The following is a 50,004-nucleotide window of genomic DNA, read 5'->3' as shown; positions in this document are numbered from 1 at the left end:
TGCGCCTGCACGGCTGGTTCTACGAGATCACCTCCGGCGAGGTCTTCACCTACGAGTCCCGGGAGCGCATGTTCCGGCCGCTGTGACCGGCCCGCGCACTTCAGTCGTGCGCAGCCTCGCCGCTGACGCGGTGGTCCGCGTGGCTCAGGGCTTCCAGGACGAGACGGCGCAGGTGTCCGTCGCTCAGCCGGTAGTAGATGTGCCGGCCCGCGCGCCGCGTCTCCACCAGCCCGGCGAGCCGCAGTTTCGCCAGGTGCTGACTGACCGCGGTCCGCGATGCCTCGATGCGCTCGGTGAGCGAGCCGACGTCGGACTCCTCCTGCGCCAGCAGCCACAGCAAATGCAGCCGCGTCGCGTCCGCGAGCAGTGCGAACACCCCCGTCGCCTCGACCAGGCGGGCACTATCGGGGGCCTGCAGATGCGCATGAGGTGCAGATGGCACTGCGTCGCGTTGGGGCATGCAGCCAGCGTAGAGCGCGGCACCGGACATGCGATCCTCCGGTCAGCAGGGATCCTGTGAGCAAGGGCAGGGATGCCATGAATAATAGGTGCGCAGGTGCGCACCTATTTGTATAGTGGAGAGCGCCATCCTCGACCGTCCGGGCCAAGGGACAGCCGCATGCTCTCCGTACTGCGCGACCGCACGTACCGGCACCTCTTCACAGCACAGGTCATCGCCCTGGTCGGCACCGGCCTGGCCACCGTCGCACTGAGCCTGCTCGCCTACGACATCGCAGGCGCGGCAGCCGGTTCGGTGCTCGGCACCGCCCTGGCGATCAAGATGGTCGCGTATGTGGCGATCGCCCCGGCCATCGGCGCAATCGCCGACCGGCTCCCCCGCCGCGCCCTCCTGGCCGGCAGCGACCTGATACGCGTGGCCGTCGCGCTCACGCTGCCCTTCGTCGACCAGGTCTGGCAGGTCTACGTCCTGGTCTTCGTACTGCAGTCCGCCTCCGCCGCCTTCACCCCCACCTTCCAGGGCGTCATTCCCGACGTGCTCCCGGCCGAACGCGACTACACCCGGGCGCTCTCCCTCTCCCGGCTCGCCTACGACCTGGAGAGTCTGTTCAGCCCGGCGCTCGCGGCCGCGCTGCTCTCTCTGATCACCTACAACTGGCTGTTCGCCGGCACCGCCGTCGGTTTCCTCGCCTCGGCCGCCCTGGTGGTCTCGGCCGTACTGCCCAAACCGGCCGCCGCCGCGCACACCGGCAGCGCCCGCGGCAAGGCCACGGCGGGCGCCCGGCTCTTCTTCGCCACCCCGCGGCTGCGTGCGCTGCTCGCCCTCAACCTGGCCGTCGCCGCCGCGAGCGCGGTCGTCACCGTCAACAGCGTCGTCTACGTCCGTGACCACCTCGGCCGATCCGCCGGCGATGTGCCACTCGCACTCGGCGCGTACGGCGCCGGCTCCATGGCCGTCGCGCTGCTGCTCCCCCGCGTACTCGACCGGGTCCCCGACCGCACGGTGATGCTGAGCGGCGCCCTGCTGCTCACCGTGGTCTTCGCCGGCCTCGGCGGCATCACCGCGGCCGATTCCGGGAACTGGCGGTGGTCCGCCCTCCTCACCGCCTGGGCCGCGTTCGGCGCCGCCTGCTCGATGGTGCTCACGCCCACCGGACGGCTGATCCGCCGCTCCGCACCGGCCACGGGGCGCACGTCCGCGTTCGCGGCGCAGTTCTCCCTGTCCCACGCGTGCTGGCTGCTGACCTATCCGCTCGCCGGCTGGCTCGGCGCCGCGGCCGGACTGCAGTCGGCCGTCCTCGCGCTGGGTACGACGGCTCTGGCGGCCGGGCTCCTGGCGCTGCGGCTGTGGCCGTCGCACGATCCGGACCGGATCCCCCACCTGCACACCGCCCTGGATGCCCAGCACCCGCACCTGGCCGGTGCCGCACCAGCGCCGGAGGGCTGGCGGCACAGCCACACCTACGTCATCGACGGTCTCCACGACACGTGGCCCACGGAGCCGCAGCGCGTTCTGGGCCGTTGATGCCTGTCTGATGCCTGGCCGTCATGCCTGACTGTTGATGCCTGGCTGTGGCTGTTATGCCTCGCCGATGCCAGCGAACCACGTCGGCGCGTTCTCCGTGGCCTGCTTGATCCGGTTGCGGGCGAAGTCCTCCATCGGGGGCAGCGCGTCCAGCTCGAACCAGCCCACCTCCAGCGACTCGTCGTCGTTCACGCGCGCCTCGCCGCCCGTGGCGCGGCAGAGGAAGCAGATGTCCATGAACTGGCAGCGGTCGCCGTTGGGGTACGTGACCGGCTCCAGCGCCTCGACCAGGAGGAGGCGTTCGGGGACGCAGTGGACGGCGGTTTCCTCGTGGACTTCGCGTACGGCGGTGGCGGCGGGCTGCTCGCCCGGCTCGGGGATGCCACCGATGATCGACCAGCGGCCGTTGTCGACGCGGCGTCCCAGCAGCACCCGCCCCTCGTCGTCGAAGACGATGGCGCTGACGCCGGGCATCCAGAGCAATTGGTGGCCGGCGGTCGCGCGGATTTCGCGGATGAAGTCGGGTGTCGCCATGCCCCGCACCCTAGCGAGCACCCCAGGAGAGGACGAAACGCTTCCGGGGCATTGCGGCCGGATCTCCCTTGGCCGGGGCGGTGCGGCGCTTCGGGGGCTGCGCCGCCCTAAGGGCCCGCGCTGCGCCCCGGGCTACGCTGCTCCGCGGGCCGGCTTCGGCTGGAGGCCGAGGCGGGAGCGGATGCAGCGCACTGCGGCCTCGGCGTCGTCGACGGTGACGGTGAAGGTACGGCCGTCACCGAGCCGCAGGATCACCGCCTCACCGCGCCGCACGATCACGCCCGTCCCCTGCTCCGGGCGCCAGCGGTAGCCCCAGCCGCCCCAGTGGCAGGGCGTGACGCGGGGCGCGAAGTCGACGTCGACCACATGCGAGAGCGGGATGCGGCGGCGCGGCAGGCCCATGTGCCCGCAGCGCACTTCCAGGCAGTCCTTGTCGACCCGCACGGCCACGTGCACGAAGGCGAGCGTGCCGAAGAGGACGAGCAACCCGGCGGCAACACAGCCGACGACGGCCATCACCAAGGGAGTGAGGCCCGACGTCCAGGCATTGTCGACCGCCAGCTCGATGCCGAGTGCCATACAGGCCGCACCGACGGCGGCCAGGAGCCACTGGAATCGATTGGTCGCGCGCCCCTGCCACACGTCCGGCACGGAGGCGCACGGCGAGTCGTCGCGCGCGCCATGGGGCGCTGCGGACGGCCGGTCAGAGGCGGGCGCGCCGCCGTCACCGTGCTCGGCAGGCCGGGCCGGGCGGGCGTCGCTGCTGTCGGGGGCTGCTGCCCCCTCCTGGGGGTGGTCCCTCATGGTTGGCAGCGTACGCGTACTGGCTCCGCCCGGCAGCGGGCAGCGCGACTCTCTGTGACGCATGAGACAGGAGCCGCCGACTGCCCGTTCAGAGACGGAGCCGATCGTTCGAATGCCGCGTTCCGTAACGGGCCGGCTCCGTTGCGGCGCGCCCGCGGAATCCCGTCCTAGCAGGCCGGTCCCGCGGCCGCCGGTTCGCCGGTCGCGGGGATACCGGAGAGCAGCCTGCCCTCTTCATAGGCGAGCGCCGCCTCGGGAAGCGCGGCGGTGCGCCCACTGAGGATCACGGTCAGATCGGCGCTGGGCGTGGCCGCAGGCGCCGGCTGGGCACCGATGCGGCGGAGCGCCTGGGCAGCGACGGCCTCGGCGGAACCGTGCAGCGTGAGCGCGGGCCCCTCCGGGCGCTGCAGCGCGTCCCTGATGCGGTCGGCGACCAGCTCGTAGTGCGTGCAGCCGAGGACGACGGTCCGTACGTCCGGTGGGGTGAGCGCCGCGGCGGCGGCGACCGCGGCGGCGATGGCCGCGTCATCGGCCGCCTCGACCGCGTCGGCGAGGCCGGGGCAGGGCACCTCGGCGACCTCGATGTCCGCCGCGAAGGCCCGGATGAGACCGCGCTGGTACGGGCTGCCGGTCGTGGCGGGCGTGGCCCAGATCGCCACCGGGCCGCCGCCGGCCGCCGCCGGCTTGATCGCGGGGACGGTCCCGATGACCGGCAGGTCCGGCTCCAGCTCGGCGCGCAGCGTGGGCAGCGCGTGGACGGAGGCGGTGTTGCAGGCGACGATCAGGGCGTCCGGCTTGTGCGCCGCGGCGTTTCTGGCGACGGCGAGCGCGCGCTCGGTGAGGTCGGCGGGGGTACGCGGGCCCCAGGGCATGCCGTCGGGGTCGCAGGAGAGGACGAGGCCGGCGTCGGGGCGCAGCCGCCGCACGGCCGCGGCGGCCGCGAGCAGGCCGGTGCCGGAGTCCATGAGTGCGATCTTCACCCGGACACCTTACTCAGCGGGCCCCGGTACGGGCCGCACCGGGCCGGGTCCCCGGGGCCCGCCGCGCCATCGGGCAGACTGCCGGGGTGGCTGTGATGGCGTGGATCGCTGGGGCGTCTCTGGTGGCGTGGGTCTGGCTCCTGGTGGGCCAGGGCTTCTTCTGGCGAACGGATGTGCGTCTGCCACCGGGCACGGCACGTAGGGAGCGCGCCGCACCTACGGAGGCCGCGGGGACGGACGGCTCCGGGGAAGATCCAGGGCGCTGGCCCTCCGTGGCCGTCGTCGTCCCCGCGCGGGACGAGGCCGGGGTACTGCCGGTGAGCCTGCCGTCCGTGCTGGCGCAGGCGTATCCGGGACGGGCCGAGGTCTTCCTCGTCGACGACGGCAGTACGGACGGGACCGGGGAGCTGGCCCGGGCGCTGGCCGCCGAGCGCGGCGGGCTGCCGCTGACCGTGACCTCGCCCGGTGAGCCGGCCCCGGGCTGGACCGGCAAGCTGTGGGCCGTCCGGCACGGCATGGCGCTGGCCCGGGAGCGTACGGACGCGGAGTACGTGCTGCTGACCGACGCCGACATCGCGCACGGGCCGGACAGCCTGCGCACGCTCGTCTCCGCCGCCCGCACGGCCGATCTGGACCTGGTGTCGCAGATGGCGCGGTTGCGGATCGCGGACTTCTGGGAGCGGCTGATCGTCCCGGCGTTCGTGTACTTCTTCGGGCAGCTCTACCCGTTCCGCTGGGTGAACCGGCCGGGAGCGCGTACGGCGGCGGCGGCCGGCGGCTGCGTACTGCTGCGCCGGGACGCCGCCGAGCGGGCCGGGATTCCGGCGAACATCCGGCACGCGGTGATCGACGACGTGACGCTGGCCCGCGCCGTCAAGCGTTCCGGGGGCCGCTCGGGGCCCTCCACGGGGCGTATCTGGCTCGGGCTCGCCGATCATGTGGACAGCGTGCGTCCGTACCCGCGCCTGGCCGATCTCTGGCGGATGGTGGCGCGCAGCGCGTACGCGCAACTCCTGCACAGCCCCTTGCTGTTGGCGGGTACGGTGCTGGGCCTCGCGCTGGTCTATCTGGTTCCGCCCGTCGCGGTGATCGCGGGCACGGTGGGCGGCAGCGTGCCGACCGCGCTCCTCGGGGGCGCGGCGTGGGCCGTGATGGCCGGAACGTACCTGCCGATGCTGCGCTACTACAGGCAGCCGCCGTGGATCGCGCCTCTGCTGCCGTTCACCGCGCTGCTGTACCTCCTGATGACGGTCGATTCGGCCGTGCAGCACTACCGGGGGCGCGGCGCCGCCTGGAAGGGGCGGACGTACGGGGCGCCGCCCACGGGAGCGGGTGCCGCCCCGGGAGAGGCGTCCGAGGGCGCTTAGCCGCGCAGGCCGGGGACGCGTGAGCGCGCGTCGGGCGCGGCACGAAAGCTCCGGCCGTGCGCCTCACTTCCGCCCCGGCGCCCAGCGCATCCCCCACCCGTACGCCTGGTCCACCGTGCGCTGCGGGCTGACGCCCCCTTCGGGGACGAGGTAGCGGGCCTCGCGCTGGACGACCAGTTCGGTGCCGGTGTTGATGAGCAGCGCCAGGGCGCAGACGTTGGACGGGACGGTGCACTCGTCGAGGGAGAAGTCGATGGGGGCGCCGCGCTGCGGTGTGAGGGTGACCGTGGCGTTCAGGTCGGCGAAGCTGCGCGCGCCTTCGTAGATGGTGACGAAGAACAGGATCCTCTTGATGAGGCGCTGCTGGTCGAGGTTGACCGTGAGGTTCTCACCGGCGGTCACGGCGCCGGTGCGGTCGTCGCCGTCGAGGTGGATGAACGGCGGGGCGTCCAGGGACCCGAAGGCGTTGCCCAGGGCCTGTACGACGCCCTTGCTGCCGTCGGTCAGCTCGTACAGCGCGCACAGGTCGAGGTCGAGGGCCGCGGGGCCGGCGAGCGCCCGGCTGAGCTTGCGGCCCCACCCCGATCCGGAGGGCGCCGGGCGGGTCTGCCAGTTGAGGTTCACCCGCATCGCGCCCGAGGTGCCCCCTTGCTTCGTCAGCGAAACGGCGGGCGCGTCCTTCGTCAGGGTGACTTTGGACAGGCGTACCGGGGTGGGGGCGGGCGTGTCTGCACCGTACGCCGGGGGCGTGGGAGTTGACGCAGCGGGTTGACCTTGAGGCGCGGCGTGCGCCGGCGGCGCCGCGGGCGCCCCTGATACCGGCGCGGTCGCCCCGGGAGCCACCGCGGGCGCTGCCGGCCCGGCGGGCGCCGCACCCGGGTCGTCCACGCTGATCCCGTAGTCCGTGGCCAGCCCGGCGAGTCCGCTGTCGTACCCCTGGCCGACCGCCCGGAATTTCCAGCCGCCCTGCCGCCGGTAGAGCTCGCCGAGCACGAAGGCGGTCTCCACGGTGGCGTCCTGGCTGTCGAACCGTACGAGCTCGGCGCCACCGGAGGCCGCGGACGCGGTGCCACCGGGGCCCGCGCCCGTCGCGTCAAGGATGCGCACGCTCAGCCCGGGCACCTGACCGAACGTTCCGGCATCCGCGGAGGCCGCGAGCACCACCCGCTCGACGGCCGGCTCCACGGCGGTGAGGTCGACGGCGAGGGTGTCGGTCGTCGTACCCGCCGCCGTCCGCTTGCCCTCGTGGCGCACGGCGCCCGAAGCGTGCACCGGCTGGTTGTAGAACACGAAGTCGCCGTCGTCGCGCACCTTCCCGCCGCTCAGCAGCAGCGCCGAGGCGTCCACGTCCGGGACGCCGCTTCCGGTACGCCAGCTCAGCTCGATCCGTACCGCTCCGGCATCCACCGGGGCGTTGCCCCCCTTGGGCATCGACATGGCCGCCTCCTTCGGATTCGCGCTCCCGCTTCGCGGCGCGCCGCCCTCCCAACCTAGGGGGTCCGCGACGGCCCTTGGACGCCTCCGAGAAGGCAAGATTTCACCTCCCAGTGAGCCGCCCTTTACACGATTCAAACGGGCGTTGGCGACCGATTTTCCCAAGTTCGCTCACATTAGTGAACCGCAACCACTACCGACACGTAAAACAACCCTCTTTTCAGGCTCCCCAACCAGCACATCGTGGGCTTAACTTAAGAGGCATGACCTCCCCCCGCTCTACCTACGGCGGCGGCTACTACGCTTCGCCTTCCTTCCCGGACACCCCGATCTACGACAGCCTTGTCGCCGAGCGCGGCACACCCCAGATCGCGCCGATCAGGGTCCAGCCTCCGTACGACGTCGGCTCGTCCCAGCAGTCCTACTCGTCGCCGGCCCTGCCGGCGCTGCCCGCGCTCCCCTCCGGCCCGTCTGCGGCCCCCGCCCAGCACGGCTATCAGGGTCAGGCTCCGATGCAGCCCGCGCCCACGCCGTACATCCCGCAGCAGGCCGCCGGCCCGCAGGGGTACCCGGGCCAGCAGCAGCCGCGGCGCCCGATGAGCACGGGGTACGAAGCGATGCGCCCGGCGGCCCCGGTCGCGCCGCGCCCCGCTCCGTACGAGGATCCGTACGGCCGCCCGCAGCACCCGCGGGGCTACTGACCCCTCGGCCAACTGTCCGGCCGCCCGGTCAAATGTCCGACCCGGCTGGCAGGATGGGCCCATGCAGAACTCGCGCCTCCGTGCCCTCCAGCTGTACCCGGTGAAGTCTCTTGCGGGGACCTCCCCCGGCTCGGCCGCCGTGGAGCCATGGGGCCTGGCCGGGGACCGGCGCTGGCTGCTGGTCGACGAGGAGCGGCGGCATGTCACGCAGCGGTCCCGGCCGCGGCTGGCCCTGGCCGTCGCGCAGGTGCGGCCCGACGGGGGAATCGGGCTCAGCGCGCCGGGGATGCAGGACCTGTCCGTGGAGGTTCCTGCCCCCGGCGCGACCGTGCCCGTGCAGGTCTGGCGGGACAAGGTGGACGCCGTGCCCGCCTCGGCGGCGGCCTCCGAGTGGTTCAGTACGTACCTGGGCGCCGAGGTCACGCTCGTGCACATGGACGACCCGGCCGTGCGCCGTTCCGTGCGCCAGGACTACGCGCGCCCCGGTGACACGGTGAGCTTCGCCGACGCCTTCCCGCTGCTGCTCACCACGTCGTCCTCGCTGGACGCGCTCAACTCCCTGATCGCCCAGGGCGACCACGCCGACGAGGGCCCGCTGCCCATGGACCGTTTCCGGCCGAACGTCGTCATCGAGGGCACGGCCCCGTGGGCCGAGGACGACTGGGAGCGGGTGCGGATCGGCGAGATCACCTTCCGGGTCGCCAAGCCCTCCGGCCGCTGCGTGGTGACCACCACCGACCAGCGCACCGCCGAGCGCGGCAAGGAACCGCTGCGCACGCTCGCCCGCCACCGCCGCTTCGGCGACGACCTGGTGTTCGGGCAGAACCTCATACCCGAGTCGCGCGGCACGCTCCGTGCCGGCGACCCCTTCGAGGTCCTGAGCTGACGTCAGCACGTGTCCTTACGCAGCCGCCATCCCGTTTTCGCGCACCGCCGCGCACCGCTCCCGCCTGCCCTGCGCCGCAGCCCCCGCCGACCGCATTGCGGGGCCCCGTCAGGGCTGCATATGGTGACCGTATTGCGGTGGCAACAGGGAGATTCACGTGCGCATTTCTGCCGGGGACTCGGCGAGCGATCGCCTCATCCCGGTACACCGGATGCGCCCCGGCGATCACGCTTTCGTCAGTTACGACGACGACGAGATCCGCTGGGACGTCCTGACGGCCTTCACCCGGCTCGGCCTGGCCCGCGGCGAGCGGGTCATCGTCTTCCCGCGACCCGGCCTGTCCGAGGAAGAGGTCCTGGCGCGGCTGGACTTCCCCAACCGCACGACGGCGACGGCCCGCATCAGAGGCCAGTTGGTGCTCAGCAGCATGCGCCGGCTCATCAGCCCCGACCCCGCCTTCACGGCCGACCGGCAGTGGAGCCGGCTGCGCGAGGAGACCACGCAGGCCGTCGCGGAGGGGTACACGGGCCTGCGGGCGTTCATCGACATGCACTGGGTGCCGGACCTCGGCGCGGACGTGCACACGATGATGCACCGCGAGTCGAACGCCCACGAGCTCTTCAAGGGCCGCCCGTACAGCGAGATCTGCGCGTACGACCGGCGCTGGTTCGCACCGGAGGTGCTGACCGCCATGGCTGAGGCGCACCCCCGCAACCTCCTCGAACAGCTCGGCGCGCTGCACACGGAGCGGGCACCGGACGGCGCACTGCGCTTCATCGGCGAGGCCGACGCCGCGACGAAGCAGCCCTTCCTCACCACCCTGGAACTCGCCCTGGTGCAGGGCGCGGCCGCGGGCCGGCTCGTCCTGGACCTGAGCCGGCTGCACTTCCTGTCGGTCGGCTGCGCCACCGGCCTCCTCACGCTCGTCCAGGAGGCGAACGGCCTCTCCAGGGTCGAGGTCCGGGGCGACCTGGTACAGCTCCGCACGCTCCAGCGGTTGGGAGCGGCATCCATTTCGCGGCTGACGCTGTCGGAGGTGACGCGACCGTGCTGATCCCCGAGTCCGCTCGTCCCCAGGGCGCCGGCGACGAACCGAGCGTCAGATACCTGCTGCAGCGGCGCTTCACCGCCCGGCTGCTCCCGCAGGTGCGGCTGCTCGTCGAGGAGTGTGCGGCCCGTGAGGGCCTGGCCGAGCCACGGCGCGGGGAGTTCGTGCTCGCCGTGGACGAGGTGGCCGGTAACGCCGTCGAGCACGCGGGCGGCAGCGGCCGGCTGATCCTGCGCCGGATCGGCGACGAACTGGAGTGCCTGGTCATCGATTCGGGCCCGGGCTTCACGGAGGCCGTCATCCCGGAGCTGCTGCCGGGCCTGGACGGTGCGCCCACGGGGCGCGGGCTGTGGATGGCCCGGCTGGTAGCCGACCGGCTGACGATCGCCGCGGGGGCGGCGGCCGGCGCGGTGGTCACGCTGGCGGTACGCGTCCACTGAAACACCCGCGAGAAAGCCCTTGGGCGGCTGCTGGACGCTCTTGAGTCACCTCTTGCACCCCAGGCCACTCCGCGCGCACCTGCGGCCCTCTCCCGGCCTCTTCGCCGGGCTCAGGTCACCCGCGGCCGCCGCTCGCGGCGGCGATAGAGTAGCGGTCCGTACGAGTCCGTGATTTTGCTCGCTCTTCATGAACACCGCGCATGAAGGGCCCGTAATGAGGTAGTTACGGACACGGAAGGGGGTGCCGGACCGTGCGAGCGATGAGTGGACTGTGGCGTTGGCGGCATAATCCGCTGCGGCGCAGGACCGATCTCGCCGAGGCGTGGCTGGCGTTGGGCGCCGCCCTCCTGATCCTGTTCGGGGCCTCGGCGGCCGGCTGGGCGACCGCCCGGACGGCCGGCGACGCGCTGCTGGACACCGTACGGACCCAGCACGCCCAACGGCACCTGGTGCGGGTCCAGGTGGACCGGCTGCTGCCGCATCCCCCCGTGGACCCCGACCCCGAGACGGCCACCCGGCGCGACGCGCACCGCAGGGTGCTGGCCAACTGGCGCGGCGTGGACGGCAGCCGGCACATCGGTGCCGTCGCGGCGCCGCGTCCGGTGGTGCCCGGCGACCGCTTCCGGATCTGGACCGACGGCCACGGCCGGGTCATGCCCCGCCCGATGGACGTCACGACAGCGAACTCCCATGCGGTGCTCGCCGGCCTGGGCGCGGCGGCGCTGGCCGGCGCCGCCATCGAGGGCGGCCGCAGGCTGGTGATGTGGCGGCTGATGCGCCGCCGGTACCGCCGCTGGGACGAGGAGTGGGAGCGCGCGGGCCAGGACTGGGGACGGGCCGGCGCGGGGAGCTGAGCACGCGCCGCCCACAGAGTGCGGAGTGCGTCACCGCCCGTAGGACGAGGTGCCGACCACGTCAACTGCCGTACGCCGAGCGCGCTACGGTGGTGCAGCCAGCCGCTCGGCTGGGGCCTGCGCAGCCCGTACGCGGACATACCCGCGCGTACCACCGCGGGCCGGAAACAGCCGCACGAGGTGGGGGCACGACATCGCCATGGCACAGGGCTCGGTCCAGGTCACGCACTCCGGGACGTCGCGCTGGCGGCGTCGCACAGGGGAGTACAGCTCCCTGGCCGCCGCCCTCGAAGCAGCCGGGGACGGCGATGTGCTGACCGTCGCGGCGGGCACGTACCGGGAGAACCTCGTGCTGTGCCGGGCCGTGACGCTGCGCGGGCCCGACGGGGCGCGCGGCTCGGTGCGGATCGCGCCCGCCGACGGCGTGGCGCTGACCGTACGGGCCTCGGCGACCCTGCAGGACCTGCACGTGGAGGCGCAGGACTCGGCGGCGCCCGCCCTCCTGGTGGAGGACGGCGCACCGGAGCTCACCGGGCTGCGCGTGGTGACGCGGTCCGCGACCGGCATCGAGGTGCGCGGTGGCGCCCGGCCCACGGTGCGGCGCTGCACGGTCGACAATCCGGGCGGCGTGGGCATCAGCGTGCTGGACGGGGCGGGCGGCGTCTTCGAGGAGTGCGAGGTACTGGCTGCCGGGCAGACGGGCGTGGCGGTGCGCGGCGGGGCGCATCCGCGGCTGGAGCGCTGCCGGGTGCACCACGCGAGCGGCGCCGGCCTGGCGGTGAACGGCGAGGGCAGTGCCGTCGAGGCGGTCGGCTGCGAGCTGTACGAGATCAAGGGCGCGGGCGTGCAGGTCGCCGCGCGCGCCACCGGGCACCTCACCGACTGCACGGTGCACCGCACTTCGGCGGACGGCGTCACCCTGGACACGGACGCGGTGCTCACGGTCGCCGACTGCGACATCCACGACATACCGGAGAACGCGCTGGATCTGAGGTCGCGTTCGGTGCTGACGCTGACCCGGAGCCGGGTGCGGCACTTCGGACGCAACGGCCTGTCCGTATGGGACCCGGGCACCCGGGTGGACGCCAACCAGTGCGAGATCCACGACAGTACGGGCGACTACCCGGCGGTGTGGGTGAGCGACGGCGCGACGGCAGTGCTGGACTCGACCCGGGTGCACGATGTGCCGGACGCGCTCTTCGTGCTGGACCGCGGCTCACGCGCCGATGTAGTCGATTCCGATCTCGCGCAGGTACGGAACACCGCCGTTTCGGTCAGCGACGGCGCGACCGTACAGCTCGACGACTGCCGTATCCGGGAGGCGGCGACCGGCGCGTGGTTCCGCGACCACGGCAGCGGCGGCACGCTCTCGGGCTGCACGATCGAGGACACCCAGACGGGCGTGATCGTCACCAAGGGCGCCGACCCGAACGTCGAGCGGTGCACGGTCAGCACGCCGGCCGAAGCGGGCTTCTACGTGTCCGCGGAGGGCCGCGGCACCTTCCACAACTGCCGGGTCACGGGCAGTTCAGGCTACGGCTTCCATGTGATCGACGGCTGCCGCACGACGCTGACGCGATGCCGTACGGAGCGCTGCGCACGCGGCGGGTACGAATTCGCCGAGGACGGGCCGACGGCGGTGGACTGCACCAGCGACGAGAGCCGGATGACCCAGCCGGCGGCCGCGGCGGTGCCGTCCGGCATGCCCTCGCCGACGGCCGCTGCGGCGCCTGTGACGGCCGCGCAGCCCGCGGGCACGGCCGGACTGCTGGGCGGTGCCCCCACGGCGCCGCAGGCGCCCGCCGAGCCGGTCCCGGACACCCGGCCCTCGGAGGAGGTCCTCGGCGAACTGGACACGCTCGTCGGCCTGGACAGCGTGAAGCGCGAGGTGCGCAGCCTGATCAACATGATCGAGGTGGGGCGGCGCCGGCAGCAGGCGGGCCTGAAGGCGGCCTCAGTCCGCCGCCATCTGGTCTTCACCGGCTCCCCGGGCACGGGCAAGACCACCGTCGCGCGGCTGTACGGCGAGATCCTGGCGTCGCTGGGCGTACTGGAGCGCGGCCACCTCGTGGAGGTGTCCCGGGTGGACCTGGTCGGCGAGCACATCGGGTCGACGGCCATCCGTACTCAGGAGGCGTTCGACCGGGCGCGCGGCGGGGTGCTCTTCATCGACGAGGCGTACGCGCTGTCCCCGGAGGACTCCGGGCGCGATTTCGGACGTGAGGCCATCGACACCCTGGTGAAGCTGATGGAGGACCACCGGGAGGCGGTGGTGGTCATCGTGGCGGGCTACACCGCCGAGATGGAGCGCTTCCTCGCGGTCAACCCCGGCGTCGCCTCCCGCTTCTCGCGGACCATCAGGTTCGGCGACTACGACCCCGAGGAACTGCTGCGGATCGTCGGGCAGCAGGCCGAGGAGCAGGAGTACCACCTCGCCGACGGCACCTCCGAGGCGCTGCTGAAGTACTTCACCGCGCTCCCGAAGGGGCCGTCGTTCGGCAATGGGCGCACTGCCCGGCAGACGTTCGAGGCGATGGTCGAACGGCATGCGGGCCGGGTGGCGCAGCTCCCCGACCCGAACACCGACGACCTCACGCACCTCTACCCCGAAGACCTGCCGGCGCTGCCCTGAGAGGCGGCGGGCCGCTCTCCGGGGGCGGGGTCGCGCTCGGCGTCCGGCTCGCCGGGCTGCTGCGGTATCCCGGGCGCCAGATGGGCGAGGAGTTCGGCGCGGGCCGCCCCGAACTCCGGGTCGGCCTGGTAGTCACCGTGCCCGAGGGTCTGGGCGGGCAGCGGGTACTGGAGGGTGCGCCCGAAGACCAGCGGGTCGCGCAGCGGCCCCCGGTCGATCGCCGCGCCGTCCTCGCAGGTGAGGCGGACCGGGCCGCCGATGGGGTCGGTGAAGCGCCACAGGTTGCGCCAGGCGTCCATCTCGCGGTGCAGCCCGGTGAGCGCGGCGGGCCCGAAGAACGCCGGGAACCAGCGTCCGTACAGCCGCTCCAGCGGCGACCCGTACGTGAGCAGCGCGATCCGGCTGCGCGTCACCGGGTCGAGCTGCCAGACGGCGGCGGCCGCGAGGACGCTGCCCTGCGAGTGCCCGGAGAGGACCAGGCGCCCGTCGTGGGTCTCGGTCCAGGTGGCCATCCGCCAGGTCAGGTCCGGGACGGCCCGCTCGGCGTAGCACGGGGGCGCGAAGGGGTGTGCGGCGCGCGGCCAGAAGGTGCCGACGTCCCAGAGGATGCCGATGGTGCGGCGGGCCGAGGCGTCCTTGTAGGCGCGGCGCCCCATCGCGAGCATGAGGACGACGCCGGCGCCCATCAGCCAGGAGCCGAGCGCCTGTGCCGTCTCGGCGACGGCGTCCACGAAGGCGGGTGCGCCGTCCAGCGCCCGGCCGGGCGGCAGCCCCGTGAGCCGGGCACCGAGCACCGCACCCGTACCGAGCACGAAGGTGACGGCCGTGATCACGCCGATCAGCACCGGCGCCCGGTCGGTGAGCCCCGCGGTGGCGATGGTGCCGGCGATCCCCTTGGTGCGCTGCGCGTCGGGCTTCTCCTCGCCCTCGTACAGCCCGGGGATGTCCGGGAGGACCTCGCGGCGGACGGCGAGCACCTGGAAGGCGGCCACGACGACCAGCAGGAGGACGACAATCAGCAGGACCGGGATGACCGATGCCTGCCAGGAGAGCAGTACGGGCGGGCCCGCCATCGGGGCGTGCGCGTCACCCGGGGTGGCGCCGCGGTCCAGCCAGTCGGCGGTGCGCTGCGCCACTCCCCCGGTGAACACGCCGCCCAGTGCGCAGGCCAGCAGCGCCACGGAGGCGCCGGCCAGGCCCGCGAGCGCGGTGCGCTCCGTGCCCCGCGCGGCCCGCTGGAGCACCCCGGCGGTCAGCAGCAGCCCGACGACCAGCGCGCCCTGGAGGACGGCGAGCACCGCGAAGGTGCCGTCGCCCGGGAGGTGCCCGGCGGAGGTCCAGCCGGGACGCGCCCAGGCGGTGTGCACGGCGGTCAGGGCCAGCGCGCCGAGCGCGGCGTACGGGAGGCATCTGACGACCGGCCGGTCGGTCTCCACGTCGGGCTCCGCCTCGCTGCGCGCGGTGCGGCAGACGATGACCACGCTGAGGACCGCGAGGGCGGCCACCAGCGCGGCGAGCGCGTATCCGGTCCAGCGCAGCCACGCGCCGGCGCCGGGCCGGCCGTCGGCGTCGTGCGCGGTCAGGAGCAGCGCGGTGGCGATGGTGAGCAGCCCCGCAGCGGCGTGCGCGGAGCGCAGCCGGGCGACGACCCGGCGGCCGTACCAGAAGCCGTCCAGGCACAGCGTGGGGCGCTCGGAGGGCGGGGTGTCGCGGGAGGTGCCGGGGCGGCGCGGCGGCGGGGAGGCGGACTCGTATGCGCTCCAGGTGCGGTGCGAGAGCCACCACAGCAGGCCCACGAGGAGCAGCGGAAAGGCGCTCGCGACCACGAGGCGGCGGCCCGGCAGGCTCCACCATCCGTCGTGCACGGTGCTGAGGAAACCGAGCCAGGAGCGGTCCGCCGAGCACGAGAGGCTGCCCGCGCACTGCCAGGCGAGCAGGTCCAGGGCCACCTCGCAGGCCCCGGCGGCGAGCAGCACCGTAAGGGTGAGCGCGAGGATGCGTACGAGGACGTCGTACACGCGCTGGGCAGGGTGGCCGCGCGGGGCCGCGGGGCGCATCCAGTGCGCGAGGTTCGCGACCATGAAGGGCAGCAGGATCAGCCAGAGGGCGCGGCTGCCGTTGCCCGAGGTGAGGTTGGACCAGCAGTACGCCTCGCGGACCGGCTCCTCGGGGTCGCCCTCGCGCTCGTCAGCAGGGCGCTCCTCGGCGTCCGCGTCGGCGGCGCGGCGGTAGATGGCGGCGGTGTCGTCACCGGTGACGCGCACGACCCGGGGGTCGTCGAGCATCTCTGCGGGTGTGGTGCCGCCGACACCGTGAACCAGCAGTTCGAGGGCGATCCGGCGTGGTCTGTGCGCGGCGGCGCCCTCGTCTTCGCCCGGGTCCGTCGTGGCTGTGGGCGCGGACCGGTACGTGGTGTCCACTGTGCTTCCCCCGATGTCCGTACGTCGATGTGCGTCCCGGATTCTTTCTTGCCCGCCGGAGCGCCGCATTCACCTCATCCGGGCCGGGGAGTCACTGTCAGTGCCTCGTGCGAGGATGTCCCCGAACAGCAGCGCTTCTGTGACCTGGGCGCGCCGTGAGCCGGGACGAAGGGACAGGCCGGGTGAGTGACAACCAGAACCTTCTCGCCGAGCAGCGGCGTGCCCTGATCCTCGATGAGGTGCGGCGGCGCGGCGGCGTCCGCGTCAATGAGCTGACCCGCAAGCTGAGCGTCTCGGACATGACGGTCCGTCGGGACCTGGACGCGCTGGCCCGCCAGGGCGTCGTGGAGAAGGTGCACGGCGGCGCCGTCCCCGTGAGCGAGCCGAGCGCGCACGAACCGGGGTTCGAGGCGAAGTCCTCTCTGGAGCTGTCGGCGAAGGAGGCCATCGCCGAGGCGGCGGCCCAGATGGCGGCGCCGGGCAGCGCGATCGCGCTGGCGGGCGGCACGACGGCGTTCGCGCTGGCCCATGAGCTGCTGGACGTGCCGGACCTGACCGTGGTGACGAATTCGGTCCGGGTGGCCGATGTGTTCTACGCCGCGCAGCGGGCCGCGGCCGGCGCCGGCGGTCCGCGCCCCGGAGCGGCCACGGTCGTGCTGACCGGCGGCGTGCGGACGCCGTCGGACACGCTGGTCGGCCCGGTGGCCGACGCCGCGATCCGCTCGCTGCACTTCGATGCGCTCTTCCTCGGGGTGCACGGCATATCCGTCGAGGCCGGGCTGTCGACGCCGAATCTCGCCGAGGCGGAGACCAACCGCCATTTCGTGCGGTCGGCGCGCCGGGTCGTGGTGGTCGCGGACCACACGAAGTGGGGCACGGTGGGCCTGAGTTCGTTCGCTTCGCTGGACCAGGTGGACGTGCTGGTCACCGATCCCGGTCTGCCGGCGCATGTCCGGGCGGAGTTCGCGGAGTTGCCGCCGCGGCTGGTGGTGGCCGGTGAGCCGGAAGACGACGCAGACATCTGACGAGGCCCCGGCTATGGTGTGCGACGCCGGATTGTTCGACGGTCGGTTCTGATCTCATCACCGTGTGTAGGGGGTGCTCGTCCCGTGACGCACCGACTGAGCCCTGTCGGGCTCGACTTCGCCGAGTCCGCGCCGCTGCGCATGGTCTTCGCGGCCGAGGTCTCCGCGCCCCCCGAAGCGGTGTACACCGCGCTCGCGGACGACGTCGGCTCCTGGTGCGCGTGGTTCACGGGGGTCTCGCGGATCACCCCGACCGACGGCGGCAAGGGCCGCTCGGTCCGGCTGACGGGCGGCACCCGCTTCGTGGAGAGCATCCTGGCCGCCGAGCGCCCCGAGCACTACGCCTACCGCGTCGACGAGACCAACGCGCCGGGCCTGCGCGCCCTGCTGGAGGACTGGCGGCTCACCCCGGTGACCAGCGGCACGCTCGTGCGCTGGACGTTCGCCGCCGACGGCCCCGCGCCGTTCCGCTCGATGATGCAGCTCTCCCGCCCGATGCTGGGCCGCGCGTTCCGCGACTCGATGCGGCAGCTCGACCGGCGCCTCGTCGGCGTCTGAGCGGCGCCTCAGCGGCGTGTGAGCGACGCGTTGGGGCCTGGGCGGCCCGGCCGCCGACGAGCCCGGCAGCGGACCCCTCAGGCCGGCCAGGTGCCCTCGGCGAGGAAGGTCTGCAGGGTCCGGGCGTACGGCGCGATGTCCAGCCCCTGCTCGGCCAGCCAGGCATCGGAGTAGTACTTGTCCAGGTAGCGGTCGCCGGGGTCGCACAGCAAGGTGACCACCGAGCCCGTGCGGCCCGCGGCGACCATCTCGGAGACGATCTTCAGCGCGCTCCACAGCCCCGTGCCCGTCGAGCCGCCCGCCTTGCGCCCGATGGCGGTCTCCAGCGCCCGGACGGCCGCCACGCTCGCCGCGTCCGGGACCTTCATCATCCGGTCGATCGCGCCGGGCACGAAGCTGGGCTCCATCCGCGGCCGCCCGATGCCCTCGATGCGGGAGGCGGTGCGGCAGTCCGTCTCGGCGTCGCCGTTCAGCCAGCCGTCGAAGAAACAGCTGTTCTCCGGGTCCGCCACGCACACCCGGGTGTCGCGCTGCATGTAGTGCACATAGCGGGCGATGGTCGCCGAGGTACCGCCGGTGCCCGCGGTGGCCACGATCCACGCCGGGTCCGGGTACCGCTCCAGGCGGAGCTGCTGGAAGATCGATTCTGCGATGTTGTTGTTGCCGCGCCAGTCCGTGGCCCGCTCGGCGTAGGTGAACTGGTCCATGTAGTGCCCGCCGGTCTCGGCCGCGAGCCGGGCGGAGACGTCGTACACGGTCCGCGGGTCGGCGACCAGGTGGCAGGTGCCGCCGTGGAACTCGATCAGGCGGGTCTTCTCGCGGCTGGTCGTCGCGGGCATCACCGCGATGAACGGCACCCCGATGAGCTTCGCGAAGTACGCCTCGGACACGGCCGTGGAGCCGCTGGACGCCTCGATGACCGGCTTGCCGGGGCGGATCCAGCCGTTGCACAGCCCGTAGAGGAAGAGGGAGCGGGCGAGGCGGTGCTTCAGGCTGCCGGTGGGGTGCGTCGACTCGTCCTTCAGGTACAGGTCGATGCCCCACTGCTCGGGCAGCGGGAAGCGCAGCAGGTGGGTGTCGGCGCTGCGGTTGGCGTCCGCCTGGACCTTGCGCACGGCTTCCTTGAGCCAGCCGCGGTAATCGGAGTCGGTGCGGTCGACATCAAGGGTCGGCAGGGGCCCGCCTTCGGGGGCCGCCGGGAGGTCGCAGGACCGGTCGTCGGCACCCGCGAGGCCGCCGTCCCGCCCGTCCGTGTGCTGTGCGGTACTCATCGACGTGCTCCTCGCGGTCGTCCCGGCCCGCCGTGACCACCGGGCCCAGCTCGATCATAACCATCTGCCACACGCTTCTCACCTGCATAAACGACCCTTTGAGCAGCCCCAAGGAGCCCTCGGGGTACTGGTGTTCGCAGGCTCACGACCAGGGGAACTGGTGCCCGGGCCGCGATCCGGGCAGACTTCATGAAGGGCGCGGGCCTTTTCCCGTCGCCATGTGAGTGAGGAGGCGGTGCTCCATGAGGGAGCCGGAGTTCAACGCGACCGGTGTGCGCATCGAGCGCTGGCTGCGGTCGCTGACCCGAGCGGGCCAGGTCATCGTCAGGGACGGCAGGCTGGCACTGCTGACGAGCTACGGCACGGAGATCGACAGCGCGCCGCTGGCGTCGGTCCAGGCGCACCGGCCACGACTGCTGGCCCGGGACCGCGCGTTCGCCACGCTCAACGGCCACCGCTACTCCCTGACCATGGGCGCCCCCGAGCGCTTCCTGGACGTCGTACGGGCCGCCGGCGCCCGCACCTGACGCCGTTACCGCAGCGACGGGCGGATTGCGCCCGGACGGCCGCGCCTGCGGGCGTGTACGGAGCGTGCGCGGGGACCGTACGAGTCCGCGGGCGGCGGCACGGCGACTGCATTCGGGTGAAGACCGGCGGGACGCGCTGGGGTTGCGGACCCTCTGCGGTTGCGGGAGTACGGGAGCGGGCCGACCCTGGACTGACTCGCATCACCGAGAGTCCACCCATGATGACTTTCGGTGAAAGGGACATCGCCGGACCCGGTCCTCGCGTTTCCGTAGCGGCGGGCGCGCCCGGCCTCATCAGGGGAGTCGCGGTCGTGATCAGGCAGCCCAGCAGGCACTGCGCGGTAGAGCTCCAAGCCCTGCCGGCACGCATCGGACAGGTGCGCAGAATCGTATCGGCACAGCTTCGTTACTGGCGTCTCGACGCCTTGATCGATCCCGCGACCCTCGGGGTGACGGAGCTGCTGGCCAACGTCCATCGGCACGCCCTGCCCAGCAAGCAGTGCACGGTCGAACTGTCGGTCCTGCTGGACCAGTTGACGGTGTCCGTACGCGATCTCGATTCCCGGCTGCCGCGGCCCGCGGTGGCCGGGCCGCTGGACACCGGGGGCCGCGGCCTGACCCTGATCGCGGAGCTGAGCGAGAGCTGGGGCGCACGTCCGGAGGACTCAGGCAAGGTCGTGTGGTTCACGCTCCCGGCGCTCACCCGCGGCCTCGAGGAGCCGGGGCACACACTCAACCGTCTGCCGGAACCGTCCGAGACGGAGCGCACCGAAGCGAGCAGCGGAGTGCGCACACCCGCACGCGGCGCACGAGTGGGCTGAGCGCCCGGTCCCCGAGGGACCGGGCGCTCAGCCGTCCGTACGACACGAGCTGCGCCGTATGGACGCGGATCGCGCCCGTCCGTATGGACGAGATCCGCGTCCGCGGGAACGGTCACGTCGCACCTCCCCTGCCCCTGCCCCTGCCGTGCGTCCCGAACTGTTCGTCCAGGACGGAGAGCCGCCGCCAGTACTCGTCCTCGTCGATCTCGCCGGAGGCGAACCGGTGGCCGAGTACGGAGAGGGGCGACGGGCCGGTATCGGTGCGATCGGCCGCGCCGGACCGCTGCCAGGGGCCCCGCCCGCGCCATACGGTGCGCCGCAGCAAGGTGACCACACCGATGACGGCGACCGCCCACAGCAGCGGGAAGAACAGGATCCAGGGTCCGGGACCGCCGCCGGACCAGGGTGTCGCCAGGACGTCCATGATGATCAGCTCCTCGAAGGTCACGCTGTTTCCGGGTTCTCTTCGAGCCTGATCCGCCGGACGCCTCCCGTCGTCGTACGGACAGCGGCACCGGGCCTACCCCTTGGGGAGTACGCCCGGCAACGGGTGCAGCGACGCCCGCACTGTAACTACTGGTATGTAAAGTGCCCTCATGGTCACATCTCACCGCCCCACCGGGGCCGCCCCTGCCGCTGCCCTCCGTACCGTGCTGGGCGACCTGCCCCCGGAGGCGCTGCGCGGCCGGTTCGACGCGCACGACCACCTCTTTCTGGCCACGCCCCGGCTACCCGGCCAGGAACTGGCGGACACCGGTGCCGCGGCCGCCGAGCTGCGCGCCTTCCGGGAGGCGGGCGGCGGCACAGTGGCGCAGTGGACGCCGTACGGGATGGGGCGCCGCGCATCCGAACTGGCACGCCTCTCCCGGGAGTCGGGCGTACGCATCGTGGCGGCCACCGGACTGCACCAGGCGGCGCACTACGCACCGGAGACACTCGAACGGGTCCGCAAGGACCTGGCAGGGCTGTTCGTCGCCGAGCTGACGGAGGGCATCGGCGGGCCCGGCGGACCGCGGGCCGGCCTCATCAAGGTGGCCGGCGGCTTCCACGGCCTGGACGCGCACGCCCGGCACACTCTGTCCGCCGCTGCCGAGGCGCATCACGCCACGGGGGCCGCCATCGGCGTGCACCTCGAGCTGGGCACCGGCGCACTCGACGTGCTCGACCTGCTCTGTGACGAGGCGGGCGTACCGCCGCAGCACGTGATACTCGGCCACCTCAACCGCTCCCCCGACGCGGCCGTCCACCGCACGGCCGCCGAGGCCGGCGCCTACCTGGCCTTCGACGGCCCCTCGCGGGCGCACCACGCGACGGACTGGCGGCTCCCGGAGGCGCTGGCCGCGCTGGTCGACGCGGGGTTCGGCGACCGCGTCCTGCTGGGCGGCGACACGACCACGGCCGGGGCCCGTTCGGTCGACGGCGGGCCCGGAATGCCGTACGTCGTACTCGGGCTGCGCCGCCGCCTCGAACTCACCCTGGAGAAGGAGGCGGTGGACCGCATGCTGACAGCCAATCCGGCGCGCGCCTTCGCCACGGAGTGGCGGGCCTGAACCGCGGCGCCCCCCTCGGGCGCGTCAGCCGGCGTGCTCGCCCTCGAGGACGATCAACGGGTCGTCCAGCACCGGCTGCCAGGCCAGCTCGGCCGCGCCCACCAGGGCGTTGTGGTCCAGAGTGCAGGGCAGTATCGGTACGCCGCCGCTGCGCCCCCAGAGGCTGCGGTCCGCCACGACGGCCCGCAGCCGCTCCGGGTCGGCCTCCAGAAGCGCCCGGTGCAGCCCCCCGAGGATGATGCGGTCGGGGTTCAGGATGTTGACGAGTCCCGCGATACCGAGGCCGAGCCGGTCGATCAGCAGCTCGCCGGCGGCCCGTACGGAGTCGTCCGCGTACTCCTCGCGCAGCAGATCCGTCGCCTGCTTGAGCAGCGAGCCTTCGGGGCCCGGCGTACGGCCCGCGGCTCCGAGGAAGGCGAGCGGGTCCGCCTCGACGTCGAGACAGCCGCGGCTGCCGCAGTGGCAGGGGGCGCCCTCCGGGTTGACGGTGAGGTGCCCGACCTCCAGAGCCAGGCCCGAACTTCCGCTGTGCAACCGGCCGTCCAGCACCAGCGCGCCGCCGACGCCACGGTGGCCGGAGGCCACGCACAGCAGGTCACGGGCACCGCGTCCGGCCCCGTGGCGGTGTTCGGCGAGGGCCGTGAGGTTGACATCGTTGCCGCTGAAGCCGACGTGCTCGGTGACGCCCGGCACCTTGGCGTCGGCCAGCGCCTGGAGGAACAGCGCCCGTACGGGGGCGCCGGCGGGCCAGGCGAGGTGCAGCGGGTTGAGCGCCTCACCGTCCGGCTCGGCGACCGCGGAGGGCACGGCGAGCCCGGCCCCCAGGCACTGCCGCCCGGAGTCGCGCAGCAGCGCGGAGCCGGCGCGTACGGCCTCGGACAGGATGCGCGCCGGGTCGGCGGGGATGGTGCCGCATCCTGACGTGGTGGCCACGATCCGGCCACCGAGACCCACCAGCGCGACCCGGTAGCCGTCGGCGTGGATCTGTACGGCCAGCACGACGGGCCCCTGGTCGGCGATGAACAGCCGGTGCGAGGGGCGTCCCTGGGTGCCGGCGGCGGCGGTCGGGTGCGCGTCGACGGTGATGAGGCCGAGCGCTTCGAGCTCGGCGGCCACCGCACCGGCCGTCGCGCGCGTCACGCCGAGTTCGGAGGTCAGCACGGCACGCGTCGGCGCGCGCCCGGTGTGTACGAGCTCCAGCGCGGGCCCGAGCGCGCCGCGGCCCCGCTCCAGCCTGGTCGTCCGAGTGTGGGTCACGCCGTCCATTCTGACTTTGTATCCGGTATGAACAAAACACGGCCCGCCGCCTACCGGAAATCCGCCGGTCGCGCGCCGCACACCGAGACGCTACCCCCGCGCCCGCACCGTGTACGGCCACCCACCCGCTCGCCCCGGGGGCGCCCGGGCGGCCCGACGCCCACGCGGCCGGAATCACGCACTGACAGCCCACGGTTCCGGCTCGATACTTGAGTACGGACCCCCGTATGTGAGTACGAACACGGATGTCCGTCCCACCCGGAGCACGTACGACTGGACACGTACCTCTGCATCTGCACATGGACCGCCCCTGGGGGGACACATGAAGGCGATACTCCGGCACCGCGACTCCGAGACGTCCCGGGAGCGGGTGCACACGGCTCCCTGGCTGCGCGACGCGGCGCGGCTGACGTTCGGCAATCCCGTCTCCCGCATCTACCTGGCCCTGGTCGCGGCGGCGGTGATCTTCGCCGTCGTCGACTCGCTCTTCGTCGATCATCCGGATGCCTCGATGTCCGGCGTCTGGGCCGCGCTGCTCACCTCCCCGACCCTTTTCCCGCTGTGGTTCGCGGGGGATGCGATGTGGAGCGACGCGGGCGCTCCGGCCTGGTATTCGATCGCCACCATCGGCCTCGCGGCGCTGGTCAACGCGCTGCTGCTGGGTCTGGTCCACCGCAGTCTGCGCGGTCGGCCGGCCGCGCCCAAGGCCATTGTCAGTGGCGGCTGGGACACTCGGTGGCATGGAGATCACTGAATTCGTCGAAATGCTCCGCAGGGACGGCCGGTTGCTGGCGGACGCCGCGGACAAGGCCGGCCCCGACGCCTCGGTCCCGTCCTGTCCCGACTGGCAGGTCCGCGACCTGCTCCTGCACATCGGCCGCGTCCACCGCTGGGCGACGGGATATGTCACGGGCGCGACGGACGGGCGCGTGCGGCCGCCCGAGGCGCCCGACCTGGACGGCACGGCGCTGGTGGAATGGGTGCGCGAGGGCCATGCCGCCCTGGTCGCGGCGCTGGCGGCGGCCCCGGCCGACCTGGCTTGCTGGACCTTCCTGCCCGCTTCTTCGCCGCTGGAGTTCTGGGCCCGCCGGCAGGCCCATGAGACGGCGATACACCGCATCGACGCCGAAGCGGCGCTCGGTGCCGGCTTCTCCGCCGTCGATCCCGCGTTCGCCGCGGACGGCATCGACGAGCTGCTGACGGGCTTCCTCGCGAGCGACCGCGCCCGCGCGCGCACGACGCCCGAGAAGGAGTTGTATATACGCACCACGGACGCGCCCGGCGCCGCCGGCACGGGCAACGCCGCCTGGCGGGTGCACTTTTCGGACGCGCCGCCTCGTACGGAGCGCGAGACGGCGACCGGGGACGAGGACGGCGCGGCGGGCTCCGCGACCGGCTCCGCGCCGGACTGCGTGCTCGAAGGACCCGCGGCGGACCTCTACGCGATGCTGTGGAACCGCCTGCCGTGGCAGAGTTCGGAGGCGGTGACGGTGACGCTGGGCGGCGACGGTTCCTTCCCCCGGCTCTGGCAGGAGCTGTTCGCGATCTGACCGCGGCCGCGGGCCGCCGGCGACCGGCCCGCAGGTCCCGTGCGGGTCGCGGACGGCCGCGGTCCTCAGCCCGCGAAGGCCGGCTGGTCGAGCCCCTGGCCCGCGCCCGGGACGACGAGCACCGAGCCCTCCAGCGGATGCTGCGGCGTGTCCTCCTGAGCCGTGGTGATGTAGAGGTCGGTGAGGTCACGGCCGCCGAAGGCACAGGCGGTCGGGCGCCGGACGGGCAGTTCGACCGTACGGTCGAGGGCGCCCTCGGGCGTGTAACGGCGCACCTGCCCGCCGTCCCACAGCGCCACCCAGACGCAGCCCTCCGCGTCCACGCACAGCCCGTCCGGGAAGCCGGTGCCCTGCTCGATCTCCACGTAGGGACGCCGGCTGTGCGCGAACTGGCCCGCGGCGTCCCCGTTTGCCGCGCCCACGTCGAAGACGTCGATCCGCCGGGTCGGAGTGTCGATGTAGTACATCAGCCGCCCGTCCGGGCTCCAGCCGATGCCGTTGCTGACCGTGACGTCCGAGAGCACCCGCACCGTGCCGCCGTCCGGGGCGACGCGGGACAGCGTGCCGCCGCCCGGCGCCTCGTCGTACGGCATGGTCCCGGCCCACAGCGCGCCGTCGGGCGCCACGGCCGCGTCGTTTCCGCGCCGCCCCGGCACCGCCTCGTGGGCCAGCCAGGAGAACTTCCCGGCCGCGTCGTAGAGGCCCACCCCGTCCCGGAGGTTGACGACCAGACCGCCTGCTGCGCGCGGCTTCGCGGCGCCCACGTGCTGTTCGGTGACCATGACCGTGCGGCGTCCGGTGGCCGGGTCGTACGTGTGCACCCGACAGGTGAGGATGTCCACCCAGATCAGCCGCGCGTGCGCGGCGTCCCACGTCGGCCCCTCACCGAGCCGCGCACCCGACCGCACGGCAACGTCCCACTGCCTCATGACCGCTCGCCTTCTCCCGGCACCAGTTCTTCCGGCTCTTCCGGCGCGAGTAGCTGCGGCACGAGGCGTGCGCCACTGCCGTGCATGCGCTGGTTCCGGCCGGTGACCGGCCGGAAGCGCTCAGCCTATGAGCGGCCGGAGGGCAGCGGCAATCCCGTGCGCATGACAGAGTCGTACAGCGTCTCCGACCCGCTCGCCGGCCCAACGGGACGCCGTCACCGTCGAGATCGTGTTCGCCGTGGTGACCGGTGCGCTCGTAGGCGCCCTCGCCTTCCTGATCTGCGCGGCGCCCGCCCTCTGGGACATGCTGCCCGCCTCCTGGCGCGGCTCCTGGCTCATGGGGGCGGCACTGGTCGGCGGCGCGGCCTTCACCCACCGGGTGGTGCGGGTCCTGTGGCGCTGGCGTCAGCCCAGCCAGCCGGGGCGCACGATCCCCGACTCGTAGGCCAGCACGACCAGTTGGGCCCGGTCCCGGGCCCCGAGCTTCACCATCGTGCGGCTGACGTGCGTCTTGGCCGTGAGCGGACTGACGACGAGCCGGCGCGCGATCTCCTCGTTGGACAGCCCGATGCCGACCAGCGCCATCACCTCCCGCTCCCGCTCGGTCAGTTGGGCCAGCCCCTCCGCCGCGGCCGGCTCCTTCGACCGCGCGGCGAACTCTGCGATCAGCCGCCGGGTCACCCCCGGGGACAGCAGCGCATCACCGGCGACCACGGCACGTACGGCACGCAGCAGTTCGTCCGGCTCGGTGTCCTTCACGAGGAACCCGGAGGCGCCCGAGCGGATCGCCTCGAACACGTACTCATCCAGCTCGAAGGTGGTCAGCATGACCACCTTCACTCCGGCCAGCCGCTCGTCGCCGGTGATCCGCCGGGTGGCGGCGAGCCCGTCCACGACCGGCATCCGGATGTCCATGAGGACGACATCGGGCCGCCGCTCCCGTACGGCCGTCAGCGCCTCCTCCCCGTCGGCGGCCTCACCGACCACCTCGATGTCCGGCTGGGCGTCCAGCAGCGCCCGGAAGCCGGCCCGCACCAAGACCTGATCGTCAGCGAGCAGTACCCGGATCACGCGCTCTCCTCGTTGTCATCGCCCGCCGCACGGGCCGCCGTCCCGCCGTTCTGCCCGCCGGCCGCCCCGTCCGCCCGGCCGGTACCACTGCTCCCCCGCAGCGGGATCGTGGCGCGCACGGTGAAGCCGCCGTCCGCGCGCGGGCCCGCCTGGACCTCGCCGCCGAGCGCGGCGGCGCGTTCGCGCATGCCGACCAGGCCGTTCCCGCCGCCGGGCGATCCCTCTGCCGTGGCCGGCCCGTCGTCGTCGATACGCAGACGCAGGGCGTCCGCCGCCCGTCCCAGGTGCACGCGTGCGCTGCGGGCCCCGGAGTGGCGGACGATGTTCGTCAGCGCTTCCTGGACGATACGGAACGCCGCGAGGTCCGCGCCCGGCGGCAGCCCGGACACCCGGCCCTCGACCGACACGGCCACGTCCAGTCCCGCGCTCTTCGCCTGCTCGGTCAGCTCGGGCAGCCGGGCCAGTCCGGGCGCCGGCGACCTGGGCGCCCGCCCCTGCGCGCGCAGCGTGTCGAGCACCTGCCGGACCTCGCCGAGCGCCTCCTTGCTGGCTCCCTTGATCGTCGTCAGGGCCGTACGGGCCTGCTCGGGGTCGTCGTCCAGCAGGGCGAGCCCGACGCCGGCCTGCACGTTGATGACCGAGAGGCTGTGCGCGAGGACGTCGTGCAGCTCCCGCGCGATCCGCAGACGTTCCTCGTCAGCCCGGCGCCGCTCCGCCGCCGCGCGCTCGGCCCGGGCGTGCGCGAGCTGTTCGCGGCGTACACGGCCCAGTTCGGACGCGGCGACGATCGCCACCGCCCAGCCGGCGACGATCAGCTCCTGCCCCCACGGCGCGGCCTCGTCGGCGGCCGGTGGCAGCCATCGGTACAGCCAGTGCGTGACGAGCAGGTGCCCGGCCCACAGCAGCCCCACCGCGCTCCACGCCGCGACGCGCCGCCCCGCCACGACAGCGGCGAGGCACCCGATCGCCACGAACAGGAAGACCGGACCGTACGGATACCCGCCACCGAGGTAGAGCAGCGCGGCGATCGCGGCACCGAACGCGACGACGCGCGGGAAACGATGACGCAGGAGCAGCAGGAGGGAGCCCGCGAGCAGCAGAAACTCCGCAACGCCGTCCAGGGCCGCCCGGTCGGGCTGCTCGTGCGCGGCAAAGCGCGTACCGACCTGCACGAGCACGGCGATCAGCACGGTCGAACGCCAGGGCATGCGCCGCAAGGTGGCGCCGCCGGGCCACGCGTCCGGCGATCGCTCACCGCCAGGAGTCACGGACCAGCGCCCGCGCGCGGATGCGAGCCATCCGAGGCAGCGCCGCACCCACGACGGCCGTCCGTTGTCCATGCCGCCACGCTAGCCCGCCCCATGCGCCCAGGGCGTCCCCCGAGCGTGGTGGCGGCCGGTACTCCGTGGGGAGTACGGATCAGCGAAGAGTGCGGATCTGTGGGGAGTGCGGGTCCGTGGGCCGGCGCACGGTGGGCCCGGCGGGTCAGCGAGCAGGTGTGGGGAGTCCGACCGACCGGGCGAGTTGCAGTACCGCCTGCTCGAAGAACTCCTCCCGCGCCTCGATCACCCGGTTGAACTGCCCGAAGAGCTCAAAACCCACCAGCCCGAAGAGCTGCGCCCAGGCGCCGACCAGCCGGGCCGCGACGCCGGCGGGCAGCTCCACGCCCTGCTCCGCGACCAGCGTCAGCATGTCCCCGACCACGGCGTCCGGCAGCGGATCGTCGGGCTCGCGCAGCGCGCCTGCCGCGTAGGCGTCCCGCACGACCTCGATGAGCGCCCGCGCCACCCGGCCGGCGGGCTCGGCGGTGGTCTCGGGTGCGCGGTAGCCCGGAACGGGTGAGCCGTAGATCAGCGCGTACTCGTGCGGGTGGGCCAGCGCCCACTCCCGTACGGCGCGGCACACGGCGGTCCAGCGGGCAGCCGGCGTCGCCGCGGCCGCACCGCCCCGTCGGCCGCGCCGTGCGTCCGCCGCGGCGAGCGCGGTCTCGGCGGCCTGCCCCACGGCGTTGTACGCGTCGAGGATCAGGGCCGTCAGCAGGTCGTCGCGGCTCGGAAAGTAACGGTAGAGGGCCGAGGAGACCATGCCGAGCTCCCGGGCCACGGCGCGCAGCGAGAGCTTCGCGGCGCCTTCGGCGGCGAGCTGCTTGCGGGCCTCGTCCTTGATCGCAGCGGTGATCTCGCCGCGGGCCCGCTCCCTGGCGCCCTTGATCGCAGTCATGTGGAGCAGTGTGCCATGTTCGCGAACACCGACCAGGAACAAGAGCAGTGCATAGAAACGAGAGCAGTGCTCTTGCCATGGCGTGCCGGAACCGTGCACACTGCTCACGAACGAGAGCAGTGCTCTCGTCGCGTGGCGCGACGCCGCCCGCCCTCCCGGACAAGGGGATCACTCATGAACGAGACACCCACGAACGAGACACCCACGAACAAGGCGCGCACGAACAAGACGCACATGAACGACGCTCAGCAGCCGCAACAGCTCCCGCAGCCCCAGCCGCACCCGCACCCGCAAGCAACCCCGCGCTACCTCAAGCCCGGCCGGCTCGGCGCCCGGCTCAATGCCGTCGTCGGCTGGCTGGCCCGGCGGGGGATCAGTCTGGCCGGGAGTGCGGATCTCGCCGTTCGGGGGCGGAAGAGCGGTGAGTGGCGGCGGGTGCCGGTGAATCCGCTGGCCTTCGAAGGCGCTCAGTACCTCGTCTCGGCGCGTGGCAACGGCGAGTGGGTACGTAATCTGCGCGCGGCCGGCGGCGGGCAGTTGCGGGTGGGGCGCAGGACCCGCGCGTTCACGGCCGTGGAGGTCCCGCCCGCCGAAACGCCCGCGATCCTGCGGGCGTATCTGGAGCGCTGGGGCTGGGAGGTGAAGCAGTACTTCGGCGAGGTCACCGCCCGGTCGGCCGACGACGCCCTGCTCGCCGCCGCCCCGCACCACCCGGTCTTCCGCATCACCCCGACCGACTGATCCCCGACCACCCCGACCGACTGCCGCCCAAGCAGCCCGACCGAGTGATCCCCCATCACCCCAACCGACTGCCCCCAATCACCCCATCCGAGACCGAGCGATCCCCTGACCGCACACCACCCACCAGCCGCTCATCGACCGACTACCGACTGCCGACCACCAGCTCCGGCCGATCCCACGACCACCAGCCACTCATCCCTCATCGCGAGCAGCAGCCCCCGTACCAGCCCTCACCGATCCCAGCCTCCGATCCGACCCCTCACCGATCCAGCGCCGAAAGCGCCCGATGGGCCAGCGGGTGAGTGCGTACCAGCTCCGCAAGGGTGGTCGTGCCGCGGGTGATCTTCGTGAAGGCGTTCCACGCCGGGCGGAAGCCCGTGATCGTGGCGTGCAGCAGGCCCGGGCGGCGGGAGAAGACCGCGAGCATCCGGCGGCCCACGCCCATCTCGACGCCCAGCCCCGCCTTGATCGCAAAGGCGTAGTTGAGCGCCTGGCGGCGCGCGTCCACCGCGTCGTGCGCCTCGGCAACCCGTACCGCCCACTCCCCCGCGAGCCGGCCCGACCGCAGGGCGAAGGAGATGCCCTCGCGCGTCCACGGCTCCAGCAGCCCGGCCGCGTCACCGCAGACCATCACGCGCCCCCGCGACAGCGGCGAGTCCTCGGCCCGGCAGCGCGTCAGATGCCCGGACGAGATCGAAGGCTCGAAGCCGGCGAGCCCGAGCCGCGCGATGAAGTCCTCCAGGTACCGCTTGGTGGCCGCGCCCTCGCCGCGCGCGGAGATCACACCGACGGTCAGTGTGTCCCCCTTGGGGAAGACCCAGCCGTAACTGCCCGGGATCGGCCCCCAGTCGATGAGCACCCGCCCCGCCCAGTCCTCGGCGACCGTCGGCGGCACCGGGATCTCCGCCTCCAGACCGAGGTCGACCTGGTCGAGCTTGACCCCGACGTGCGCGCCTATCCGGCTCGCGCTGCCGTCCGCGCCGACCACGGCGCGCGCGAGCACCGTCTCGCCGCCGCTCAGCACGACAGCAACCGTACGGCGGTCGGGAACGGCGCTGCCGTGCTGCTCGACGCGGCTGACCGTGACGCCCGTACGCAGCTCGGCGCCCGCCTTCTGCGCGGACTCGACGAGCTGGGCGTCGAACTCGGGGCGGTTGATGAGTCCGAAGAGGATCTGCCGGGAGCGGCGCGTCCGCGTCAGCTTGCCGTTCAGGGAGAACGTCACGGCGTGCACGCGGTCCCGCAGCGGCAGCTCGAAGCCGGGCGGCAGCGCGTCGCGCGAGGGGCCGATGATGCCACCGCCGCAGGTCTTGTACCGGGGAAGTTCGGCCTTCTCCAGGAGGAGTACGCGGCGTCCCGTGCAGGCCGCGGCATAGGCCGCCGAGGCGCCCGCAGGCCCCGCGCCGACCACCACCACGTCCCACACCATCCGGCCGTCCTGGTCTGCGCTCTCGCTGCTCACCTGTGCTGCTACTCCCGATCGATCCCTGGTACGAATCCCTGGCATGGATCCCTGGCTGCCGTACCGCCCGCACCTTTGCGCGTACCGCCCGTGCCGTGCGCGTACCGCCCGCATCCTACGGCTCGCTGATCGCGGAGGTGCCTGTGGGAAGATCGGAGGCACCATCCCCTACGCACGGACGCGTCACGTACGCACGCTTACCGGACGGGATCCGCGCCGCCCCGGCACCCCGACTCCTCCCTGGGAACACGGCGGAGCACGGCCCCGGCGGGCCTCCGCGGACACCGTCCCGACAGGACAACGTCGCGCCCAAAAGGAGCGTTCCCATGCCTGACAGCCCGCTCGCCACCACCGTCGCCGCGCTGCAGTCCCGCGCCAGGGCCGAACTGACCGAGCTGGTGGCCTTCAAGTCGGTCGCCGACCCCGCGCAGTTCCCGAAGAGCGAGTGCGAGGCCGCGGCCCGGTGGATAACGGGTGCGCTGCGGGCCGAGGGCTTCGAGGACGTCGCCGTACTGGAGACGCCGGACGGCACCGAGTCCGTCTACGGCTTCCTGCCCGGCCCGGCCGGCGCCCCCACCGTCCTGCTGTACGCGCACTACGACGTGCAGCCGCCGCTGGACGAGAGCGCCTGGCTGAGCCCGCCCTTCGAGCTGACCGAGCGCGACGGCCGCTGGTACGGCCGCGGCACCGCCGACTGCAAGGGCGGCCTGATCATGCACCTGACGGCGCTGCGCGCGCTCAAGGAGCACGGCGGCGTACCGGTCAGCGTCAAGGTGATCGTCGAGGGCTCCGAGGAGCAGGGCACCGGCGGCCTGGAGCGGTACGCCGAGGCCCACCCCGACCTCCTGACCGCCGACGCCATCGTCATCGGCGACACCGGCAACTTCCGCGTCGGCCTGCCCACCGTCACCGCCTCGCTGCGCGGCATGACGATGCTGCGCGTCCAGGTGGACACGCTGGCGGGCAATCTGCACTCGGGACAGTTCGGCGGCGCCGCGCCCGACGCCCTCGCCGCGCTGATCCGCATCCTGGACTCGCTGCGCGCGGAGGACGGCTCCACGACGGTCGAGGGGCTGGCGGCGGACGGTACGTGGGAGGGCCTCCAGTACGACGAGGAGGAGTTCCGCAAGGACGCCAAGGTGCTCGACGGCGTGGAGCTGATCGGCTCCGGCAGCGTCGCCGACCGCATCTGGGCCCGCCCGGCCGTCACCGTCATCGGCATCGACTGCCCGCCGGTCGTCGGCGCGACCCCGTCGGTACAGGCGAGCGCGCGGGCGCAGGTCAGCCTGCGGGTGCCGCCGGGCCAGGACGCCGCCGAGGCCACCAAGCTGCTCACCGCGCACCTGGAGTCGGCCGCGCCCTGGGGCGCCCGCGTCACGGTCGAGCAGGTCGGCCAGGGCCAGCCGTTCAGCGCCGACCTCAGCAGCCCGGCGTACGAGTCGATGGCGGCGGCGCTGCGCGAGGCGTACGACGGTACCGAGATGCAGTCCGCCGGCATGGGCGGCTCCATCCCGCTGTGCAACACGCTCGGCGCGCTGTACCCGGAGGCGGAGATCCTGCTCATCGGGCTGAGCGAGCCGGAGGCGCAGATCCACGCGGTGAACGAGAGCGTGTCCCCGGAGGAGCTGGAGCGGCTGTCGCTGGCCGAGGCCCTGTTCCTGCAGCGGTACGCGGGGAGCAAGGCGGGGGCTTAGGGGCATAAGGGCCTTGGCTCGGCCCTTATGCCCGCCGGCAGTCGCCGCCTGGGGCCTCAGCCCACAGGAACGCCCGCCTCCAGATAGAGCGGGCGTCCCTGTGCGCGGGCGCGCAGGGCCCACCGGAGACGGTTCCAGCGCACGGGCGGCAGCATCGACTCGGCCTCGTCCTCAGTGACGAACCGCCAGTCGCGCAGCTCCGAGCCCGGCAGCAGCAGGTCCCGTATCTGCTCGTCGGGCAGCCGCCCGCCGTCGAACAGCAGCCGCAGCCCGCCGAATCCGGGCGGGACCGGTGCCTCCCAGTCGAGCACCAGCAGGCGCGGCATCGTGGGGAGCCGGATGTCCAGTTCCTCGGCCACTTCCCGTACGCCGGCCCGGGCCGGCGGCTCGCCCGGTTCCACGACTCCACCGGGAAATTCCCAGCCGGGTTTGTACGTCGGGTCCACCAGCAGTACCCGGTCCTCCTCATCGAAGAGCAGTACACCGGCGGCCAGGGTCTCGGCGGTCGGTTCGGGCGTCTGGACGATGTCGCAGGCGCCGCCGCCGGTCCGTACGGCCTCGGCGATGCGCTCGGCCGTCTGCCGCGGCCCGAGGTCCGAGGTGTCGATGACGTGCGCGTCGCCACGGATCCAGTCCAGCGCCTGCTGGTAGGGCTCCAGGTGGGCCAGACTGCGCTCGCGTACCGGCTCTTCCGGCACAGACCCGTCCTGCAGGGGCTGCAGGGACTGCTCCAGTACGGGCTCGTCCCGCAGCGCGATCCGCTCCCGAAGGATCGTTTCCTCCGCATGCAGCAGCATGTGTCGCACCGGGATACGGCGTGCGGCCAGCGCGCCGAAGATCTCGTCCCGGTACTCCTGCCGCAGCAGCGTCATCGGCGTGATCAGCGGACCCGGTACTTCCGTGAGCAGCGCGGCGGCCGCGTCGACGACGAGTCTGCGCCAGGACGGCAGGTCCTGGTAGTCCTCGACATCGTCCAGCCGCTTGGCCGGAAGCATCTCCTTCAGTCCACGGCCGACCAGTTCGGGATCGTAGAGCGTGCTCCCGGGGAGCAGGTCCAAGAGTTCCTGTGCCGCTGTGGACTTGCCCGCACCGAACGCGCCGTTCAGCCAGACGATCACGGTTCCCCCTCATCCCTAGACCCCTGTGAGTTGCCCGCAACACCCTGCCACGGAAACGCGCCACGTACGGGCGCTCCCGCGGGGCCGGCAGGCGTCGCTGTCAACCCCTCGCGCCGGAGGCCACCGCCCGGCGCGGTCAGGCGCGGGGAGTCGGTGAGGTGAGGCGCTCCAGGGCGGGAGAGGCGCCGGTGGGCTTGAAGATGCCCTTGTAGGCGCTGATGGCGGATACGGAGGCGATCAGGATGCTGCTGATGACGTCCTTGCCCGCGAAGTCACCGGCGAAATAGGCGCTGCCGAGGCCGACGAGGACCGAGACGGCCATTTGCACGAAGGAACGGGCGGCGCTGCTCCACTGGGGCCGGTTGACGACCGATATCAGAAGGGGGGAGACGAATCCGATGATCAGGGCCCACATTTGCGCGTTCGTCATGGGGCACCGCCTCTCGCATGCTTCAGAATGTGCTTGCTTGAGGGGAGCGTCGGGGCGGGCGGGGGTTGCGGCAAGAGGGCTTGCGGACTCGTTCCCGTAACGACGGCCGCATTCCGGTAACGGCGGACTCGTTCCCATAACGGCGGGCGTCAGCAGGTGGGGAGGCCCGGTACCGGCTGGTCGTTGTCGCCGCCCTTGAGGTAGACGACGCTGACGTAAACGCCGGTATTGCCGCTGTCGTCGTCGGTCCTGGCCCACCAGACGTTGGTCCACCGGTCGTAGGTCTCGCGGCGGCCGAGGTCAGCTTGACAATAGAAGTAGCTGGTACCGGCGTTCAGCGTGCCGGCCCGGTCGAAGTTCTTCGTGTAGGAGTCGGCGGGGCGCCAGACTTCGCAGTGGTATTTGCCTCCGCCGGCGGACGCGCACGGGGCCGGGGAGGAGGCCGCGGAGGAGGCCGAGGGGCCGGGTTCGCTGGGACGCGCCGTGTCGTGGCCGCGGCTGTCCGGGGTGGCGGTGGGGCGCTCGTGCGGGGTGAGCAGGGCGTACGTGGCTGCGCCCGCGGTCAGTAGTACCGCGGCCACCGCGGCGGCGAGCAGCGGTCCCCGGCGGCGACGGCGGCCGGCCTCCGGGGCGGGGGCCGGGCCGAAGCCGGGTGGCGGGGTGTTTCCGGCGGCCCGTACGTCGCGCTCGGTCGGGGAGCGGGGCGGGTCAGCGGCCTCCGGAGCGCGTCCCTCGGCCACCGCCTGCAGCATGGCGCGGGCCTGCGCGGCCGACGGGCGGGCGGCCGGGTGCTTGGCCATCAGGGCGTGGAGTACGGGCGTCAGGGCGCCGGCGCGCCGCGGTTCCGGGAGCGGCTCGGAGACGATCGCGGTGAGCGTCGACCACACCGACGTACGACGGAAGGGCGCCGCCCCCTCCACCGCCGCGTACAGGGTCATGCCGAGCGACCAGATGTCCGAGGCCGGTCCGGGCGCCAGGTCCTGGGCCCGCTCGGGCGGCAAGTAGTCCAGCGAGCCGACGAGTTGACCGCTGCGGGTGAGATGGGTCCGCGTGCCGTCGTCGGGGGCCTGGATGCTGGCGATGCCGAAGTCGGTGATCACGACGCGACCGGTGCGGTCGAGCAGGATGTTGCCGGGCTTGATGTCCCGGTGCAGTACGCCCGCCCGGTGCGCGGCGTCCAGCGCGTCCATCACCTGCGCGCCGATATCGGCGGCCTCCCCCGGGTCCAGCGGTCCTCGCTGCCTCATGACGTCGTCGAGGGAGGGGCCCTCGATCAGTTCCATGATGATGACGGGCCGGCCGGCCTCGTCGATCACGTCGTGGACGGTGACGACGCCGGCGTGCCGGATGCGGGCGGCGGCGCGCGCCTCGCGCTGCATCCGTGTGCGCAGGTCGGCCAGTTCGGCGGGCGAGGCGTCGGTGAAGGCCCGCAGCACCTTGACGGCGACCTCGCGGCCCAGCACCTCGTCGACCGCGCGGCAGACCACGCCCATGCCGCCGCGGCCCAGTTGGCCGGTGACGCGGTACCGGCCGCCCAGCAGCCGCCCGGTCGGATCCGCGCCACCCGCGCCACCCGCGGCGCTCTCGTCGTACTCGCCGTACCGGTCGTCGTACTCGCCGTGCTCCCCCGTCGACACCTTGTGCGTCCCCCTCGTCGCGCGTGTGCGTGGTGGCGGGAACAGACTAGAGGGCGGGGCGGGGCGCGCCGGGGCAGGACGTCAGGGATTCACACCGACGTCGCGGCCAAAGCGCCCGCCCGGTACTGCTGAGCGGCCGCCGCCGCGCCCACCACGCCCGCATCCGTGCCCATCTGGGCCGGTACGACCTTGATGCCGCGGACGAAGGAGAGGGTGGCGTACTGCTTCAGGGCGCGGCGGAGCGGTGCGAAGAGGACCTCGCCGGCGCCGGCCACTCCCCCGCCGATCACCACGATCTCGATCTCGACCAGGGTGGCGGTGGCCGCTATGCCGGCCGCCAGGGCCTGTGCCGCGCGGTCGAACGAGCGGATCGCCACAGGATCCCCGGCGCGGGCGGCCGCGGCCACCCCGACGGCGGTCGCGTCGCCGTCCGGGCCCGGCTGCCAGCCCTCCGCGAGGGCGCGGCGGGCGATGTTCGGGCCGCTGGCGATGCGTTCGACGCAGCCGCGTCCGCCACAGGGGCAGGGGTCGCCGTCGAGGTCGACGCTGATGTGACCGATGTGGCCCGCGTTGCCGGTGGGGCCCGGGTGCGGGCGGCCGTTCAGGACGAGGCCGCCGCCGACGCCGGTGGAGACCACCATGCACAGCGCGTTGCGGTGGCCGCGAGCGGCGCCCTGCCAGTGTTCGGCCGCGGTCATGGCCACGCCGTCCCCGACCAGTACGACGGGGAGCCCGCCGGTCCGCTCGCGCACGCCCGCGACCAGCGGGAAGTCGCGCCAGCCGGGGATGTTGACCGGGCTCACGGTGCCGGTCTGCGCGTCGACCGGCCCGGCGCTGCCGATGCCGACGACGGACGTACGGGACCACTCGGGCGCCGCAGTCAGCTCGTCGAGCACCGTGTGCACCGCGCGCATCACGGCGGCGCCGTCCTCCTGGGCGGGGGTGGGGCGGGTGGCCCGTACGAGCATCCGGCCCCGGTCGTCGACCAGCGCCCCGGCGATCTTCGTACCGCCGATGTCCAGGGCTGCGTTGAGGTCGGTCTGCATCGGCGTGGAATCTCCTGGTCGGCGGGCGGCCCGGGGCGGACGCCCCGGCGTGCAGAACGCCAGTCTCGCCAGAATTGACAACGTTGTCCAGACGTTATGCTCGACGCCACGCCCAGATATGCCCAGCTCCACATCAGAACGGGCAGCCGCCACCCCAGGGAACAGGACCGCCGCACCGTGACCGACACCGCCCGCAGCACCACCCGCTACGGCACCCGGCCCACGATGAAGGACGTCGCGGCGCGCGCCGGCGTCGGCCTCAAGACGGTCTCCCGTGTGGTCAACGGCGAGCCGGGCGTGACGCCCGACACCGAGCGGCGCGTGCAGGAGGCGATCACCGCGCTCGGCTTCCGCCGCAACGACTCGGCGCGGGTGCTGCGCAAGGGCCGCACGGCCAGCATTGGGCTGGTACTGGAGGATCTCGCGGACCCCTTCTACGGGCCGCTGAACCGGGCCGTGGAGGAGGTCGCGCGCGATCACGGAGCGCTGCTGATCAACGGTTCCAGTGCCGAGGACCCGGCCCGCGAGCAGGAGCTGGTGCTCGCGCTGTGCGCCCGCCGGGTGGACGGCCTGGTGATCATCCCGGCCGGCACCGACCACCGTTATCTGGAGCCGGAGATAGCGGCCGGCGTCGCCACGGTCTTCGTGGACCGGCCGGCCGGGGAGATCGAAGCGGACGTCGTACTCTCCGACAGCTTCGGCGGCGCGCGGGACGCGGTGGCCCATCTCATCGCACACGGCCACCGCCGGATCGGCTTCATCGGCGACCAGCCGCGCATCCATACGGCCGTGGAGCGGCTGCGCGGCTACCGGGCGGCGATGGACGAGGCGGGGCTGCCGGTCGACGAATCGTGGGTGGCGCTGGGGTCGACGGAGCCGGAGCGGGTGCGGTCGGCGGCCGAGGCGATGCTCGACGGGCCGGCGCCGGTCACCGCGCTGTTCTCGGGCAACAACCGCGTCACCGTCACCGTCGTACGCGTCCTGGCGGGCCGCCCGCGCCCGGTCGCCCTGGTCGGGTTCGACGACTTCGAACTGGCCGATCTGATCAGCCCCGGCATCACCGTCGTCGCGCAGGACGCGGCCCGCCTCGGCCGCACCGCGGCGTCCCTCCTCTTCCGCCGCCTGGACGGTGCCGACGAGCCGCCGCAGCAGCGCGTCATCCCCACCCGCCTGATCCCCCGCGGCTCGGGCGAACTGCCACCCCCCGCCTAACGGCTTCCCCCCGCCGTCGCCCGGCCTCTTCACACCGTTTGAAATACCCCCGGGGGTACCTCCTGTTATGGTGGGTACCGATACCCCCGGGGGTAAACGCACAGGGGTATACATTTCTCGATACGGAAGGAAGGGGCGCTGCCGTGTTTTTCGTCGACACCCTGGAATTCGAGGGGTTGGGCAACCGCAGCTATCTGGCGGGCGGGCGCTCGGCCGCGGTGGTGATCGACCCGCCACGCGACATCGACCAGGTCCTCGCGGCCGCCACCCGGCGCGGGGTCCGGATCGCCTACGTCGCGGAGACCCATGTGCACAACGACTACGTCACGGGCGGACTGGACCTTGCGCGAATATCCGGCGCCCGCTACCTGGTCCCGGCCGAAGCGGCGGTCTCCTTCGCGCGCACGCCGGTCGCCGACGGCGACACCGTCACGGTCGACGAGGGCCTGGTCCTGCGGGCGGTGGCGACCCCCGGGCACACCCCGCACCACACCTCCTACGTCCTGGCGGACGCGGGCAGCGGCGTGGCCGCGTTCACCGGCGGCTCGCTGCTGATCGGCACGGTCGGGCGGCCCGACCTCGTCGAGCCGCGGCTGACCGAGCGGCTGGCCCGCGCCCAGTACGCCTCGGCGCACCGCCTCGCCGACGAGCTGGCCGACGAGGTCCCGGTGCTGCCGACGCACGGCTTCGGCAGCTTCTGTTCGTCGGCGCAGGCCGAGGGGGACACCACGACGATCGGCGCGGAGCGGCGGAACAACGCCGCGTTCACCCAGGACGTGGACACCTTCGTCGCGGAGCTGCTGGCCGGTCTGGAGGACGTACCGGCGTACTACGCGCACATGGGCCCGGCCAACGCGGCAGGGCCCGCGCCCGTCGACCTCACTCCGCCGGAGCCCGCCGACGCCGAGCAGCTCGCGCGGCGGCTGGCGGCCGGTGAGTGGGTGGTGGACCTGCGCAACCGGGTCGCGTACGCCGAAGGGCACCTCGCCGGTTCGTTCAACTTCGAGGGCGAGGGCAAGCTCGCCACGTATCTGGCCTGGCTGATCCCCTGGGGCAAGCCGGTCACGCTGCTGGCCGAGACGCCCGGGCAGCTGGCCGACGCGCAGCGGGAGCTGGCCCGGGTGGGCATCGACCGGCCGGCGGCAGCGGCCACGGGCGCGCCGGAGAGCTGGCTGCGCGAGGGCGAGAAGCTGCGCTCCTTCCCGCGGGCCACCTTCGCCGACCTGGCACGCGCCGCGGCCGGTCAGGACCTGGTCGTACTGGACGTACGGCGTGACTCCGAGCGCGCCGACGGGTACGTCGAGGGCTCGCTGCACATCCCGATCCACGAGCTGCGCGGCCGCGTCGGAGAGGTGCCGGCGGGCGTGGTGTGGGTGCACTGCGCGGGCGGGATGCGGGCGGCGATCGCCGCGTCCCTGCTGGACGCGGCCGGGCGGGACGTCGTCGCCGTCGACGACCGGTTCGACGCGGCCGCGCCGGCCGGGCTTCGGCTCGTGCTCCCCGGGCCGGGGACCGATACGGCTCGATGACGGGACTCCTCCTGGCCCTGGTCGCCGGCGCGGTGGTCGGCCTGGCGCTCGGCGCACTCGGCGGCGGGGGCAGCGTGCTCGCCGTCCCCGCGCTGATCTACCTCCTCGGCTTCACCCCGGCAGCGGCGACCACCGCGAGCCTCCTGATCGTCACCGCCACCTCGCTCACCGCCCTGTACGCCCATGCCCGCGCGGGCAACGTACGGTGGCGGGCCGGCGCGCTGTTCGCGGCCGCCGGGCTGCTGCCGGCGGCGCTGGCCGGCGCGGCGGCGGCCCGCCTGCCGCAGTGGCTGCTGACGGTCGCCTTCGCCGCCGTCGCCGCGTTGGCGGCCCTGCGGATGCTGCGCTGCGCGCGGCCGGACGCCGCCGAACGGGGAACCCCGTCGGTACGGCCGGCCAGGGCGGCGGGCAGCGGCGCCGGGCTGGGGGCGCTGACGGGGCTGCTGGGCGTCGGCGGGGGTTTTCTCGCCGTGCCCGCGCTGGTCACCGTGCTGGCCTTCGAGATGCCGGCCGCCGTGGGCACCAGCCTGCTGGTCATCTCGGCCAACTCGCTGGCCTCCCTGGCCACCCGCGGTACGACCATGGGCGGGCTGGACTGGGCGGTCATCGCCCCGTTCACCGCCACGGCCGTGCTGGGCGCCTGGGACGGCAAGCGGCTGGCCGCGAAGGCGTCGGGGCCGGTGCTGCAGCGGGCGTTCGCCGGAGTACTGCTGGCGGTCGCGGCGTTCATGGTGATCGACGCGGTGACGTGACGGGGCGGCCGCCCCCCCGACAGCCCCGACAAACAAGAGACACACGAAAGGCAACGAACCTGATGGCCACCACCCCCACCGCCCTCACCACCGATGAGGCCGGCGAGCGACTCGACGAACTGACCGTGATCGACGTACGGACGCCCGGGGAGTACGCCACCGGGCATCTGCCCGGCGCGCACAACATCCCCCTGGACCGCCTCGGCGAGGCCGTGCCCGCGCTGCGGAGCGCGGCGTCGCGGGCCGGCCTGCTCATGGTCTGCGCCTCCGGCAACCGGTCGGCGCAGGCATGCGCGGCCCTCGCCGAGCAGGGCATCACGGCCGCCACCCTGACCGGCGGCACCCACGCCTGGGTGCAGCACGGACTCGACGTGCTGCGCCCGGAGGGCGGGCGTGCCGTCTGGGCGATGGAGCGTCAGGTGCGACTGGCCGCCGGATCGCTGGTGCTGACCGGCCTGGTCGCCGGGCGGCGGTGGCCCGCCGCCCGGCTGCTGTCGGCCGGTATCGCCGGCGGGCTGGTCTTCTCGGCGCTCACCGACACCTGCGGCATGGCCCGGGTGCTGGCGAAGCTGCCGTACAACCGGGCCGGTGCCACGGACCTGTCCGCCACGCTGGCCGCTCTGCAGGACTGACCCCGCCGGGTCGGCCCGCCCGGGTCAGCCCGCCTGCGTCGGCCGGCCCGCCAGGCCGTCCAGGTCCGCGCGGGTGAGGCCGGTGAGCCGGGCGACCTCGGCGATGTCGACGGCGCCGCAGTCCAGGCCGCGCAGCAGGTAGCCGCTGAGCGCCTTGGCCGTCGCGGGCTCGTCCATCACGGCGCCGCCGGCCTTGGCGACGTACGCGGCGAGGCGCGCCGCGGCCTTTTCGAGGCCCTCGCGGTAGAAGGCGTACACGGCCGCGTACCGGGTGGGCAGGTGGGCCGGGTGCATGTCCCAGCCCTGGTAGTACGCGCGGGCCAGGGAGCGGCGTACGAGGCCGTGGTGGAGACGCCAGGCGTCGTGCACCTGCTCGGTGGAGCCGACGGGCAGGACGTTGGTGGAACCGTCGGACAGCCGGACCCCCGTGCCGGCCGCCGCGACCTGCATGACCGCCTTCGCGTGGTCGGCCACCGGGTGGTCGAGCGACTGGTGAGCGGCGCTGACCCCGCAGGAGGCGCTGTAGTCGAAGGTGCCGTAGTGCAGCGAGGTGGCGCGGCCCTCGGCCGCCTCGATCATGCGGGCGACGGTGGCGCGGCCGTCGGCGCCCAGGATCGACTGGGTGGTCTCGATCTGGATCTCGAAGCCGATCCGGCCCGCGGCCAGGCCGTGCTCCTTCTCGAACGCCTCCAGCAGCCGGACCATGGCCGTGACCTGCTCGGCGTAGGTGACCTTGGGGAGGGTGAGGACGAGGCCCTCGGGCAGCCCGCCGGCCCGCATCAGGCCGGTGAGGAAGATGTCCAGGGTGCGGATGCCGCGGTCGCGGACGGCGGCCTCCATGCACTTCATGCGGATGCCCATGTACGGGGCCGCGGTGCCGTCCTGGTACGCGGCGGCGATCGTCGCGGCGGCGCGGGCCGCGGCCTCGTCCTCCTCGGCGTCCGCGCGTGCGCCGTAGCCGTCCTCGAAGTCGACGCGCAGGTCCTCGATGGGCTCGCGCTCCAGCTTGGCCCGTACGCGGTCGTACACGGGTCCGGCGAGCTCGTCGGAGATGCCGAGTACGGAGGCGAGGGCCGCGGCGTCCGGGGCGTGCTCGTCCAGCGCGGTGCGCGCCGCCTCGCCCCAGGAGCGGATGGTGTCGGCGGCGAAGATGTCACCGGGGACGTAGACCGTGTGGACGGGCTGGCGGGTGCCCGGATCCCCTGGGTAGCGCCGCGCGAGGTCCGCGTCGACCGCGGCCAGGGAGGCTCCGATCTCCTCGCGTACGGCGCTCGCAAGGCTCGTGGCCACGGTCTCCTGCTGCGGCATTCGACACCCTCCCGATAGGGGGACGTTTCCATCCCAGATTCGCTTAAGAGTTAGGCAAGTTTCGCTTCATGGAAGCGAAACTCCGCATAGTGAAGCTATCCGCGCCGTCTGGCCAGGTCAACACCCATCTTGCCGTTGCGCGCAGTTCACGCCTTCCTCCCAAACGCCGGGCCCCGTACGCGGCGTACGCGTACGGGGCCCGGCGGGGTGTCGCGGGACGGGTCAGCCCTTGCGGGTCTTGACCTCGTCGGTCAGCGCGGGGACGACGTTGAAGAGGTCGCCGACGACGCCGTAGTCGACCAGGTCGAAGATCGGGGCCTCTTCGTCCTTGTTGATGGCCACGATGGTCTTCGAGGTCTGCATGCCGGCGCGGTGCTGGATCGCACCGGAGATACCGGCGGCGATGTAGAGCTGCGGCGACACGGACTTACCGGTCTGGCCGACCTGGTTGGTGTGCGGGTACCAGCCCGCGTCCACCGCGGCACGCGAGGCGCCGACGGCCGCGCCGAGCGAGTCGGCGAGGGCCTCGATGACCGGGAAGTTCTCGGCACCGTTGACGCCACGGCCACCGGAGACCACGATCGCGGCCTCGGTCAGGTCCGGACGGCCGGTGGACTCACGCGGGGTGCGGGAGACGACCTTGGTGCCCTTGGAGGAGTCGGCCACGGTCACCGCGAGCGCCTCGACCGTACCGGCGGCCGCGGCGGGCTCCACCGGGGCGGAGTTGGGCTTGACGGTGATGACCGGGGTGCCCTTGGAGACACGGGACTTGGTGGTGAAGGAGGCGGCGAACACCGACTGGGTGGCCACCGGGCCCTCGTCGCCGGCCTCCAGGTCCACGGCGTCGGTGATGATGCCGGAGCCGATGCGCACCGCGAGGCGGGCACCGATCTCCTTGCCCTCCGCGGAGGACGGCAGCAGCACGGCGGCCGGGGAGACGGCCTCGTAGGCGGCCTGCAGCGCGTCCACCTTCGGGGCGACGAGGTACTCGCCGAACTCCGGGGCGTCCGCGGTCAGGACCTTGACCGCGCCGTGCTCGGCGAGCGCGGACGCGGTGTCGGCCGCGCCGTTGCCGAGGGAGACGGCGACCGGGTCGCCGATGCGGCGGGCGAGGGTCAGCAGTTCGAGGGTGGGCTTGCGGACGGCACCGTCCACGTGGTCGACGAAGACAAGGACTTCAGCCATGGGATTGCACTCCTGCGGGAAAAGATGCGGCGGTTGAGGGGCGACCGAGCCGGGGACGCGCCCCGGCCCCAGGGCCTTAGATGAACTTCTGGCCCGCGAGGAACTCGGCGAGCTGCTTCGCACCCTCGCCCTCGTCCTTGACGATCGTGCCGGCCGTACGGGCCGGACGCTCGGTGGCGTCCTCGACCTTGGTCCAGGCACCCTCCAGACCGACCTCGTCCGCGTCGATGTCCAGGTCGTCCAGCTCCAGGGACTCCACCGGCTTCTTCTTGGCGGCCATGATGCCCTTGAAGGAGGGGTAACGCGCCTCGCCGGACTGGTCGGTGACCGACACGACGGCCGGCAGCGACGCCTCGAGCTGCTCGGTGGCGGTGTCGCCGTCGCGACGGCCCTTCACGACGCCGTCCTCGACGGAGACCTCGGAGAGCTGGGTGACCTGCGGGACGCCCAGGCGCTCGGCCAGCATCGCGGGCAGCACGCCCATGGTGCCGTCGGTGGAGGCCATACCGCAGACGACCAGGTCGTAGCCGGTCTTCTCGATGGCCTTGGCCAGCACGAGGGAGGTGCCCACCGCGTCGGTGCCGTGCAGGTCGTCGTCCTCGACGTGCACGCCCTTGTCGGCGCCCATCGACAGCGCCTTGCGGAGCGCGTCGTTGGCGTCCTCGGGGCCGACGGTGAGCACCGTGATCTCGGCGTCGTCGGCCGCTTCCTTGATCTGGAGAGCCTGCTCGACGGCGTACTCATCCAGCTCCGAGAGCAGACCGTCCACGTCGTCGCGGTCGACGGTCAGGTCCTCGGCGAAGTGCCGGTCGCCGGTGGCGTCGGGCACGTACTTCACACAGACAACGATCCTCAGGCTCACGCCGGCTCTCCTACCTGCTTCGTCGCTTCACAACTGCCTTGTGCTGGCAGCATAGGCGCCTGTTGGGGCGGCTCCCGGTCGGGTGCGCGTCCCCGCGCCGACCGAAATATTACTCGCCAGTACACCTATGCATTTCCCCGATGGCAAGCGCGTTGAACTGTGACCTTGCCAACGGCCCCGACCTGGCGTGTCGGGGCCGCCGGACGGGGTGTCAGTCACGTAGGGCGGTGAAGCTTCCCTGGTGGTACAGCAACGGCCGGCCCGGCCCCGTCGGATCCCCGACGACGGCCTCGGCCAGCACGATCCGGTGGTCCCCCGCGGGCACCCGCGCCACGACCCGGCCGACCAGCCAGGCGAGCACGCCGTCGAGGACCGGCACACCCTGGGGGCCGGTGTGCCACGAGGTGGGAGCGGCGAAGCGGTCGGCGCCGCTGCGCGCGAAGGTGGCGGCCAGCTCGTGCTGGTCCTCGCCGAGTATGTGGATGCCGACGTACTCCGCCTCCGCGAGGACGGGCCAGCTGGAACTGCCGGTGCCCACCCCGAAGGAGACCAGGGGCGGTTCGGCGGCGACGGAGGTGAGGGAGGTGGCGGTGAAGCCGACCGGGCCAGCGTGCGGGCCCTGCGCGGTGATCACGGCGACTCCCGCCGCGTGCCGCCGGAAGACCGAGCGCAGCAGTTCGGGAGAGGCCAGCTGGGGTGCCGCGAGGTCGGACGAGACGGTCATGAACGTGTCCTTCTGCTGTGGTGTACGAACCGGAGCGGTACTGCTGTCGTCGCTGCTCAAGCGCCCGGACAGCGCGCGCTCGCGGTGCGCAGGAGGTCCACGTGGACACGTCCGTACAGAAGGGGATCAGGCCGCATGACGTCAGACTGACGATGCGTGCGTGATGCAGTCAAGTGCTCACGGGCAGGTGCGACCACAATCACGCAGCGTGTACGGGTCGCGCGCACGGCTTCAGGTGCCGACCGCGGCACCCAGCGCCGCGATGACGTCCGCCTTGCGGGGCTGGCCGGAGGCGCGGCGCACGACCGTGCCTGCCGCGTCCAGGACGAGGACGGTCGGGGTCCGCACGATGCGCAGCTCCCGTACGAGGTCGAGATGGGCTTCGGCGTCGACCTCGACGTGCGTCACGCCGGGCACCATGCCCGCGACGTCCTCCAGAGTGCGGCGGGTGGCCCGGCACGGCTGGCAGAAGGCGCTGGAGAACTGTACGAGCGTGGCCCGCTCCCCCAGTCCGGCGCCGATCCGCTCCGCGGTCAGCCGCTCCGTCCCCTGCTGTCCTGCCTGCCCTGCCACCTTCGGCCTTCCGTCGCCGCGCCGTTGTCCGTACCTCTGGAGGTGCCTTCTGTACATCCCTCGGTGTCAGTGTAGGCGCGCCGGCGATGATTCCCGGCCGGTGTACCGTCTGCGTCGGGAGCCTGGTTGATCAGCGGTTGCCGGGGTACGCGGAAGGGAACGACCGCACGTGGACGTGACGAGGATCTCCCGGCCCGAAGGGGCCCGGCGGTAGCCGCTGCGCCCTTCTTCGGGCACGATCTCCCGAAAGCCGCAAAGCTACGGCTGCGTAACTTCCCGCCGGGAGAGCCCCTCCCCAGGCACAGAAGGGGACCCCCCGACCATGGCAGAGCTCGTTTATCCGCCCGTCATCGGTTTCGCCCGCACGGCGTTCAAAGCACTGGACCTGAAGTTCGACATCGCGGGGACGGAGAACATCCCGCGGCGCGGGGGCGCGGTGCTGGTGAGCAACCACATCGGGTACCTGGACTTCATCTTCTGCGGCCTGGCCGCGCTGCCCGCGAAGCGGCTGGTGCGCTTCATGGCCAAGGACTCGGTCTTCCGGCACAAGGTGTCCGGGCCTCTGATGCGCGCGATGAAGCACATCCCCGTGGACCGCTCGCAGGGCGTGCACGCCTACCGCCACGCGCTGAGCGCGCTGCGCGGCGGCGAGATCATCGGGGTCTTCCCCGAGGCCACCATCTCCGAGTCCTTCACGCTGAAGACCTTCAAGTCCGGTGCGGCCCGGCTGGCCCAGGAGGCCGGCGTGCCGCTACTCCCGATGGCGCTGTGGGGCACCCAGCGACTGTGGACCAAGGGCCACAAGCGCGACCTGGGGCGGAACCACTTCCCGATCACCATCCGGGTCGGCGAGCCGATCGAGGCGCCCGCCGAGGAGCAGACCGACAAGATCACCGACCGGCTGCGCCTCCGGGTGCAGGACCTGCTGGAGGCGGCCCAGCGCGCCTACCCCGTACGCCCCAAGGGACCGGACGACACCTGGTGGGTACCGGCGCACCTGGGCGGCACGGCACCGGCACCGCGGACGGCGGGCTGACCCTCCGGCGCGCGCCTCAGCGGCGGATCTCGCCCAGTTCGATGCGCGCGCCCGGGGAGAACTTCTCCAGCAGTTCGACCAGTTCCGCGCCCGCCTCCTCCAGCGCGTCCAGCGTCATCGGCGCCATCCGCTCCAGCAGGAACAGCGCGCTGGTGGAGTCCTCGGTGAGGCGGGTGCGGACGCCCTGGCGCCAGTTCCAGCGGCGGCAGGTGACACCGATGCCGTCCTGCCAGACGACCTCACCCGGCTCGGGGTGCTCGGTCACGGGCTCGCCGTCGGCCGCCGTCTCAAAGGGCTCGTCGCCGGTGGCGCGTACCAGGCGCATCCCGCCCTCGATGCGCGCCAGGTCCTCGCCGCCGACCGGGACGACGTGCGCGACGCTGATCGCGTTGTAGACGTCGACGAGGCGGTTGACACGGGGCAGGCCGCCGCCGGCCAGGGCGCGCCGGGCCAGCGCCTCGGCGGAGTTGCGGGTGCGCGAGGGCTTGGCGCCGAAGGCGGTGTACGCGGCGCGCCAGGCGGCGATGTGCGGTTCGCCCTGCGGAGGCTGGCCGCCCAGCCGCGCGGCGAGCCGGGCCGCCGCCTCGTCCAGCAGTGCCGAACTGGCCTCGTCGCTGGGCCCGTTGACCAGGTCGCGGGCCTCGACGACGAGGTGGGCGAAGCCGGGCGCCAGCGCCCGGACATCATCGGAGACGGTGACGGAGATGCTCATGGCGGGCATTCCAGCACGCACGCACGCGGTTCAGCAAGCTGCACCGAAAAGTACAAGCTACTGAACCGCGTATCGCGTATCCTGTGCCGGCGTTACGGCCTGCCCATCTCCTCGCGGAGCGCGGCCACAAAGCCGTCCACGTCCTCCACGGTGGTGTCGAAGGAGCACATCCACCGGACGTCGCCGGCCGCCTCGTCCCAGAAGTAGAAGCGGTACCGCTTCATCAGACGCTCGCTCACGTCGTGCGGCAGCCGCGCGAAGACGGCATTGGCCTGGACCGGGTACAGGATCTCCACGCCCTCGACCGCGCGCACCCCGGCGGCCAGCCGCTGCGCCATCGTGTTGGCGTGCCGGGCGTTGCGCAGCCACAGGTCCTTGGCCAGCAGCGCTTCGAGCTGCACGGACACGAAGCGCATCTTCGAGGCGAGCTGCATCGACAGCTTCCGCAGGTGCTTCATGGCGCGCACGGCGTCGGGGTTGATGACGACCACGGCCTCGCCGAAGATCGCGCCGTTCTTCGTGCCGCCCAGCGACAGGATGTCCACGCCCACCGCGTTGGTGAACGCCCGCATGGGAACGTCCAGCGACGCCGAGGCGTTGGCTATCCGGGAGCCGTCGAGATGCACGACCATGCCGCGCTCGTGGGCGTGCTCGCAGATGGCCCGGATCTCCTCGGGGGTGTAGACCGTGCCGAGTTCGGTGTTCTGCGTGATCGAGACGGCCTGCGGCATGGCCCGGTGCTCGTCGTCCCAGCCGTACGCCTCACGGTCGATGAGCTCGGGGGTGAGCTTGCCGTCCGGGGTGGGGACGGTCAGCAGCTTCAGGCCGCCGACCCGCTCCGGCGCCCCGCATTCGTCGACGTTGATGTGCGCGGACTCGGCGCAGATCACCGCGCCCCAGCGGTCGGTCACGGCCTGGAGGGCGACGACGTTGGCGCCGGTGCCGTTGAAGACGGGGAACGCCTCGGCGGTCTGCCCGAAGTGGCTGCGGATGACGCGCTGGAGATTCTCGGTGTACTCGTCCCCGCCGTAGGCGATCTGGTGACCGCCGTTGGCGAGGGCGAGCGCCTCGAGGATCTCGGGGTGCGTGCCGGCGTAGTTGTCGCTGGCGAAGCCGCGTACCGAGGGGTCGTGGTGGCGCCGCGCGTCGGTCTTGCCGGCACTCACGGCTTGGGGGTCAGCCACAGACGCTGTCCATTCACTTCCTGGGCGGGCCGGTTCCAGACGCCGACGACGGCCTCTGCCAGCTCGGCAACGTCCGTGAAGCCCGCGAATTTCGCGTTCGGTCGCTCGGCGCGCATCTGGTCGTTGACGAGCGCCTTGACCACCAGGATGGCAGCCGCCGCGAGCGGACCGCCGTCACCCCCGGCCTTGCGGAAGGCATCACCCAGCGCGAGGGTCCAGGCTTCGGCGGCGGCCTTGGAGGCGGCGTAGGCGGCGTTCCCGGCCGTCGGCTTGCTCGCGCCCGCGGCGCTGATGAGCAGGTAGCGGCCGTTGCCGCTGCGCTTCAGCGGGCCCTCGAAGGCGAGCGAGGTGTGCTGGACGGTGCGGATCAGCAGCTTCTCCAGCAGGTCCCAGTCGGCGAGGTCGGTCTCCGCGAAGGACGCGGAGCCGCGCCAGCCGCCCACGAGGTGCACCAGGCCGTCGATCCGGCCGAATTCCTTCTCCGTGCGGTCCGCCCACTCCCGGGTGGCGTTCAGGTCCAGGAGGTCGACGGTGTCGCCGATGACGGTCGCGCCGCCGTGGGCGTACCGCGCGGCGTCCACCGCCTCGGCCAGCCGTGCGGCGTCCGCGTCCGAGGCGATCACCGTGGCACCCGCCTCGGCCAGCCGCAGCAGCGCCGCCCGGCCCGCCGGGCCCGCCGCGCCGGCCACCGCGACGACCGCGCCCTCCAGTGCGCCCTGGTTACCGGTCGTAGTAGTCATCTCGGCCTCCCGCTGCTCCTCGTCCGCGCTCACGCCGCCGCCCCTGCCTCGTCGCCGGCCGTGATGCCCTTCGTGGAGGCGATGACATCACGGAGCTTCTTGCGCAGGGCCTCATAGAACATGCTCAACGGGAATTCGTCCGGAAGCACCTCGTCGACGAGTTTCCGCGGCGGGAGGCTCAGGTCCAGGGCGTCAGGGCCCTTGGCCCAGACCGAGCCGGGGTGCGGCGCGAGGTAGCTGGAGACCAGGTCGTACGCGGCGAACCAGTGGACCAGCTTGGGCCGGTCGATACCGTCGCGGTAGAGCTTCTCGATCTCGCCGCAGAGCTGCTGGGTGACCAGCGGGGCCCGCTCCCAGTCGATGTGCAGGGTGTTGTCCGTCCAGCGCACGACGTCGTGCTGGTGCAGGTACGCGAAGAGGAGCTGGCCGCCGAGGCCGTCGTAGTTCTTCACGCGGTCGCCGGTGACCGGGAAGCGGAACATCCGGTCGAAGATCACGGCGTACTGGACATCCCTGGCCTGCGGCAGGCCCTCCGCCTCCAGCTTCACGGCCTCCTTGAAGGCG

General features: G+C 72.9%; 51 protein-coding genes (1 of these 51 cut by a window edge). 23 read left to right on the top strand and 28 right to left on the bottom strand.

Annotated features, from left to right (window positions below):
• Positions 1-100: 100 nt before the first annotated feature.
• Complete coding sequence (locus tag IG84_RS0121140; RefSeq protein ID WP_031059414.1) at positions 101-460, bottom strand: ArsR/SmtB family transcription factor; 360 nt, start codon at positions 458-460, stop codon at positions 101-103.
• Between the two features lie 159 nt (positions 461-619).
• On the opposite strand from IG84_RS0121140, the gene IG84_RS0121135 reads away from it, so the two are divergent.
• Complete coding sequence (locus IG84_RS0121135) at positions 620-1,984, top strand: MFS transporter (protein ID WP_031059413.1); 1,365 nt, start codon at positions 620-622, stop codon at positions 1,982-1,984.
• Between the two features lie 54 nt (positions 1,985-2,038).
• Here the strand turns inward: IG84_RS0121135 and IG84_RS0121130 are convergent, their stop codons facing one another.
• From IG84_RS0121130 to IG84_RS0121120, 3 genes are all read right to left on the bottom strand, one after another.
• On the bottom strand, positions 2,039-2,518 hold the full coding sequence (locus tag IG84_RS0121130) for an NUDIX hydrolase (RefSeq protein WP_031059412.1): 480 nt from the start codon (positions 2,516-2,518) through the stop codon (positions 2,039-2,041).
• Between the two features lie 132 nt (positions 2,519-2,650).
• The gene (locus tag IG84_RS38125; protein WP_031059411.1) at positions 2,651-3,322 is read right to left on the bottom strand and encodes a hypothetical protein; all 672 of its coding nucleotides are present in this window, start codon (positions 3,320-3,322) and stop codon (positions 2,651-2,653) included.
• Between the two features lie 167 nt (positions 3,323-3,489).
• Positions 3,490-4,302, bottom strand: a complete 813-nt coding sequence (locus tag IG84_RS0121120; RefSeq protein WP_037800677.1) for a glutamate racemase — start codon at positions 4,300-4,302, stop codon at positions 3,490-3,492.
• Between the two features lie 95 nt (positions 4,303-4,397).
• Here IG84_RS0121120 and IG84_RS0121115 point away from each other — a divergent pair, with 95 nt between their 5' ends.
• Positions 4,398-5,669 carry a glycosyltransferase gene (locus IG84_RS0121115; protein ID WP_051862108.1) on the top strand — a complete coding sequence of 424 codons (1,272 nt, stop codon included), beginning with the start codon at positions 4,398-4,400 and terminating at the stop codon, positions 5,667-5,669.
• 63 nt (positions 5,670-5,732) lie between these two features.
• Here the strand turns inward: IG84_RS0121115 and IG84_RS0121110 are convergent, their stop codons facing one another.
• Entirely contained in the window at positions 5,733-7,106 is a 1,374-nt protein-coding gene (locus IG84_RS0121110; RefSeq protein WP_031059408.1) for a TerD family protein, read from the bottom strand.
• A gap of 260 nt (positions 7,107-7,366) precedes the next feature.
• Between IG84_RS0121110 and IG84_RS0121105 the strand changes: the two genes are divergently transcribed.
• The 6 genes from IG84_RS0121105 to IG84_RS0121080 all read left to right on the top strand — a co-directional run bounded on the left by IG84_RS0121105 (position 7,367) and on the right by IG84_RS0121080 (position 13,664).
• Positions 7,367-7,804 (top strand): DUF6643 family protein, encoded by a 438-nt coding sequence (locus IG84_RS0121105; RefSeq protein ID WP_031059405.1) that lies wholly within the window; start codon positions 7,367-7,369, stop codon positions 7,802-7,804.
• Between the two features lie 61 nt (positions 7,805-7,865).
• Complete coding sequence (locus IG84_RS0121100) at positions 7,866-8,690, top strand: MOSC domain-containing protein (protein WP_031059403.1); 825 nt, start codon at positions 7,866-7,868, stop codon at positions 8,688-8,690.
• 157 nt (positions 8,691-8,847) lie between these two features.
• A complete protein-coding gene (locus tag IG84_RS0121095; protein WP_245659472.1) occupies positions 8,848-9,744 on the top strand; it encodes an MEDS domain-containing protein in 897 nt (298 codons plus the stop codon).
• The gene (locus tag IG84_RS0121090; RefSeq protein ID WP_037800676.1) at positions 9,738-10,178 is read left to right on the top strand and encodes an ATP-binding protein; all 441 of its coding nucleotides are present in this window, start codon (positions 9,738-9,740) and stop codon (positions 10,176-10,178) included. The genes IG84_RS0121095 and IG84_RS0121090 overlap by 7 nt, the downstream gene beginning before the upstream one ends.
• A gap of 251 nt (positions 10,179-10,429) precedes the next feature.
• Positions 10,430-11,032, top strand: coding sequence for an Rv1733c family protein (locus IG84_RS0121085; protein WP_031059398.1), 603 nt, complete (start codon positions 10,430-10,432; stop codon positions 11,030-11,032).
• Between the two features lie 199 nt (positions 11,033-11,231).
• The gene (locus IG84_RS0121080; protein WP_031059397.1) at positions 11,232-13,664 is read left to right on the top strand and encodes a right-handed parallel beta-helix repeat-containing protein; all 2,433 of its coding nucleotides are present in this window, start codon (positions 11,232-11,234) and stop codon (positions 13,662-13,664) included.
• Here the strand turns inward: IG84_RS0121080 and IG84_RS0121075 are convergent.
• Positions 13,634-15,949: a hypothetical protein gene (locus IG84_RS0121075; protein WP_031059396.1), complete on the bottom strand. Its 2,316-nt coding sequence runs from the start codon at positions 15,947-15,949 to the stop codon at positions 13,634-13,636. The two genes, IG84_RS0121080 and IG84_RS0121075, sit on opposite strands and share 31 nt — an antisense overlap.
• A 317-nt stretch (positions 15,950-16,266) precedes the next feature.
• On the opposite strand from IG84_RS0121075, the gene IG84_RS0121070 reads away from it, so the two are divergent.
• Positions 16,267-17,109, top strand: coding sequence for a DeoR/GlpR family DNA-binding transcription regulator (locus tag IG84_RS0121070; RefSeq protein WP_031059395.1), 843 nt, complete (start codon positions 16,267-16,269; stop codon positions 17,107-17,109).
• A gap of 84 nt (positions 17,110-17,193) precedes the next feature.
• Complete coding sequence (locus tag IG84_RS0121065; RefSeq protein ID WP_031059394.1) at positions 17,194-17,667, top strand: SRPBCC family protein; 474 nt, start codon at positions 17,194-17,196, stop codon at positions 17,665-17,667.
• 77 nt (positions 17,668-17,744) lie between these two features.
• Here IG84_RS0121065 and IG84_RS0121060 read toward each other — a convergent pair whose 3' ends face one another.
• Positions 17,745-18,938 carry a PLP-dependent cysteine synthase family protein gene (locus IG84_RS0121060; RefSeq protein WP_245659471.1) on the bottom strand — a complete coding sequence of 398 codons (1,194 nt, stop codon included), beginning with the start codon at positions 18,936-18,938 and terminating at the stop codon, positions 17,745-17,747.
• A 242-nt stretch (positions 18,939-19,180) separates the two neighbouring features.
• Between IG84_RS0121060 and IG84_RS0121055 the strand changes: the two genes are divergently transcribed.
• A complete protein-coding gene (locus IG84_RS0121055) occupies positions 19,181-19,465 on the top strand; it encodes a hypothetical protein (RefSeq protein ID WP_031059391.1) in 285 nt (94 codons plus the stop codon).
• A gap of 311 nt (positions 19,466-19,776) precedes the next feature.
• Complete coding sequence (locus IG84_RS0121050) at positions 19,777-20,286, top strand: ATP-binding protein (RefSeq protein WP_078649124.1); 510 nt, start codon at positions 19,777-19,779, stop codon at positions 20,284-20,286.
• A gap of 112 nt (positions 20,287-20,398) precedes the next feature.
• Here IG84_RS0121050 and IG84_RS0121045 read toward each other — a convergent pair whose 3' ends face one another.
• Positions 20,399-20,710, bottom strand: a complete 312-nt coding sequence (locus tag IG84_RS0121045) for an SHOCT domain-containing protein (protein WP_031059388.1) — start codon at positions 20,708-20,710, stop codon at positions 20,399-20,401.
• 172 nt (positions 20,711-20,882) lie between these two features.
• Between IG84_RS0121045 and IG84_RS0121040 the strand changes: the two genes are divergently transcribed.
• A complete protein-coding gene (locus tag IG84_RS0121040) occupies positions 20,883-21,836 on the top strand; it encodes a phosphotriesterase family protein (protein ID WP_051862106.1) in 954 nt (317 codons plus the stop codon).
• A 24-nt stretch (positions 21,837-21,860) separates the two neighbouring features.
• On the opposite strand, the gene IG84_RS0121035 is transcribed toward IG84_RS0121040, so the two are convergent.
• Positions 21,861-23,093 (bottom strand): ROK family protein, encoded by a 1,233-nt coding sequence (locus IG84_RS0121035; RefSeq protein WP_037800699.1) that lies wholly within the window; start codon positions 23,091-23,093, stop codon positions 21,861-21,863.
• A 322-nt stretch (positions 23,094-23,415) separates the two neighbouring features.
• Between IG84_RS0121035 and IG84_RS0121030 the strand changes: the two genes are divergently transcribed.
• The gene (locus IG84_RS0121030; RefSeq protein ID WP_245659467.1) at positions 23,416-23,847 is read left to right on the top strand and encodes an SCO4225 family membrane protein; all 432 of its coding nucleotides are present in this window, start codon (positions 23,416-23,418) and stop codon (positions 23,845-23,847) included.
• A complete protein-coding gene (locus tag IG84_RS0121025; protein ID WP_031059380.1) occupies positions 23,834-24,643 on the top strand; it encodes a maleylpyruvate isomerase family mycothiol-dependent enzyme in 810 nt (269 codons plus the stop codon). The genes IG84_RS0121030 and IG84_RS0121025 overlap by 14 nt, the downstream gene beginning before the upstream one ends.
• A gap of 65 nt (positions 24,644-24,708) precedes the next feature.
• Here the strand turns inward: IG84_RS0121025 and IG84_RS0121020 are convergent, their stop codons facing one another.
• Positions 24,709-25,572 (bottom strand): SMP-30/gluconolactonase/LRE family protein, encoded by an 864-nt coding sequence (locus IG84_RS0121020; RefSeq protein ID WP_031059377.1) that lies wholly within the window; start codon positions 25,570-25,572, stop codon positions 24,709-24,711.
• Positions 25,573-25,801: 229 nt separating this feature from the next.
• On the opposite strand from IG84_RS0121020, the gene IG84_RS0121015 reads away from it, so the two are divergent.
• The gene (locus IG84_RS0121015) at positions 25,802-26,017 is read left to right on the top strand and encodes a DUF6332 family protein (RefSeq protein ID WP_051862105.1); all 216 of its coding nucleotides are present in this window, start codon (positions 25,802-25,804) and stop codon (positions 26,015-26,017) included.
• Here the strand turns inward: IG84_RS0121015 and IG84_RS0121010 are convergent.
• From IG84_RS0121010 to IG84_RS0121000, 3 genes are all read right to left on the bottom strand, one after another.
• The gene (locus IG84_RS0121010; protein ID WP_031059372.1) at positions 25,978-26,643 is read right to left on the bottom strand and encodes a response regulator; all 666 of its coding nucleotides are present in this window, start codon (positions 26,641-26,643) and stop codon (positions 25,978-25,980) included. The genes IG84_RS0121015 and IG84_RS0121010 overlap by 40 nt on opposite strands.
• Positions 26,640-27,983 (bottom strand): sensor histidine kinase, encoded by a 1,344-nt coding sequence (locus tag IG84_RS0121005; RefSeq protein ID WP_078649121.1) that lies wholly within the window; start codon positions 27,981-27,983, stop codon positions 26,640-26,642. The genes IG84_RS0121010 and IG84_RS0121005 overlap by 4 nt, the downstream gene beginning before the upstream one ends.
• A gap of 145 nt (positions 27,984-28,128) precedes the next feature.
• The gene (locus IG84_RS0121000) at positions 28,129-28,863 is read right to left on the bottom strand and encodes a TetR/AcrR family transcriptional regulator (protein ID WP_031059370.1); all 735 of its coding nucleotides are present in this window, start codon (positions 28,861-28,863) and stop codon (positions 28,129-28,131) included.
• A gap of 234 nt (positions 28,864-29,097) precedes the next feature.
• Between IG84_RS0121000 and IG84_RS0120995 the strand changes: the two genes are divergently transcribed.
• Positions 29,098-29,604, top strand: coding sequence for a nitroreductase family deazaflavin-dependent oxidoreductase (locus tag IG84_RS0120995; protein ID WP_037800697.1), 507 nt, complete (start codon positions 29,098-29,100; stop codon positions 29,602-29,604).
• Between the two features lie 259 nt (positions 29,605-29,863).
• Here IG84_RS0120995 and IG84_RS0120990 read toward each other — a convergent pair whose 3' ends face one another.
• A complete protein-coding gene (locus tag IG84_RS0120990) occupies positions 29,864-31,033 on the bottom strand; it encodes a geranylgeranyl reductase family protein (protein WP_382467490.1) in 1,170 nt (389 codons plus the stop codon).
• A gap of 359 nt (positions 31,034-31,392) precedes the next feature.
• On the opposite strand from IG84_RS0120990, the gene IG84_RS0120985 reads away from it, so the two are divergent.
• On the top strand, positions 31,393-32,760 hold the full coding sequence (locus IG84_RS0120985; protein ID WP_031059364.1) for a dipeptidase: 1,368 nt from the start codon (positions 31,393-31,395) through the stop codon (positions 32,758-32,760).
• A 56-nt stretch (positions 32,761-32,816) separates the two neighbouring features.
• On the opposite strand, the gene IG84_RS0120980 is transcribed toward IG84_RS0120985, so the two are convergent.
• The 4 genes from IG84_RS0120980 to IG84_RS0120965 all read right to left on the bottom strand — a co-directional run bounded on the left by IG84_RS0120980 (position 32,817) and on the right by IG84_RS0120965 (position 36,991).
• Positions 32,817-33,878, bottom strand: coding sequence for an NUDIX hydrolase (locus tag IG84_RS0120980; protein WP_031059362.1), 1,062 nt, complete (start codon positions 33,876-33,878; stop codon positions 32,817-32,819).
• Between the two features lie 136 nt (positions 33,879-34,014).
• Positions 34,015-34,308 carry a hypothetical protein gene (locus IG84_RS0120975; RefSeq protein ID WP_157848924.1) on the bottom strand — a complete coding sequence of 98 codons (294 nt, stop codon included), beginning with the start codon at positions 34,306-34,308 and terminating at the stop codon, positions 34,015-34,017.
• Between the two features lie 149 nt (positions 34,309-34,457).
• Complete coding sequence (locus IG84_RS0120970) at positions 34,458-35,945, bottom strand: serine/threonine-protein kinase (RefSeq protein WP_382467479.1); 1,488 nt, start codon at positions 35,943-35,945, stop codon at positions 34,458-34,460.
• Between the two features lie 89 nt (positions 35,946-36,034).
• Positions 36,035-36,991 carry an ROK family protein gene (locus tag IG84_RS0120965; protein ID WP_031059355.1) on the bottom strand — a complete coding sequence of 319 codons (957 nt, stop codon included), beginning with the start codon at positions 36,989-36,991 and terminating at the stop codon, positions 36,035-36,037.
• Between the two features lie 177 nt (positions 36,992-37,168).
• Between IG84_RS0120965 and IG84_RS0120960 the strand changes: the two genes are divergently transcribed.
• The 4 genes from IG84_RS0120960 to IG84_RS0120945 all read left to right on the top strand — a co-directional run bounded on the left by IG84_RS0120960 (position 37,169) and on the right by IG84_RS0120945 (position 41,116).
• Positions 37,169-38,203 carry a LacI family DNA-binding transcriptional regulator gene (locus IG84_RS0120960; protein WP_031059353.1) on the top strand — a complete coding sequence of 345 codons (1,035 nt, stop codon included), beginning with the start codon at positions 37,169-37,171 and terminating at the stop codon, positions 38,201-38,203.
• A 143-nt stretch (positions 38,204-38,346) separates the two neighbouring features.
• Positions 38,347-39,732 (top strand): MBL fold metallo-hydrolase, encoded by a 1,386-nt coding sequence (locus tag IG84_RS0120955; protein ID WP_031059351.1) that lies wholly within the window; start codon positions 38,347-38,349, stop codon positions 39,730-39,732.
• The gene (locus IG84_RS0120950) at positions 39,729-40,484 is read left to right on the top strand and encodes a sulfite exporter TauE/SafE family protein (protein WP_031059348.1); all 756 of its coding nucleotides are present in this window, start codon (positions 39,729-39,731) and stop codon (positions 40,482-40,484) included. The genes IG84_RS0120955 and IG84_RS0120950 overlap by 4 nt, the downstream gene beginning before the upstream one ends.
• A gap of 62 nt (positions 40,485-40,546) precedes the next feature.
• A complete protein-coding gene (locus IG84_RS0120945; protein ID WP_031059346.1) occupies positions 40,547-41,116 on the top strand; it encodes a rhodanese-like domain-containing protein in 570 nt (189 codons plus the stop codon).
• A 24-nt stretch (positions 41,117-41,140) separates the two neighbouring features.
• On the opposite strand, the gene IG84_RS0120940 is transcribed toward IG84_RS0120945, so the two are convergent.
• The 6 genes from IG84_RS0120940 to IG84_RS0120920 form a co-directional block, all read right to left on the bottom strand.
• Positions 41,141-42,424 carry a DUF6986 family protein gene (locus IG84_RS0120940; RefSeq protein WP_031059344.1) on the bottom strand — a complete coding sequence of 428 codons (1,284 nt, stop codon included), beginning with the start codon at positions 42,422-42,424 and terminating at the stop codon, positions 41,141-41,143.
• 222 nt (positions 42,425-42,646) lie between these two features.
• The gene (locus IG84_RS0120935; RefSeq protein ID WP_031059342.1) at positions 42,647-43,609 is read right to left on the bottom strand and encodes an electron transfer flavoprotein subunit alpha/FixB family protein; all 963 of its coding nucleotides are present in this window, start codon (positions 43,607-43,609) and stop codon (positions 42,647-42,649) included.
• A 76-nt stretch (positions 43,610-43,685) separates the two neighbouring features.
• Positions 43,686-44,471 carry an electron transfer flavoprotein subunit beta/FixA family protein gene (locus IG84_RS0120930; protein ID WP_031059341.1) on the bottom strand — a complete coding sequence of 262 codons (786 nt, stop codon included), beginning with the start codon at positions 44,469-44,471 and terminating at the stop codon, positions 43,686-43,688.
• A 211-nt stretch (positions 44,472-44,682) separates the two neighbouring features.
• Positions 44,683-45,195 carry a flavin reductase family protein gene (locus IG84_RS0120925; RefSeq protein WP_031059339.1) on the bottom strand — a complete coding sequence of 171 codons (513 nt, stop codon included), beginning with the start codon at positions 45,193-45,195 and terminating at the stop codon, positions 44,683-44,685.
• 56 nt (positions 45,196-45,251) lie between these two features.
• A complete protein-coding gene (locus IG84_RS42960) occupies positions 45,252-45,332 on the bottom strand; it encodes a putative leader peptide (protein WP_382467491.1) in 81 nt (26 codons plus the stop codon).
• A gap of 94 nt (positions 45,333-45,426) precedes the next feature.
• A complete protein-coding gene (locus tag IG84_RS0120920) occupies positions 45,427-45,825 on the bottom strand; it encodes a thioredoxin family protein (protein ID WP_078649119.1) in 399 nt (132 codons plus the stop codon).
• A gap of 265 nt (positions 45,826-46,090) precedes the next feature.
• Here IG84_RS0120920 and IG84_RS0120915 point away from each other — a divergent pair, with 265 nt between their 5' ends.
• The gene (locus IG84_RS0120915) at positions 46,091-46,804 is read left to right on the top strand and encodes a lysophospholipid acyltransferase family protein (protein ID WP_031059336.1); all 714 of its coding nucleotides are present in this window, start codon (positions 46,091-46,093) and stop codon (positions 46,802-46,804) included.
• 16 nt (positions 46,805-46,820) lie between these two features.
• Here the strand turns inward: IG84_RS0120915 and IG84_RS0120910 are convergent, their stop codons facing one another.
• The 4 genes from IG84_RS0120910 to IG84_RS0120895 form a co-directional block, all read right to left on the bottom strand.
• Positions 46,821-47,516 (bottom strand): B3/B4 domain-containing protein, encoded by a 696-nt coding sequence (locus IG84_RS0120910; RefSeq protein WP_031059335.1) that lies wholly within the window; start codon positions 47,514-47,516, stop codon positions 46,821-46,823.
• A gap of 92 nt (positions 47,517-47,608) precedes the next feature.
• Positions 47,609-48,682 (bottom strand): threonine aldolase family protein, encoded by a 1,074-nt coding sequence (locus IG84_RS0120905; RefSeq protein ID WP_031059334.1) that lies wholly within the window; start codon positions 48,680-48,682, stop codon positions 47,609-47,611.
• On the bottom strand, positions 48,679-49,440 hold the full coding sequence (locus IG84_RS0120900; protein WP_031059332.1) for an SDR family NAD(P)-dependent oxidoreductase: 762 nt from the start codon (positions 49,438-49,440) through the stop codon (positions 48,679-48,681). The genes IG84_RS0120905 and IG84_RS0120900 overlap by 4 nt, the downstream gene beginning before the upstream one ends.
• A gap of 29 nt (positions 49,441-49,469) precedes the next feature.
• Positions 49,470-50,004: the 3' end of a DUF6421 family protein gene (locus IG84_RS0120895; protein ID WP_031059330.1), read on the bottom strand. 863 nt of this gene lie beyond the right edge of the window; only the last 535 of its 1,398 coding nucleotides appear in the window; its start codon lies off the right edge, out of view — the gene reads right to left on this strand; it ends in the stop codon at positions 49,470-49,472.

It is taken from the genome of Streptomyces ochraceiscleroticus (genome assembly GCF_000720485.1).
GTDB lineage: Bacteria > Actinomycetota > Actinomycetes > Streptomycetales > Streptomycetaceae > Streptomyces > Streptomyces ochraceiscleroticus.
The sequence above is the reverse complement of the archived record's forward strand: the minus strand, read 5'-3'. Positions and strand labels throughout refer to the sequence as shown.

Coding starts and splice junctions, on each gene's coding strand:
- IG84_RS0121140 (WP_031059414.1), bottom strand. CDS start 460: ATGCCCCAACGCGACGCAGTGCCATCTGCACCTCATGCGCATCTGCAG.
- IG84_RS0121135 (WP_031059413.1), top strand. CDS start 620: ATGCTCTCCGTACTGCGCGACCGCACGTACCGGCACCTCTTCACAGCA.
- IG84_RS0121130 (WP_031059412.1), bottom strand. CDS start 2,518: ATGGCGACACCCGACTTCATCCGCGAAATCCGCGCGACCGCCGGCCAC.
- IG84_RS38125 (WP_031059411.1), bottom strand. CDS start 3,322: ATGAGGGACCACCCCCAGGAGGGGGCAGCAGCCCCCGACAGCAGCGAC.
- IG84_RS0121115 (WP_051862108.1), top strand. CDS start 4,398: ATGGCGTGGATCGCTGGGGCGTCTCTGGTGGCGTGGGTCTGGCTCCTG.
- IG84_RS0121110 (WP_031059408.1), bottom strand. CDS start 7,106: ATGTCGATGCCCAAGGGGGGCAACGCCCCGGTGGATGCCGGAGCGGTA.
- IG84_RS0121105 (WP_031059405.1), top strand. CDS start 7,367: ATGACCTCCCCCCGCTCTACCTACGGCGGCGGCTACTACGCTTCGCCT.
- IG84_RS0121100 (WP_031059403.1), top strand. CDS start 7,866: ATGCAGAACTCGCGCCTCCGTGCCCTCCAGCTGTACCCGGTGAAGTCT.
- IG84_RS0121080 (WP_031059397.1), top strand. CDS start 11,232: ATGGCACAGGGCTCGGTCCAGGTCACGCACTCCGGGACGTCGCGCTGG.
- IG84_RS0121075 (WP_031059396.1), bottom strand. CDS start 15,949: ATGCTCGACGACCCCCGGGTCGTGCGCGTCACCGGTGACGACACCGCC.
- IG84_RS0121060 (WP_245659471.1), bottom strand. CDS start 18,938: ATGAGTACCGCACAGCACACGGACGGGCGGGACGGCGGCCTCGCGGGT.
- IG84_RS0121055 (WP_031059391.1), top strand. CDS start 19,181: ATGAGGGAGCCGGAGTTCAACGCGACCGGTGTGCGCATCGAGCGCTGG.
- IG84_RS0121045 (WP_031059388.1), bottom strand. CDS start 20,710: ATGGACGTCCTGGCGACACCCTGGTCCGGCGGCGGTCCCGGACCCTGG.
- IG84_RS0121040 (WP_051862106.1), top strand. CDS start 20,883: ATGGTCACATCTCACCGCCCCACCGGGGCCGCCCCTGCCGCTGCCCTC.
- IG84_RS0121030 (WP_245659467.1), top strand. CDS start 23,416: ATGAAGGCGATACTCCGGCACCGCGACTCCGAGACGTCCCGGGAGCGG.
- IG84_RS0121025 (WP_031059380.1), top strand. CDS start 23,834: ATGGAGATCACTGAATTCGTCGAAATGCTCCGCAGGGACGGCCGGTTG.
- IG84_RS0121020 (WP_031059377.1), bottom strand. CDS start 25,572: ATGAGGCAGTGGGACGTTGCCGTGCGGTCGGGTGCGCGGCTCGGTGAG.
- IG84_RS0121005 (WP_078649121.1), bottom strand. CDS start 27,983: ATGGACAACGGACGGCCGTCGTGGGTGCGGCGCTGCCTCGGATGGCTC.
- IG84_RS0121000 (WP_031059370.1), bottom strand. CDS start 28,863: ATGACTGCGATCAAGGGCGCCAGGGAGCGGGCCCGCGGCGAGATCACC.
- IG84_RS0120995 (WP_037800697.1), top strand. CDS start 29,098: ATGAACGACGCTCAGCAGCCGCAACAGCTCCCGCAGCCCCAGCCGCAC.
- IG84_RS0120990 (WP_382467490.1), bottom strand. CDS start 31,033: ATGGTGTGGGACGTGGTGGTGGTCGGCGCGGGGCCTGCGGGCGCCTCG.
- IG84_RS0120985 (WP_031059364.1), top strand. CDS start 31,393: ATGCCTGACAGCCCGCTCGCCACCACCGTCGCCGCGCTGCAGTCCCGC.
- IG84_RS0120975 (WP_157848924.1), bottom strand. CDS start 34,308: ATGACGAACGCGCAAATGTGGGCCCTGATCATCGGATTCGTCTCCCCC.
- IG84_RS0120965 (WP_031059355.1), bottom strand. CDS start 36,991: ATGCAGACCGACCTCAACGCAGCCCTGGACATCGGCGGTACGAAGATC.
- IG84_RS0120950 (WP_031059348.1), top strand. CDS start 39,729: ATGACGGGACTCCTCCTGGCCCTGGTCGCCGGCGCGGTGGTCGGCCTG.
- IG84_RS0120945 (WP_031059346.1), top strand. CDS start 40,547: ATGGCCACCACCCCCACCGCCCTCACCACCGATGAGGCCGGCGAGCGA.
- IG84_RS0120940 (WP_031059344.1), bottom strand. CDS start 42,424: ATGCCGCAGCAGGAGACCGTGGCCACGAGCCTTGCGAGCGCCGTACGC.
- IG84_RS0120935 (WP_031059342.1), bottom strand. CDS start 43,609: ATGGCTGAAGTCCTTGTCTTCGTCGACCACGTGGACGGTGCCGTCCGC.
- IG84_RS0120925 (WP_031059339.1), bottom strand. CDS start 45,195: ATGACCGTCTCGTCCGACCTCGCGGCACCCCAGCTGGCCTCTCCCGAA.
- IG84_RS42960 (WP_382467491.1), bottom strand. CDS start 45,332: ATGCGGCCTGATCCCCTTCTGTACGGACGTGTCCACGTGGACCTCCTG.
- IG84_RS0120920 (WP_078649119.1), bottom strand. CDS start 45,825: ATGTACAGAAGGCACCTCCAGAGGTACGGACAACGGCGCGGCGACGGA.
- IG84_RS0120915 (WP_031059336.1), top strand. CDS start 46,091: ATGGCAGAGCTCGTTTATCCGCCCGTCATCGGTTTCGCCCGCACGGCG.
- IG84_RS0120910 (WP_031059335.1), bottom strand. CDS start 47,516: ATGAGCATCTCCGTCACCGTCTCCGATGATGTCCGGGCGCTGGCGCCC.
- IG84_RS0120900 (WP_031059332.1), bottom strand. CDS start 49,440: ATGACTACTACGACCGGTAACCAGGGCGCACTGGAGGGCGCGGTCGTC.